This window comes from Staphylococcus sp. GDY8P72P (genome assembly GCF_016890655.1).
Lineage (GTDB): Bacteria > Bacillota > Bacilli > Staphylococcales > Staphylococcaceae > Staphylococcus > Staphylococcus arlettae.
Genome location: NZ_JAFEQJ010000019.1, coordinates 1 through 50,711 on the forward strand (window position 1 = coordinate 1; position 50,711 = coordinate 50,711).

Here is a 50,711-nt window from a genome sequence, read left to right on the forward strand (position 1 = left end):
TCTATAAGTTTCACCATTTCGATACCATCGCCACCAAGTTTTTACCTGTGTGCTATTTTTGATATTTAATGCTTCCATAATTTCTTTTACAGTATATCAAGCTTCTTTCATTTCAATCGTTTTATATTTTGTTTCTATTGAATAAGACATTATTTTCATAGAAAAAACACCTCCGTATGATTCATTTTAAATGAATTCAACGAAAGTGTTTTTATTTTATTCCCACTAATTGGGGTCAGTTCAATTACTGCAAAGGGGTTGTTTACGTTCTGAAGTTGGGACAGTATGTCCCAGATCTTTTTGTTATATATTAGCACTATTAATAGTGAAGTTATTCAATTGTTTTTTAACTGATACGTGTACGTCTATTTCTAAAGAACAAACTTATGATAACAAGAGCAACAGCACAACTTAATAATATTAAAGCATTATGGATGGCATCTGCTTCTATCAATACGTTACTAGGCTTAACTGTTATATAATATTGGCTCATAGAATTCGCGATACGACTCGCAATATTTTTGATTATAATAGAAAAACCAAATGTAATGACTAACATAATAATCATGATAAATAAATTTATGATTTTTAAGACAGTACGATTAAATATTAGGATGAAAATTGTGAAAATTAAACTTAAAATAATCGCAATAAAAAAAATATAAAAAATGAAAATTAAAGTATCAATAATAGAATGTAGATTCTCTATGTTGTCTATATTAATATTCAAATTTGAAATATTGTTTAAGGTGTCTTGAAAATGAGTAATTTGGCTAAAAGTAATTTGTTCGTCAGCCAACACTAGATTAACAATTGGATCATTATACATACTATAACCTGTAATTGCTAACAGTATTAAAATAATAATATGAATAATTAGGCTAACCCATGATTTTTTCTTTTTTTCTGCATATTGTGCACCTCTTTGCATAGGAGCGGTCGTTAAAGTATGTTCAAAGTTTTTGAAGTGATGTGTGTCTTTGGCCATATGTTTTCCTCCTATTATAACACTGTATTTTCTAACTTTATCATTTTAATGTCAGGTTTGTTATAATATAAAATAACTTAATATAAATTGGTATAAAAATAATTAATATTAAGTACGTGGACAATCGAGTTGTTTAAATATAGTATTAATTATAACTGTTTTGAGCAAATAAGTATAAAATTATTAGTGTCTTATTACAAGTTACTTCTAAAATTACAATAAAAATATTAAAATATAATTATTTATAAACAAAAAAGTAGGATTGATAAATTAATGGAACTTAATTTAATGAATAGTGTCATAAAAAAGTATTTATTGCATAATAGAACGATGAAATTTGATAATGATGAGGCGCTACAACAATTTTTGGAAAAACGAAGAACTAAAAATCAAGAAAAACATAAACAACCAGAAAGTTTAAATGTAAAGTCTAATTTAGAAAAACAAGATTTTCAAGGCATGCAAGTATTTAGATTTAATTTTAGGCATAATAACAAACAAAAATTGCTTTATATTCATGGTGGCTATAATGTTTTACAGCCATCTGTATTTCATTGGCGTTTTATGGATAAATTAGCTTTAAATACATTACATGAAGTAATTATGCCTATATATCCTAAAGCACCTATTGCACATGTTCATACTACTTATCAAGCTATTATGGACTTATATGATTCATTATTAAAAGAAGTAGATAGTAAAGATATTGTAATAATGGGTGATGGGACTGGCGGTAGTTTAGTTTTAAGTTTTGTGCAACAGTTATTAGCGCAAAATAAGCCAACGCCTAATAAAATATATTTGATTTCGCCATTGCTAGATGCTGAATTAAATAATGACGTTATAACAGAAGGTATGGAAAAGCGTGATAAATTAATTAATAAAGAAGGAATTAAACAAGTTTTACAATGCTGGGCCGGTGATTTAACTTTAAATCATCCTTTAATATCACCGATTAATGGTGATTTAACACAATTGCCTCCTGTATATATGTTTGGCAGTACTAAAGAAGTGTATTATCCAGATATGCAAAAACTTGTAGAGTTGTTGGAATTTAATCAGCGTGCAATACATTTTTATCCATATAAAAGAATGGTCCATGATTTCCCGCTATACCCAATTCGACAATCACATAAAGCAGTAAGACAAATTGTAGCTTCGTTACAAGATTAACTTTGATGTTGATTATAGTTAGTTAAGTGTGCGAAAGCTACAAATTAATAAGAAGTGTGTGTTGAACTACAGAGCACTCTCGACAATTGAAAAAGTTTTAGACATGTATACAATCATGGCGTTATTGTTTGATGAAAGCGGTCGAAAAGCAATTGTAAAACAAATTGGTTTTTGGCAGCGTGAATTTAGATTTCGGAAGTAAAATAAATGACTCGATAATTTTTATATAGAGATTATCGAGTCATTTATTTTGTCATTAATTATTATAAAGTCGAAAGGTGATAGATATGATATTAAAAGACTTGAATAATTCTATAGATTATATAGATGAAAATTTAACTAAAAATTTGAGTTTGTCTGATATAGCGCATTTTGTTGGTATACCTGAGCAACACTACAGAAATTTATTTATATTTCTCACTGGTATAGGCTTATCTGAATATATAAAAAAGAGAAAATTATATTTTGCTAATAAAGATTTATTGGATAAGAAATCTGTAACAGATGTAGCTATAAAATATGGATATTCGATTGATGGTTTTACAAAATCCTTTAAAGAATGGAGTGGATATCTACCATCTCAAATATATGAAGACCAAGTTTTAATTTCATATCCAAAACTTTCATTTGCTATTAATGTTAAAGGAGGAATAAATATGAAAACTAGAATTGAAGAATTACCAGAAGTTAATATAGTCGGATTTAAAAAGCGTGTTTCTATGCAATTTGAAGGTGTTAATAATGAAATTGAAGAATTAGCAAATAGCATTACTAGTGATCAAAATAAACAAATGCACTATTTACAAAATATTGGACCTAATGAATTTATAAATGTTTCATATAATGCTGATGAAGATTTTACTAAGGAAGAAGGATTTTTAACTCATATGATTGGTGTTTTGACAACTGAGAATAATATAAGTAATCAGTTTGATGTTATAAATATTGATGAAAGTAAATGGGTAGTCTTTGAAAATGAGGGTGAATTCCCAAAAGTGTTACAAGACACATATGCTAAGATCTTTTCAGAGTGGTTACCAAAAACAGAGTATAATTTAGCTGATATTCCAATGTTTTCTTTTAGTAAATTTAATGATTCTAATAGAGAAACTGCTTACAGTGAAATTTGGATTGCAGTTAATCATTGATTTAGAGATTTTATGATAGCCGAATTTAAGGAAGAACAACAATATAAAATTAAGAAGTCGATTTTTATGAATAAAAAGAGAAAAAATTCATTCAAGTCAAATCATAGAATATGAAAATTCAAATTTTACTAAAATTGGATAGATACTCTAATAGCTGGTTAAGATTCCGATTTGGGAGTTTTCTCAACCAATATTAATTTTTGATACTATCACAATTATAGGGAAGCTTAATAATGCTCAGAGACTATCTGTATATTTTGAAATACTGAACACTAAATCATTTTATTGTAAATAGAAGAAGCTGAAATCACATTGATAGATTTCAGCTTCTTACTTTGTATTAGTGGCTATTAATAGTTAATTTTCACGTATTAGCGCATTAATATTGTCGATAATAAACTTTTGTCCTTTTAATTGATAAAAAGTAGCTAATTGTGTGTCAAATTCGTCAGGTATATCTAATAATTTGCTGAATTGTTCTAACGCTCTGCTATAAGATTCATCAGTTTCGATAGCATAATCAGTGAAAATTTGTATGAATTTTTCATCTGTTGAATAAGTTTGAAGCAAAGTATTAATAGCATCTATTGCCTTTTTTTGACCTTGGTAGTAACTTATATCAAATCCGCGCTTTAATAATTTCTCAGTAGGGCCATTTATTACTAAAGCTTTAGATTGATTAAGTTCACTTAAAGCTACTTTAACATTATCAAAATAGTCATATAACTGTAGGTTTACTTGTTCAGTTATTGGATGTTCCATTGTATCACCTCATTTATTTTGGTATGCCAATTTGATGACCGAGCTGTTTCGGCCAATCAATAGTAGCTTGTTGTTGCTTATAAAGTGTTAATTGATTGTAATATGAATCTGGAAAAGGACTGACCTTTTTGGTAGCGCGATCTATGCCTAGCATCATAGCTTCGTTAGTTGCAGCTACAGACCCGTCATCCTTAATAAGCATTGCGAAAAAGTGTACACGTTTAGCATCAAAATCATACAAATACAAGTGAATAGTAAAAGTATCGCGTAATTTAAGTTCTGACAAATAGGAAGTTTGTTCTTCGGCAGTAAAGATAGTGAAATTTAATGTTTCACGTTCAGCCAATGAAAGACCATGTGTATAATTGAATTGATTAATTGCGGTACTAAAGACACTATTGTAATTAGCGTCATGCATATGTTGATTGTGATCAATCATGTCGTCACTAACTGTATAAGTGACCGTAAAAGCGCCTGTCATATTTCTGTCAACTCCTATAAAGTTTAAAATGAATTGTTAACTATATTTTACTAAAAATAGTTTAAACATACATCTAATGTGTTTCATGATAAAATAGAGAAAAGTCTTTTCGGGAGGTAATCATGACACTTACTATTCGTTTTCAGACTATTGATAACAAAATAGCAACAGCGCATCATATTGTACAAATTCCAGCAGATGCTCGATTTGTTTGGTATGATTTTAATCAACCTTCCGAAGATGAAAATAAGTTATTAGCAACACATTTTAAGTTTAATCAATTGGAAATTGATGATACAGTTAATGAAACACCTAGAGCAAAATACAAAACATATCAAACATATCAATATCTAGTCATGCATGGCATTCGTAGTGCTGATCTAGGACCTAAAGCATTGAATATATTTATTCAACATAACGTCTTAGTCACTTATCACCATGAAACACATCAAGTATTAGAAAGCGTTGTTGATTATATGCAAGCGAATAGAAATGAACAGCTGATAAGCGCACATATGGTGTTGAAAATACTAGATAGTTTGATTGATGATTACTTTGATTATACGTATAATATAGAAGATAAAGTTTATGAATTTGAAGACACTCAAGTTAATGATGTTTCAAATCAACAAATCATGGATGATGTGTTTAAATTACGATCTGACGTTATTAAACTAAAGCGTTTAGTATATCCAATGCAAACACTCATTATAGATTTGAAAGAAGATCAAGTATTATTTACTGATCATCAAAGCGAATTATATATACAACATGTTGAAGATCATATCATCAAACAAGAGAATATTTTAAAAGTATCGCAAGAGATGACTAATGAAATAAGAGAAAATTATGTGTCTTACACATCATATAAAATGAACAAAATAATGGAAGTGTTAACTTTAGTTTCTATGGTATTTTTACCTTTAACACTCATAGCAGGCATATATGGTATGAATTTTCGCTATATGCCAGAATTAAATTGGCATTATGGTTATTTTATAGTATTGTCAATAATGTTAATCATAACTATTGTATGTATTTGGTATTTTAAAAAAAAGAGATGGTTTTAAGTTAGTTTGAGTTATTTGCAATATGAACCATCAAGATGAAAGTGGGGACGAAAGTGAGCGACTTTAAACGAGAACAAAGAAAGAATGATCATGTAGAAATTGCTATGGCGCAAACTGATGCTAAATTATCTGATTTTGATGAAATGAGATTTGTACATCACTCCATACCCGATATCGATGTTAAAGATGTCGAACTGACAAGTGAATTAAGTGATTTCACTTTAGACATTCCAATCTATATCAATGCTATGACAGGTGGTAGTGATTGGACAAAGCAGATTAATGAAAAATTAGCTGTTATTGCACGTGAAGCGGGTCTAGCAATGGCTGTAGGTTCTACACATGCAGCGTTACGTAATAGTAAAATGGCTTCATCATTTAGTGTAGTAAGAGAGACTAATCCAGAAGGAATTATCTTTAGTAATGTGGGCGCTGATGTCCCTGTAGACAAAGCTATAGAGGCCGTTGACTTACTCAATGCTCAAGCGTTACAAGTCCACGTGAATTCACCACAAGAGTTAGTTATGCCAGAGGGCAATCGTACTTTTTCAACATGGATGGATAATTTAGCTCGTATTGTTTCACGTGTTGATGTACCTGTTATAGTCAAAGAAGTTGGTTTTGGTATGAGTAAAGAAACAATACGTCAGCTTCAAAAAATAGGAGTGCGCTATGTTGATGTTAGTGGTAGAGGTGGCACCAATTTCGTAGATATTGAAAATGAAAGACGTTCACTTAAAGATATGAATTATTTATCAAATTGGGGTCAAACAACGGTAGAATCATTACTAGAAAGCACATCTTTCCAGAAAGATATGAATATTCTAGCTAGTGGTGGGGTACGTACGCCATTAGATGCAGTGAAATGTCTAGCGTTAGGTGCAAATGCAGTTGGAATGTCACGTCCGTTCTTAAATCAAATTGAAAATCATGGTATTACCGAAACATTAGAATATGTCGACCAATTTGTAGCACAAATTAAAACGATAATGACGATGCTTAATGCAAGAACAATAGAAGATTTAAAACAATCTCAACTCGTTTTTAGTCCAAAGTTAGAATCTTGGATTAACCAAAGACAGTTGGAGTTATAATGAAATAAATTAATAATAGAGCTTGGAACATAATCAATGTTCCAAGCTCTATTTAATGTCATTAAAAAGCAATTATCTCCAAGTATCTTGAGGGGGTAACATATCAGATTTTCTCATATGTGAAACATACGGGTTTCCTCGTACGGTATAACGCAATGGTTTATAGGTCCAATCGCCTTTATTTGGAATGCCAATGCGACGGCTTGAAATTATTGCTTGAGGATATTTGCGATTTTTGGTATCGATTTCTAATCTACCTTCATTCAGTTTAGAACCATCTAAATATCGAGGTATATTGAAGGCTTTAGTCCATTTACCCGGACCATTTGTTAAATCTATACCACTTTTACCTCGATTTGCTGTCATAGCTTCTACACCTTCTTCAGGTTCAACTGCACGAATAAGTACGCCTTCTGGAATATTTTCCAGTTGTGTTACAAAATTGATAAGCAAATGTGTATGCATAACGTGAGCATAGATTGTACCACCTTCTTTATAAAGTGATTCTACTTTAGGAGTACGTTTGCTATTAAAACCATGAGCTGCTTGATCAACTACACCTAAATATGCCTCTGTTTCGACTATATAGCCACTATAGGTTTGCTGTTTGTCATGGTATAGTACACGAACACCTAATAAATCTTTTGCAATCGTTATTGTATCTCGCTGTATAAAGTCCAAATGTTAGCCTCCTTGTTAATCATTATAATTAATGCAAAAATATTTGTAAGTTAAATGTTTTCGATAAATATATATAGATATAAAAATGTTTGGTATACTATCTAAAATAAACAATTTAAGATATCAAGATAATCAAATTATTGTACTTTAACATAATATATTAAATTGTAGCTGCAAGCAAAGAAGTTAAGCAGCTATATAACGTGCTTAATTTACTTATTTAGGAGTGGAATGATGACACAAAAAATCAGTTTTGGCAGGGCATTTAAATTGTTTTGGCGTAATTATGTTAATTTTACAGGACGATCGAGACGAAGCGAATATTGGTATATGATTATTTGGCACTTAATTTTCATGGTTCCAGCTATTGTAATTGGTGTAATTAGTATACTTTTAATAATTATGGGAATAGTAACAGAGGCCGAAGCCATGACAGCTGTAGGCATAGTATTATTACTATTAATGATAGGTTATGGCTTACTATACGGCATTGCAACATTTATACCTAATTTAGCACTACAAGTAAGACGTTTTCATGACACGGATAGAACGATGTTCATACCTATTTTAGCGTCAGCACTAGGAATAACATTTTATATATTTGTTAATACTATCAATTTAATGGATCCAAATTTTGAAAACGTATCAAGTTGGGTTCTATTAAGTTTCATGTACATAACGATCCAGATACTAGCTATTTATCAAATAGTAATATGTTGTTTCGATAGCGTTTCGAAAAATAACAAATACGGCGTGTATCCGAAAGATATGATTAAACATGAGGCTAGTGTTTATCATAAGGATGACTACTAACTGGATTAGACAAAAGCATTTATCAACAAAGAATTCACTGTGATAAATGCTTTTTATTGTAAAAGTATAAAAATCAATAAGCTTAACATAGATAATAAAAAATAGAAGGAGTAGTTGCGTAATGACATTGCAAATCAATGGTGTCACAAAAAAATATAAATCGGTCACGGCAGTTAATGATATATCTTTAAAGTTAGAAAAAGGGAAGATGTTAGGATTTTTAGGTAGAAATGGGGCAGGTAAAACTACGACTTTTAGGATGATCTTAGGTTTGACCCCCATTACTGAAGGTTCCATCACTTACAATAATCAAATTATAGATAAAAAATTGTACGATAAAATTGGCTACCTACCTGAAGAACGTGGATTACATCCTAAAATGAAGGTATATGATGAATTGTTTTATCTTGCTACGTTAAAAGGTATGAAATCTCAAAAAATCAAACAAGCTATTGATTATTGGTTAACACGTTTTGATATTGTCCAAAATAAAGATAAGAAGATTGAAGCTTTATCAAAAGGTAATCAACAAAAAATACAATTATTGGCGAGTATGATTCATGAACCTGATTTATTAATATTAGACGAACCTTTTAGTGGGTTAGACCCAGTCAATGTTGAATTATTGAAATCAGCAGTACAAGATATGAACGACAGCGGCACTACTATCATTTATAGTTCACATAGGATGGAGCACGTAGAAGAATTATGTGATGATGTATGCATTATGAACCAAGGTCAATTAGTAGTTGCAGGACCGATTGATGAAGTGAAAAAAAATCATGGCAATAAGCGTGTAATAATAGAAACGGACGCTGAAATGTCTGAGATAGATAGTATTCCAGGTGTTAAAGAAGTTACGAGAACAAAACGAGATATCAAAGTTGAAATTGACAATGAAGCAGTGGCAACAGAAATTTTTGATATTGTAACTTCTTATGGCTTTGTGAAACGGTTTGAAGTGGTGGAACCATCATTAAATGAAATTTTCATTGAAAAAGTAGGTGATTATAATGGATAGATTTTTAGCTACTTTCAAGTTGACTTATATAAATAAAGTTAAAACTAAGTCATTTTTAATTTTTACTGGATTAGTAGTATTGCTTATTTTAGTAGCTGCTAACGCAAATAAAATTATAGATTTTTTCGATGATGGACCAGATGAAATTGGTGTTGCTACAACGAACAGTGACATATATAAAGTAATAAAAGAGCAAGGAGACCATATAAATAATGATGCCAAATTTACTCGAGTCTCTTCAGCAGATTTAAAAAAACAAATCAGGTCAGAAAAACTTAATATGGGTTATGTCATTACCGAAGAGAATAATAAATTGACCGCTAAAATTTTAAGTAAAGATTCTGTAGACCAAGAAGATAAACAAAACTTAGAGACAGTATTGACGACAATCCAAACTCAAATGACTGCGGCCCAACTTAATTTATCACAAGCTGAGTTAAAGGAACTACAAAGTAAAAGTAAAGTTGAATCAGAAATGGTGTCAACAAATAAAGATGATACAAAATTAAGTGAAGCACAAAAATCATTTAATATTATTGTAGTTTATGCTGGGCTTATGCTTATGTTCTTTATTATTATTAATTATGCTAGTCAAATTGCCATGGAGATTGCTACAGAGAAAACATCGCGTGTAATAGAAATGATTATCACTAGTGTTTCGCCCATCACACACATTTTAGCTAAAATTACAGGTGTCATTGCGGTAGCGTTAACTCAAATTGCGATATTTGTCTTAGTAGGTATTCTAGCCTTTTTCGCTTTTGATATGAGTGAGATGTTACAAGGTTTTGAAGTTAAACCTAATGAGTTAACACTTCAAATAGTTATTGTAGGAATTATTAATTTGATTATTGGTATACTATCATATGTCATCTTGGCCGCTATACTAGGCTCTATCACATCTCGTATTGAAGACATTAATCAAGCGTTAATGCCTATGACCTTAATAAGTATGATAGCGTTCTACGTTTCCTTATATAGTGTAATGAACAATGATACGCTATTAACGAAAATAACAAGCTTTATTCCGTTATTTTCACCATTTGTAATGTTTGTGCGTGCTGCTTCACCAGAAGTACAACTTTGGGAAATCGTTGTTAGTATTGTGCTCGCAATTATAGTAACTATTATTTTATTATGGATTGCTATTAAAAGCTATAAGGATTCTGTCCTTAGCTTTGACAAAAGTGCTGCTACGGCAATGAAAAAAGTGTTTGGTAAACGATAATTCAATTTATTAATTTGTAAAAATTTACAAATAGTATAGATTTATTTTGAAATTAATTGTTACAATGTATTTAACTAACAGTAAAGGAATATGAAGCAAAAATTAAGCTTTTACTTAGCATCTCGGTTTAAAGTCATCATTGTGAAATCGTTCAATACAGACGACATGTTTTAGGAAAGGGCATGTAAGTGTGTGTTAAGCTTGCTATAATAAGTATCATGATTTTATTGTTAAACAATTTCTATCTAATTATCGACGTCAACAAGTTGTCTTTAGGCATTGATGTAGGTGTTAGTCTGAAAGGGAGTAATTGAAGATGTTTGCTACAGTTGAAAAACAAAGAAATGGGATAGTACTAATTAATATTGATAATGAAGAAACCAAGATAGTCTTTACTAATTACGGTGCTCGTATAGTATCTTGGAAGTATGACGATAACAGCATTGTGTTAGGAAATATTGTGGAAGCGGATGAATTCTACGAACCTAATCCATTTTTCTTTGGGGCTACAGTGGGACGATACGGTGGCCGCATTGCTAACGCTACATTTGAGTTAGATGGTAAAACATATCATTTAGAGCACAATGATGGTGCTCACAATATTCATGGGGGTACTAACGGTTTAGATTCACGCTTTTTTGATTATCAAATTGAAGAACAAGTTGGTCAGATTAAAATCATTTTTACAACCCAAATTAAAAGTACAGATGATTATTTCCCAGGTGATATTGAATTAAAAGTTATTCATACTTATGATATGGATCATAAATGGACGATAGAATACGAAGCAACAACTACCGAAAAAACACTATTCAATCCTATGAATCATGTGTATTTTAATTTAAATAGAGACAATAATATGATTGATAATCATTATATAAGTAGTAATAAATTAGCAATGTACCCATTAGGTGAAGACAATATAGTTAACAGTACCGATACTATAGATTTGTCTACTATATTTAATAGTAATAAGATTCAATTTAAAGAGCTTTTTACAAGTGAAAATCCTAAAATCAAACAACAAATGGACATGTTTAATGGTGTTGATCATCCTTTTGAAGTTGAAAATGGTGAAATGGCAGTAGAAAATAAACGTTTTGTATTACAAGTAAAGACAGATATGCCGAATATTGTTATTTTTACTTTTAATGATACTAGTAGTTGGGATAGTGACTTCAATATTTATAAAGCACATTCTGGTTTTACATTGGAAACACAATGTATCCCTAATGATATAAATCTTTATGGTGACAAAGCACCGTCTATTATTACACCAGATCAACCATATTACTCTAAGACGTCATATAAAATATTTGAAAAAGCAGACATTTAATAAGTAAATGAGTATTATAAGACACGATTAAAATAAAACACTTTAAAAGAAGCTTGAGCAAAATGTCGCTCGAGCCTCTTTTTTTTATGCAATAAATGATATGTACTTTACATCAGCTTTCATTTAGATAAGTTAGCAGAACGGTAGCATTAATTAATAGTAACAATCGCGCAGTAATTTTATAGTTGTTGAGCTTTGGTTAATAATCGTTGTAATTTGTCGATACGTGCGGTTGTTAAATAAGGGTTTTGAAGTGCATAAGTTAATTTAGAAATATTATTGCGATCATTATACATAAGGTGATTGAGCTCAAAAACAGAAAGCAACGTATCATCAGGAGCTTGCTGAATTAAATGTAAGTTATCATCTGGAGCGACATAGCCCTCTTTTAACACTCTAAAATAAAATCCAGTTCTTCCTGAACTAGACATACGTTTTACTAAATCTGGAATTTGATATTTCGTTTGAATTTTCCAACAAGGTTCTCTTATTTCAGAAACTTCAATGATTGCAGAACCGAGTTGGTATTGATTACCAAAGTAAGTTGTCTTTTCATCCATATGTTTAGCAGTTAAATTTTCTCCAAACATCGCGTAATCTGGTAATTCTGTGATATCATCTTGCCACATTTGATAATTTGATTTACTGAATAAGCATAATGCTTTGTCTGGACCACCATGTCCTTTATAAGCTTGTTCATCGTCGCAAAAACCAGTTGTCGTAAGCCAGCATGTATCTGTGAATACTGTTTTGTTTAAAGCAGATTGCATTTGCTTTTTACCGTATGTGAGGGTTTCGATTTTACCAGTTGAAATGGCATTTAATTCATAAATCATAGTGTAACCTCCTTGTATCGTTACGCTTTATTGTATAGGAAGAAACGGTAAAATCATAGATGAAAAAAATAAACGCTTAAATTGAGTGAGCATCTACTGGAAGTTTTCAGTTGGCTGTTTTTAGTTTATATCTATATCTTTTAAAAATTCTAATGTACAATGATATTAAAAGAATGGTTATAAAGGGGCAACAATATGAATAAAAAACAGTTGAAGATAAGTACATTTAGTGATGCTTTAAGCCAAATTACAGATGGTATGATATTGGGTATTGGTTCTGGTTCAACGATTGAACTCCTTGTACCTAAAATTGCTGAAAAAATTGAGCATGAACAACTGTCAATTACTGGCGTATGTACTTCTAACAAAACTGCATATATTGCAAAAAATTTAGGTATGCATATTATAGATGTAAATGATGTTGACTATATTGATCTCGCTATTGATGGTGCAGATGAAGTGGATCCACAGCTTAATTTGATTAAAGGTGGCGGTGGAGCACTATTTAGGGAAAAAGTAATAGATGCTATGGCAGAGCGATTTATTGTTTTAGCAGATGATTCTAAGTTAGTGGATTATCTTGGTGAAACATTCAAATTACCCGTAGAAGTTGATAAATTTAATTGGTTATTAGTGGCTAAGAAAATAGAGGCTTATGGCCAATTACAAGTGGAAAGACGACTGGCTAATGACATTCCATTTGTTACGGATAATGGTAATTATATATTAGATATAACGCTAAATCATACAATCGATCCATATGAGATGCATGAGTTTTTAATTCACTTAGTAGGTGTATTAGAGACTGGATATTTCTTAGATGTCACAGACCAAGTAATTATTGGCACACAAAATGGTGTAAATATTATTAATAAATAAAGAAAGCATGTGTTTTGAATAGTTGTATCAATAACTATTTCAAAACACATGCTTTTTGTATTGTAACTATGAAATTATCTTCGATTACGTCGTTTACTTTTCAAAAAGAATGATGAACGTTGATTTTGAGTTTCTGTGTTGTCGTTTGTAGGTTCATCATCTGTTGATGTTTGACTTTCATCTTCGTTAAGCGAAGGTTCTATTTCTTCTGATTGATGCAGTTGATGAGATGTTGTTTCAGTATCATTAGCGACATTTTTCGCAATGTTGTTATCTTGGCTAGCAGTAGCTACTGTTGATGAAGTATCGTCATTTTCTTGATGAGTAGAATTCATTTCATCTTGCTCATCATGAACGGTAGACGATGTATCGGCAGAAGCTGGTTCATAGTCATTTGTTGCTTGTTCAGTTTCTGCTGGCGTGTCATTCACATCTAAATGTGACTCGTCATCTAGGTGATCCATATAGTTATTTTCTTCAATTTCATCTAAGTTTCTTTTCGTGAAGAAGTATAATATAACTCGTATAATCATAGTAATTAGTAAGTATACAACACCAACTGCTACAGTTGATAAGGCAATCACTTTCATAGCAAAGACATTGCCTAGCTCTTCATTAAATAAAAATACTAAGCCAAATGACATAACAAAGTGGAACAGTGTAGCAATATAAATTGTTCTACCTTTCGTACCTCTAATTAATTCGCCAATAATCATTGAAAAAGCGAATGTATATAAGAAGTTATATGCAGCGAATGTCATACCGAAACTAAGGTTTAAGTTCCAGATTGAATATAGAATCCCTACAAGAATTGATGCGAAAAAAGTATAAATACGATTTTCTACAATGTTTTGTAAGTAAGAACGGAAGCCAAATTCAATTAACATTGCTGTGATTAATTGTCCGATAATTACAGTAGTTAGAGAAACGGAAAAGTCTTCTGCTTGTAATAAAATAAAACTATCAGCAAGAATATTAAAACTAACCATTGCAACTGCTAAAATAGTTAACGGTAAAATTAATGCTAAAAGGATACGTTCTATTGTTTTTAAACCAATGGTAAATTTTAAACCGCCTAATTGAAGACGTTTATGTTTGAAAATTAATAAACAGAATAGAGCACCGATAAATGGAGCAATAGCTGTTATGTCAAATACGAAAGATTTATAAGGTAAACTACCTTGGAAATCTTTGAGTATAATAGGTAGTACGTATGCAATGATAAAGAACAGGAATACAATCATTGCCCACTGAAAACCTGGTATACGTTTATTATTCATTTATGTAACCTCCATAATAGGTATGAAAAAAATCATTTAATGGTAATTATACAGATTTAGCTGTTAGAAATAAATCATTAATCAAAAATATCATTGAAATGTAATAGTTCTGATGATTTATTCATATAAGTGAAACAATTTGTATTGTAATCAATGCATTAAACGCACATTGTAACGGGTAAAAGAAATTTAGGAATTGAATTCAAAAAAATGTAAGCGTATACTTTAATTGTTCATTTAGTTTTTAAAGGGGGAGAACTATGTATAAGTTACCTGATACTGAGCTTTGGACTGGCAGAACAGATAGTGCAACAAATCAAGAACACTTTAGGCATTTCCAAACAATAAAGTTTGGTGATTTAACACAACAATTAAATATTAATGAAAAACAAGGTGTTGGATTATTAGGTTACGCTGTTGATAAAGGTGTAGAGCTTAACAAAGGTAGAATGGGTGCTAAAGAAGGACCAGATGCTATAAGGAAAGCTTTTGCCAATTTACCTGATCTTAGTCAATGTTCCATTTGTGATTACGGTAATGTTGAGCATCATGAGAGTCAACTAATAAAAACACAACAAGAGTATGGCCATTTAGTTGCAGAATCTAATAGTCGCCATAAGCAAACGTTTCTCTTAGGTGGCGGTCATGATATAGCATATGCGCAATATTTAGGCGTGAGAGAAGCGTATCCAGATGCTTCAATCGGTGTTATTAACATTGATGCGCATTTTGATACAAGGGAAGAGCAGAGTTCTACTTCGGGTACAAGTTTTCGACAAATATTAGAAGAAGATGATAATACTGCATATTTGGTACTTGGTATTCAACAAGGGGGCAATACAGCAGCACTATTTAATTATGCGGATGCTAAAGGTATACAATATGTATATGCCGACGAGTTATTACACCAATTATCACCACCAATTAAAGATAAAATAGAACGTTTTATACATCATCATGATGTCATTATGTTCACAATATGTATGGACGTCATTGATAGTGCCTTTGCACCAGGAGTCAGTGCTACAGCAGTGCTAGGACTTTATCCGAACCTAGTATTAGAAATGGCCAAAAGAATTATACCTAGCGAAAAGGTTTCAACGATTAGTATCGCCGAAACCAATCCTCAATATGATGTTGATAATAGGACAGCAAAATTAACAGCTAACTTTTTCCATCACTTTATTTTATGACGTTCCAATAATCTTTACAGTGATCTACCAACGAAAGCACACGTTCAGAGTGCTTTCGTTTTTTGTAATAATTAATAAAAATTGTGCGCCCAAGTTTTGGTTTAATCTCAATTGCATCTAAATTGTTAGCATTGAATGACTGATAATAAAATCTTGGAATAACAGCGTAACCTAAACCACGATGTACAAAATTTGTAGCAGCTTCAAAACGGTCAGCCTCAATAACGATGTTAGGATGAATATTCATACGCATGAAATAATCATCTAAATGTTTGCGTACTTGTAAACCTTTAGAAGGTAATATTAGTGGTAATGATTTGATAATAATTGTACGTTGTTGTTTAAAAGCATTTTGTGGTGTAAGTAAGACATACGATTCTTCATATAATGGAATAGACTGTATGTCTTCATGAGTGATTTGTTCATTGGTTAAAGCTAAATGTGTTTCAAAATTTAACAAGTGCTCTAATATAATCGCTTGATCATGTACTTCCGAGATTTGATAAGTTTGGTTTGGAAAAGTTGAACGGTGTGTCGTTATGATTTGAGATACCCATTGATTTGTAGATTCCAGAATGGAAAATTTAATTTTAGGGACTTCACTAATATTTAAATCATGCATTTTCTCCATTGTTTGATGGTAGTTTTGTACTAGGTCAACAGCATAGTTATAAAATTGGATACCTTTTTCTGTAATTTTGATATCTTTTGTCGTACGCGTAAATAAATCGTAGCCTAAATCTGCTTCCATTTTTTTGATCGTAGCTGTTAAAGAAGGCTGGCTTATATGTAAAAATTGAGCAGCTTGTGTAAAGTTATTGTATTTTACTATAGCTAGAAAATACTCTAGTTGAATTATTTTCATATACATAACACTCCTAACGTTTATTTATAGTTTTAAGTTATGAATCATTAGTTTATTAATATTGGTTATCTATAAATAATCATAATATACTTAAGTCATAAGGTACATAAATTTTATCTGTTGTAAACACAAAGCATATTAATAAGGGGTTTGCTTTCTGTAGTCGCTGGACATGACTATACATGACAACTGTAATTAAACAGAGGAATGGAGTGGAATAAATATGAGAAAAATCCAAGCTAAAAAAGGGTTAGATATTGAATGTAAAGGTTGGGAACAAGAAGCGGTATTGCGTATGCTGTATAACAATTTAGACCCAGAAGTAGCAGAGCGACCTGAAGATTTAGTTGTCTATGGCGGTATTGGCAAAGCAGCTAGAAATTGGGAAGCATTTGAAGCAATTGAAGAAACATTACGTAATTTAGAAGCGGATGAAACTATGTTAGTCCAATCTGGTAAACCTGTTGCTGTATTCAAGACACATGAAGAAGCACCAAGAGTATTACTGTCAAATTCAGTATTAGTTCCTGAATGGGCGAACTGGGAGCATTTTAATGAATTGGATAAAAAAGGATTAATGATGTATGGACAAATGACAGCTGGTAGTTGGATATATATTGGCTCTCAAGGAATTGTACAAGGAACTTATGAAACGTTTGGTGAGTTAGCGAACCAACATTACAATGGTAAATTAAATGGAACGGTAACACTCACTGCAGGACTAGGTGGCATGGGTGGTGCTCAACCATTAGCAGTAACTATGAATGGTGGTGTCGTAATCGGTGTCGATGTCGATGAATCTAGAATCGATAAGCGAATTGAAACGAAATATTGTGATGTTAAAACGGACAGTTTAGACGAAGCGCTAAAATTAGCTGATGAAGCAAGAACGGCTGGCCAACCATTATCTATTGGTTTAATAGGCAATGCTGTTGATGTTCATAAAGCAATTTTAGATAAAGGTTTTAAAATTGATATTATCACGGACCAAACAAGTGCGCATGACCCATTAAATGGTTATATACCACAAGGGTATTCAATAGAAGAGGCAAAAGCACTTAGACAGAAAGATCCTAAAGAATATGTTAAAAAATCTGAACAATCTATGGCACAGCATGTAGAGTTAATGCTAGCATTTCAACAAAATGGTGCTATTGCATTTGATTATGGTAATAATATAAGACAAGTTGCATTTAATAATGGTGTAAGTAATGCATTTGATTTCCCAGGATTTGTTCCTGCTTATATAAGACCGTTATTTTGTGAAGGTAAAGGGCCATTTAGATTTGCAGCATTAAGTGGAGATCCAAAAGATATTGAACGTGCAGATGAGGAAATGAGAAAATTATTCCCAGATAACGAAAAATTAAATCGTTGGCTAGACTTAGCAACGGAAAAAATTGCGTTCCAAGGGTTACCATCTCGAATTGCATGGTTAGGTTATGGTGAACGTGCAAAAATGGGAGTTGCATTAAATAAATTAGTACGTGATGGCGAGATTTCGGCACCTGTTGTCATTGGTCGTGATCATTTAGACTCTGGTTCAGTAGCTAGTCCTAACAGAGAAACTGAAGGTATGCAAGATGGATCAGATGCAGTTGGTGATTGGGCTATTTTAAATGCACTTGTGAATACTGCTGCAGGCGGTTCTTGGATTTCATTCCACCATGGTGGTGGCGTAGGAATGGGCTATTCTCTACATGCTGGTATGGTCGTAGTCGCAGATGGTTCAGAACGTGCAGAAAAACGTTTAGAACGTGTATTAACAACTGATCCAGGCATGGGTGTTGTGAGACATGCAGATGCTGGATACGACAAGTCTGTAGAAGTGGCAAAAGAGAAAGGTATTCATATTCCAATGATTACAAAAGAGGTGACACATAATGAATGATTTAGTTATTCAAAATATTAAACAGTTAATTTTACCAAAAAAAACAGACAAACCATTAAAAGGGCAAGAGTTAAATGACTTAGAACTCATTGAAAATGGGACAGTTGTAGTTAATGATGGCAAAATTGTTTATTCTGGTCCTTATACTACTGAATATGAAGCGACAGAGACAATTGATGCTAGTGATAAAGTGGTATCACCTGCGCTTGTTGAAGCACATACGCATTTAGTACATGGAGGTTCTCGTGAGCATGAGATGTCTTTAAAAAGACAAGGTGTATCTTACTTAGAAATTTTAGAACAGGGTGGCGGTATTTTAAATACAGTAGATGCCACTAGACAAGCGAGTGAAGCGGAATTATTCTCTAAAGCTGAAAAAAACTTATTAACTATGGTTCAACATGGTGTGCTTACAATTGAAAGTAAAAGTGGATATGGCTTAGATAAAGAAAATGAATTAAAACAATTAAAAGTATCCAATCAATTAGCTGAGAAATATAATTTAACTATGAGACATACATTTTTAGGGCCACATGCAGTGCCTAAAGACGCAACGTCTAATCAAGCATTTTTACAAGAAATGATTGACTTATTACCAGAAGTTAAACCATATGCTGACTTTGCCGATATATTTTGTGAGACAGGCGTCTTTACTATTGATGAGTCTAAAGCATATATGGAAGCAGCTAAGCAACAAGGTTTTAAAGTGAAAATTCATGCAGATGAAATTGATCCATTAGGTGGTTTGGAATTAGCTATTGATGAACAAGCGATTTCTGCAGATCATCTTGTAGCATCTAGCGAAGAAGGCAAAGCAAAATTACGTGATAGTGATACTGTAGCTGTGCTATTACCTGGAACAACGTTTTATTTAGGTAAGGAACAATATGCAGATGCACGTGGCATGATTGACAATAATGGTGCTATTGCTATTGCTACTGATTTTAACCCAGGAAGTTGTGTTACTAACAATTTACAACTTGTCATGGCTATTGCTTCCTTAAAATTAAAGCTTTCTGCAAATGAAATATGGAATGCAGTAACTGTAAATGCGGCTAAAGCCATTGACGTTGATGCCGGAACTATTGATAAAGGTGACAAAGCGAATATTGTCATTTGGGACGCACCTAATCATGAATATGTTCTTTACCATTATGGTATTAATCATGCTTCTAAAGTTATAAAAGACGGCAAAGTTATTGTAGATAATCAATATCAGTTACAAAATTAATATAAAGAGCTATGGGACAAGCATAATCATAGCATGTTATTGAAGCAACGATAAACATGTAAATGATTTATGCCTGTCCTATTTTTAATGTTAAATTTTAAATTCCGCTAACTATGATAATATAAAGAACATAAATTAATTTACATAGTCTCTGTTTAAAACTACGAATGGGAGTAATTTAACGTTTTAACATGTGCTTGTTGGAAAAAATAGCTTAGCTTTTTAACGAGCAAGTTTAAACTATTCGTTATTACTTCTTGCTATAATAGGCTATAGTAAATAAAAGCGATTGATTTAGTCGGTTATTTAATAAAAGTAGTTATGTGTATAAATGGAAAGCTGTTTTAAGGCAGAATAAGAACTATATGTTTCTATAAAATATACACATCGACAATATCAAAGGAGTGAGAAGGGATGACAAGTTTTGATGATTATGTAAAATGGAGACGTCTTTTTCATCAATATCCTGAAGTATCAGATTATGAATATGAAACAACTAAAAAAATTAGAACTATTTTGGAATCATATGATATTAAAATATTAGATTTGCCGTTGGATACAGGTTTAGTTGCTGAAGTCGGACAAGGTGAGCAGTTTATAGCGGTACGTACTGATATAGATGCTTTACCTATAATTGAACAAGTTGAACATGATTTTAAATCGACTGCAGAAGGCGTAATGCATGCTTGTGGTCATGATATTCATATGGCAAGTATTTTAGCCGTAGCAATAAAACTTAAAGCTATGGAAACGCAATTAAATGGTCGTGTACGCATTATTTTTCAACCTGCAGAAGAAATAGCACATGGCGCATATAGTATTACTAATACTGGAGCATTGGAAGGTGTGAAAGCAGTATTAGGTTATCACAATTATCCTTCATTAGCTGTCGGTGAATTTGCTATCAAACAAGGAACGGTGACCTCAGCAGTAGACCGTTTTGAAATAACAATCCATGGTAAAGGTGCACATGCTGCTAAACCTGAACAAGGTAATGATCCAACAATCGTCTTAGGCCAACTCATTACTAGTATTCAATCAATAGTAAGTCGGAATTTATCTGCCTTTGATCAAGGTGTCGTGACTATCGGTGAAGTGTCTTCAGGTAATACATGGAATGTAATTGCTGACAATGCTTATGTACAAGGTACAGTACGTACGTTTGACGCGGAAGTACAACATTTAATAGAACAACGTTTACAACAAATATGTGATGGCCTTGCGCAAACTTTTGATGTGGAAATTGAGCTAACTTATCATAAACTACCGGGAGCAGTGGTAAATGATGAACAACTAACACAGGATGCTATCGATGTGGCTCGTAACGTTGGTTATAACGTCACAATAATGGATAAACCGTTAACTATAGGAGAAGATTTTTCAGGTTTTTCAAACCAGTACCCAAGTGTATTTGCATTTATTGGGTCAGATAGTATGTATGATTTACATCACCCAAAATATGATCCGAACGAAGAAATATTACGATTAGTACCTGATTATTTTGTAGCATTTGTCCAAAAATTATTAAACGAATGAATGGTATAATATGTAATTGCTACCAGCGTTTTGGGGTAAACAAAAGTATAAAAATTTAATAGGCGAGTGTGTTTATGTCTAATATAAATCTAAGAATTAAATTTTCTAATGCTGATTTACTACAACAAGAATAATTAGTACGGGAATACCCCTTGATTTATGGCGGTAAAATGTCTTATCAAGGTTATGAAATTCTATTGGTATACAAATAGATTAAACATAAGAGTAACTTGTATTAGCATTGAATTTTGTTAGTATTTGGAATCGCTTATTATTGAATTAGGAGTATGAACAAATGAAAAGAATTGACCCACAAGGATTAACTAAAAAACAGAATTATAAATTATTAAGTGGTAGTGTCATTCCGAGACCCATTGCTTTTGTCACGACTCAAAGCGAAACCGGCGTAATGAATGCAGCACCATTTAGTTTTTTTAACGTGGTGAATAGTGCGCCCCCAATGATAATGATTTCAACAACGCGAGCAAATGGGAAAAGAAAAGATACCTCAGTAAATATAGAGCAAACCGGACAATTTGTTGTTCATATTACAGATAATAATATTGTAGAAGAAGTAAATAAGACGGCAGCTCCTATTGCTATAGAATTAAATGAATTAGAAAGAACATCATTAAATCTTGTGGATTCTGAAGCAGTAGATGTACCAGGGATTGCACAAGCTAAAGTACGTATGGAGTGTAAGCTGGATAGAATCATCCCACTAGGTGATAAGCTTGAAGGTTCTGATCTTATTATTGGTGAAGTAGTCATGTTTCATATAGCTGATGATGTATATTTTGAAGACAGTAAAATAAACCCTGACACTTTACAAGCTGTTAGTAGATTAGCTGGTAATGATTATGCTCACATAGGTGAAACATTTACGATAATTAGACCAAACAATTAATTTTATAGTTACTCAGTTAATAGTTTAGCTACAAACTGTTGACGTACTATCTAAAATGTTGTAACGTAATAACGAATTTAAATAGCTTATCAAGAGAAGTGGAGGGACTGGCCCTAGGAAGCTTCGGCAACATGGTAATGCGTGTGCCAATTCCAGTAGCAGCAAACATACTGCTAGAAGATAAGATGACAAGGTCTAATGCCGCTCTTTTCTTCAATAAGGAAAGAGCTTTTTTAATATGAAGAAAGTAGGTTAGTTATGAGTAAATTACAACAAGGTAGTTTTTGGGCACTATCGCCATTAATAGTATTTGTACTATTATTTTTAGGCGTTGGTATTATTACAGGTGATTTTACTACGATGCCATTAAATGTAGCAATTGTCATTGCTTCAATTTTTGGTTTGGTACAAAATAGGAAAAAGCCATTTGGTGAAAAAATAGATATTTTTACAAAAGGTGCAGGTCATCCTAATATTATTTTAATGGTGTTGATCTTTATTTTAGCGGGTGCCTTTTCACAAACAACGGAAGATATGGGAGGCGTACAATCTACTGTTAATCTCGGATTAACATTGATACCTGAGAATTTATTAATTGTAGGGTTGTTTGTAATTTCGATGTTTGTATCGATTTCAATGGGGACATCAGTTGGTACTGTTGCAGCCATTGCCCCAGTAGGTTTTGGACTTAGTCAAGCGACAGACATATCTTCAGCAATTACTATGGCTACAGTAGTAGGCGGTGCCATGTTTGGTGATAATTTATCTATGATTTCAGATACTACTATTGCAGCAGTACGTACTCAAAAAACAAAAATGAGCGACAAATTTAAAGTCAATTTTAAAATTGTTCTGCCGGGTGCACTCTTAACTATTATCGCGCTATGGTTTTTGACACAAGGTACACAAGTTGCTGACACAAAAAATTATGATTTTAACTTTATTAAAGTATTGCCTTATCTTATGGTCTTAATTTTAGCGATAGTAGGGGTTAATGTTGTAATTGTGTTAATAGGTGGTACGTTATTATCAGCAATTATAGGTCTGATTGATGGTTCATTTAAGTGGACGAGTTTATTACAATCTATTTCTAAAGGTATTATAGGTATGGAAGATATTGCCATCATTGCATTAATGATTGGTGGACTTGTAGCACTTATCCAACATAATGGCGGCATTGCATGGTTATTGAATTTTGTTCGGAATAGAGTGAAATCAAAGCGTGGGGCAGAGTTAGGTATAGCTGGTTTAGTAAGTACAGCTGATATTTCTACAGCTAATAATACAATTTCAATATTGATGGCAGGCCCATTAGCAAAAGATATTGCTGACGAGTATGATGTGGATCCAAGAAAATCCGCAAGTATTTTAGATATTTTCGCTAGTTGTTTCCAAGGAATCCTACCATATAGTCCACAACTTATTGCTGCTGCAGGTGTAGCAAAAGTATCTCCATTAGAATTGGTGCCATATAGCTTTTATCCAATGCTATTAGGTCTTTGTGGCTTAGTTGCTATTTTCTTAAAACTACCAAAATTAAAACCAAAAACACAAAAGTAGCGATTACTTTGACGTTCTAGTGTTTTGACGATAAAATATATTAGTTAATAACTATAACTACTAATTTTATTTGAAACGTTACAGTTTTGAATTGATGAGTATTACGGTAAGATAAAGGTAAGATTAAAGGTAGGTGACTATTTTGGCCAAGTACAACATTGAGAATGATAATGTGCAAGTACAATTGGAACGATTGTTTAAAGTTGAACCAGAATTGGTATATCAAGCTTGGACTGAGCAACAATTTTTGAAACGTTGGTTTATGACTTCTGAACGGACGAATCAAAGTATAACAATTGATGCGCGTGAAGAAGGTAAATATGAAATTGTTGATGTACGCAAAGGGAAAGCAAATAGAGTCCAAGGGACATTCGTTACCCTTGAACCGCATGACTATATTGAAATGACAATCGGCATGCCAGAACTGAGTGATGGTGAAGATACTATTCAAGTTGAAATATTTGAGCGTGAAGCTGGTATTACACAAATGCTATTTACGTATAGTGCGATAGTTCCTAAAGAGCGACGATTGACGCAATTAGAATATAAGCAAAAGAAAAAAGAATATCATGATTCAACAGCTCATGGTTTCGAAATGTTATTCGATAGGCTACAGGAAACAATTGAAGACTATCGTGAAAATTATAAAAATATTTAAAGAATAAATTAAAATTATAGTGCGCGGAATATAAATACAACAATTTAGTATATATAAATAGGTGACTATATGCTGAACACATTTATATACTAAGTATTAGCAATCTAGTCACCTTGATAATAGACGAAGCAATATGGCAGACAGTAATGTTTGATATCGCTTCGTCTTTTTTATGTGAAATTTTGTTGCACCATACGTTCGTGGTATTTGCGTAGTACAGTTTCAAAAAATATATGATAGCTAATAAAGCTTGAATAATCGGTACCATCTGTTAAATAGAAAGTATTACTAGAAACATAAATATTATAATTGGCTTTTTGTGCTAAATTGTTATCTTTTAACGTTGTGATAGAAAAGAAATATTTTTGTCTCACTTGCAAATAATTGGTGATCTCGGTTAATTGCTGTGATTCACCTGATAAAGAAATAATGAAGAAAATATCTTTATTTGTCGATTTATTTAATATCATTTTAAATTCATGAATATCATGTAAGACTATTACATTTTTATGGATAGTTAATAGTATACGTCGAGCTTCCTGTGCTACGTTCATTTGAGCTAAACCTGTACCATATAAATAAATCGTGTCTGCGTGGTAGATTTTATCTGTAATTAAGTGATAATCCACACGTTCCAAGTATGAGAATGTATTGGATATTTCTTGTTTGAATTGGTCTATGGAATCGGATGGTAACTGTGAGGGATGTTCTGTTTCAAACTTTAAGTATGACTTGAAATCACTATAACCATCGAATCCTAATTTTTTAGTAAACCGGTGTATTGAAGCATTGGAAGCATGCGTACGTGCAGCAAGCTCTTGGATTTTCATAGTTTTACATTCTCGTATATGTGTATTTACATAATGTGCAATTTGTATATCGTTATCGTTTAACTTTTCGAAATTGTTATTTAAGCGTTCGTCTAGTAACAACGCATTCACCTCTTCATAATTGAAAATATTTCCTTCATTTGAAAATATAATCTGATTATACAAAAGATTTCAATTTTAAGTCAAACCCTTGTTTATATGTAAGCGTTTACCTTAAGATGTTGTTAAGACATACAACTTGTATACGGTCAAAGTTGTAAATAACAGTATTTGATTAATGAGATTTAATTTTATGAATTGGGGTGGCAGTAATGAATGCTATAAAACGTTTTGGTAGTGCCATGATTGTACCGGTACTTATGTTTGCTTTCTTTGGTATTGTACTAGGATTTGCTACATTATTTAAAAATCCAGCAATTATGGGAAGTATAGCAGAGGATGGAACAACTTGGTTTAAAATATGGTCAGTGATTGAATCGGGTGGCTGGACAATTTTCAATCATATGGAAATTGTGTTTGTAGTAGGTTTACCTATTTCACTAGCTAAGCGAGCACCGGGACATGCTGCGTTAGCTGCATTAATGGGATATTTAATGTTTAATACTTTTATTAATGCGATTTTAACGCAATGGCCACATACATTTGGTGCCAATTTAGAAAAAGGCGTAGAAAACGTTACAGGATTAAAAGCTATTGCCGGTATTGAAACATTAGATACAAATATTTTAGGTGGTATTATTATTTCCAGTATAGTGACTTGGATACATAATAGATACTACAATAAAAAATTACCTGAAATGCTAGGTGTCTTCCAAGGATTAACGTTTGTAGTAAGTATTTCATTTTTTGTTATGCTTCCTATGGCGTTGCTTACTTGTATTGTATGGCCTACGATTCAAGCTGGTATAACATCATTACAAGGATTTATTGTAGGCTCTGGTTTTATTGGCGTCTGGTTATTCCATTTCCTAGAACGGGTGTTGATTCCAACAGGACTACATCATTTTATTTACGCTCCAATAGAAGTAGGACCAGTAGTAGTAAATCATGGTTTAAAAGCAGAATGGTTTAAACACGTTAATGAATTTGCCAATAGTACTAAACCATTAAAAGAACAGTTTCCATACGGCTTTATGTTACAAGGTAACGGTAAAGTATTCGGATCAATTGGTATAGCGTTGGCAATGTATTCAACTACACCTGCTGAAAACAAGAAGAAAATTGCAGCTTTACTTCTTCCAGCAACATTAACAGCTGTGGTAGTAGGTATTACTGAGCCATTAGAATTCACATTCTTATTTATTGCTCCATATTTATTTGTATTACATGCAATCCTATCAGCATCAATGGATACAATTATGTATGGCTTTGGTTTAGTAGGAAACTTTGGTGGCGGACTTATTGATTTCTTTGCTACAAATTGGATTCCACTAGCACAAAACCATTGGTTAACTTATGTTATCCAAATAATTATTGGTTTAATCTTTACAGGTATATATTTTGTAGTATTTAGATTTTTAATATTGAAATTTAATATACCATTACCAGGTCGTGATAAAGAGAAATCAGAAGTGAAGTTATATAGTAAGCAAGATTACAAAGAAAAACAAGGTGCTAATGATTCTGTTTATGCAGCTACAGGCGATGAATATACTGATAAAGCGAATTACTATTTACAAGGATTGGGTGGCGCAGAGAACATTAAAGATGTCACAAATTGTGCGACGAGATTACGCTTAACAGTGAAAGACCAAGAAAAAGTAGAAGATAATGATTACTTTATTCATAATCAGATGGCACATGGATTAGTAAAAAGTGGTAAAAACGTTCAAGTTATTGTTGGAATGTCAGTACCACAAGTAAGAGAAGCATTTGAAAATATGGTATTTACTGAAGATGAAGCATAATAAAAGTAGAGTGAGACAGAGATCTAATGGTAATAAAAAGTTTTCGTGGTCTCCTCTCCGTCTATAATGACTAAAGTAAAAAGATTAAGTTAAGCATATTTTCAGTTCGGTCATCTATGGGCATTATGAAAAGAGACTGGGACGAATTAATTTCGTCCCAGTCTCTTTTTGTACTTAGTTTTTAGCACGGTTACGTTAAAGTTCAAGTAATTAATGTAACTTTAAATTGATGTTATACAATAAACGTAAATTATTACGATATATGTGATTTCATTTTGTGTGCAACGCGTGGAAAATAAATTGCTTTAAGTATATCAATATTACGGATAGCAATGTGATAAATAATTTTTGAAAATGTATCAGCAGAACAGTGTAAGTTAATGCGATTTTTTGTGAATGTATAGGATAGAGCTTCTGTATTGTCTAACACGTTAATAATATCTATAACTTTATCTTTGATGAATGCATCATTTAAACCATCAATTTGTAATTCAAAGCGCTTTGAAGATAATGGCAATTGAGTTGAATCGAATAATGTATCGAGTTCTGATGAAGTTAAAATTTGAAAGATTGTGTAGTTGTGCAGACTGAGATAAGTGATAACATATGGTAACTGTTGCTTCGGTAAAATAATTTCTACTGTGTAAATTGAGTTATTCTTTTTTATTGAGTGTTGTATGGACTTACAAAAAGTAATCTGGCGCAATAATTTTAATAACTTATTACGTTGTTTGCGCTTTGTTAATTCCCCAATATTTAAGATATAAGTCTCAGTTTTATCTATAAACATCAAAACCCTCCGAACTGAAAAATAATATATGAAGTGTAATTAGCATAATATTTTAATGGAGTTTTATTTTTTACCCATTTCTAATTCTATTAAATTGTACCACTCTTTTTTCTTTCTGACACTAGGTCTTTGGAATGAACAATATAAATCTAAATCTTTGCAATTTTCTGAAAACGTATTGTGCTAAATTCTAAAATGTGATACATTTTTCTTTATTACTATTAAAAGGGAAGTGTTGAATGATGTTAACAAAGGTAAGTAGATTCGCAACCAACACATTCTTGTTCTGGATGTTACTCGCTGCCATTATAGGTTTTGTCTTTCCAGCGCAATTAGCGACAGTGAGTCAATTTGTACCTTATTTATTAGGGATTGTTATGTTGGGGATGGGGTTAACTATTGACCCTAAAGATTTTAAAATTATTTTTCAAGCACCGCGTGCTGTTATTATAGGCGTCATACTGCAGTATACAATTATGCCCATAACTGCATTTGCCATTGCTAAAATATTTAATTTACCACCTGAGATAGCTATCGGCGTCATTTTAGTAGGATGTTGTCCGGGGGGGACTTCGAGTAATGTTATGAGTTATTTAGCGAATGCCAATGTAGCATTATCAGTAGCGATAACAAGTGTCTCTACATTATTAGCACCCATTATCACACCAGCTTTAATCTTTCTATTTGCTAATCAATGGTTAGAGGTTTCATTTGGAAGTATGTTGTGGTCAGTGGTACAAGTAGTATTAATACCTATTATTATTGGTTTTGTTTTACAGAAACTATTTAAGAATCTTGCTACAACTACTGCTACTGCATTACCCATTGTCTCTGTGGTAGCCATTTCGCTTATTTTGGCCTCTGTTGTCGGTGGCAGTAAATCACAAATATTACAAACTGGCTTACTGATTTTTGGAGTAGTTATACTGCATAATATTATTGGCTATGCTTTAGGTTATACATTTGCTAAACTATTTAAATTAGATAGAGCTGATAAAAAGGCAGTATCGATTGAAGTAGGTATGCAAAATTCTGGATTAGCTGTATCTCTGGCAACAGTCCATTTTAATCCGTTAGCAGCAGTACCTGGAGCGGTATTTAGTTTGATACATAATATATCGGGTCCTATTTTAGCTAGATATTGGTCTAAAAAATAACTAAGTGACTTTATACTAAAATAATGTATGTTTGTGAGACGCTTTTTACTTAATGGGGAGAGAGCGTCTTTCGTTTTGCTAGAGTGTTACAAAATAAAATATGATAGACTAAATTAAGAAACATATCATTAAGGAGGTATGACCATGTATAAAGCTGTAGTATTTGATTTTGATGGCACAATTATAGATACTGAGAAACATTTATTTACAATTATTAATAAACACTTATTAGCACATGAATGTACACCTTTATCACTTGATTACTATAGGTCTTCTATAGGCGGTGCAGCTACTGAATTACATGACTACTTAGAGAAGGAATTAGGTAAAGAGGCTAAAGAGGCAATCTACACAGACCACAATCGTACGAGTGTCGATCTACCTATCGATGACGAGATTGAACAACTAATGATCTTTTTAAAACAACATCATATTCCAATGGCAATTGCTACAAGTAGTTATCGCGCGGATATTCAACCAACATTCGATAAGCTAGGTTTAGAGCAGTATATAGATGTGATAGTAGGGCGAGAAGACGTTGCAGAAGTTAAGCCTAATCCTGAATTATATTTAACTGCAGTACAACGTTTAAATTATAACCCTGTGAACTGTTTAGCAATAGAGGATTCCGTTAATGGTGCAACTGCAGCAGTTACAGCTGGATTAGATGTCGTTGTAAATACGAATGATATGACAGTAGCACAAGATTTTAGTTCGGTCCCATTCATCGGTAAAAATGTAACCGCACGTGAAATTATTGCTGATTATTTTACTAAATAAGAAGGTACGTCATTATGAATTTATATATTTTACTTTTGTTTTTAGGAGGTCCATTAATACTTGCTATCGGTAATTTAGTGTTGGGCCCAATTTTTAACAAAACAATACCATTTCATATTCAAGTGAGATCATTTTTTATAGGTTCAGTTGTATATCTATTAGGTGCAACTGCATTGTATTATTTGATATTGCAATATCAGTTTTAATCATAAGCGACCATTGTTAACGAGACAACTAGTATTCAATCGTTGATACAACAGTGACACATAAATAAAAGCAACCCAATTGCTAAATAATTTAGAAATTCGGTCGCTTAATAGACATGTATATTTTTAGTTACTTAAAAAATTGAAAAGCTAACGTTACAATTACTAGGACCAGTAAAATTGCATCTATGCCAATCATAATTGCAAATCTAGGATTTTTTTCACCAGTTTGCTTACTGTTTTTAACTGCTTTGAGGTTAGGAATGAGACTCACAATTAATAAAATGATAATAACGATACCTAAAAAGATACTCACTTCGAATCACCTCCGTTACGCTTTGATTCGATAAAGACCCAAATATAACCAGCAATTACGCCTATAAGCAAGCCTGCTATGATACCAATTTTGATAGCTCCAAACAGACTACTTATTAAAATACTAAGCAACATTGCAATGGGTATGGTTGTACCAAATTTGAACTTTAATTCAGGTGTATGCATCATAGAAAATAATGTGAAGTATAAAATTGCTAGCACACATGTTGCTAATATTGATTTACCTATAAGTGGCGCTACATTGACATTTTGAGAGCCAAAGTAATTCAAAAAGAAAAATAGTAAACCAAAAACGATTGATGTATATATTGTACGGCGTAGTAATTGTTTATTCATAAGGGACTCCTTTAAGTTAAAGCTAAATTGAATTATAACATATCATATTTAAGTGCAAGTGTATTGTGTAATGCGACTGTGCGTTGATTATTACATTTTGTAAGAATCCAATAATTAAAAAAATACATTTTGCAATTATTGTAAAAATATTATAGAATAAATAGCGGGAAATGAAAACGCTTTCATATACAAAAAATATTGTTTAAATTTTTAGAATTTATAGTATAATAGCGACATGCATAGGTGTTGTTTCTCACTTATATTTGAAAGAGATGGGGTTTAAATAAAATGAATGAAGAACATGAATTACATAGGGGGCTAAGTGCGCGTCAAATTAGAATGATTGCACTTGGTGGAACTATAGGTGTTGGACTATTTATGGGGGCTACAAGTACAATTAAATGGACGGGACCTTCAGTAATATTTGCATATTTAATTGCAGGTATCTTTTTATTTTTAGTAATGAGAGCTATGGGTGAGATGGTTTATCTATATCCAACTACAGGTTCCTTTGCAAACTTTGCGAGTGATTACATACATCCGGTCGCAGGTTATTTGACTGCTTGGAGTAACATTTTCCAATGGGTAGTCGTCGGGATGAGTGAAGTTATAGCTGTAGGACAATATATGAATTATTGGTTCCCGGATTTACCACAGTGGATTCCTGGAGTCATTGTCGTTGCATTGTTATTATGCGCAAATTTAGTTTCGGTTAAAGCTTTTGGTGAATTTGAGTTTTGGTTTGCAATGATTAAGGTAGTAACAATAATTCTTATGATTATTGCAGGTTTCGGCATTATCTTCTTTGGTTTAGGTAATGGTGGCGAAGCGATTGGCTTATCTAATTTATGGGCTAATGGTGGGTTCTTCCCAAATGGATGGCTTGGATTCTTCTTTGCATTATCTATCGTTATCGGTTCATACCAAGGTGTAGAATTAATTGGTATTACTGCTGGTGAAACAAAAGATCCACAAAAAAATATTAAAAGCGCTGTAAACGGTGTAATTTGGCGTATACTTATTTTCTATGTTGGTGCTATCTTTGTTATTGTAACTGTTTATCCTTGGGATGAACTTGGTAATCTAGGAAGTCCTTTCGTAGCAACATTCGCTAAAGTAGGTATTACTATTGCAGCTGGTTTAATTAACTTTGTTGTATTAACTGCAGCGATGTCAGGTTGTAACTCTGGTATATTCAGTGCTAGTCGTATGGCGTATACATTAGCACAGCGCAGTCAAATGCCTAAGATTTTCTTGAAAGTAATGAAAAATGGTGTGCCTGTTTATACTGTAACAGCAATTGCTATCGGTATTTTAATTGGTGCATTACTTAACGTAATCTTGCCAATGTTTATCGAAGGTGCAGATAGTATTTTTGTTTATGTATATAGTGCATCAATCTTACCAGGTATGGTACCTTGGTTTATGATATTAATCAGCCATTTACGCTTCCGTAAAGGGAACCCTGCTTTATTAGAAGGCCATCCTTTCAAAATGCCTGGAGGCGCGTTATCAAATTATATAACAATGGCATTTTTAATTATTGTACTTATCGGTATGTTATTTAATAAAGAAACAGTTGTTTCAGTAGTAATTGGTATTATTTTCTTAGCGTTTATGACAACTTTCTATTTTGTGAAAGGTTATCATAAACAACAAGATTAAATTTAATAATTTTCTCGTTTGTACTTTAAGACTACTTTAAAGGCGAACTATGAAATTAAAAACAAGTGAGTTGATAAATCGAAGTAATGCTTCGATTTATCGCTCACTTGTTTACATTAAACCGTCTTATTTACACAAACTTAATGTTATCTCAATAGTATCTCAAAAAAAGTTTATTAAAATAAACCATAGATTAACAAATACATATCCTAAAGGAGTTTTTTAGCATGAATATGTGGAAGAAAATTGCGACATTATCGTTAGCGACTTCTATAGCTGCTAGTTCTATTGGAACGTCTTCAATCTCTCAAGCGTCAAGTAAAGAATCAGCAAAAAACAAAGACGAAGTATCATACGTTGGGAACACTAAAAATCCTAAAAACGTGATTTTCCTAGTGGGCGATGGCATGGGACCTTCGTATAATGCAGCATATCGTTATTTTGCAGATGACCCAAATACAAAAGAGATGGACAAAACAGCTTTTGATGAACATTTAGTCGGTACACAACGTACAAATCCCAATGATCCAAAAGAAAATGTTACTGACTCCGCAGCAGGTGCTACAGCATTCAGTTCTGGTCATAAAACATTTAATGGTGCTATTGGAGTAGATGCCAATAAGCAAAAAGTTAAAACTGTATTAGAACAGGCTAAAGAAAATGGTAAATCAACTGGATTGGTGTCAACTGCTGAAATTACAGATGCTACACCGGCAGCTTATGCTTCTCACGTAGATGATCGTGATAAAAAAGACGAAATCGCACAACAATTTTATAATGATAAAATAAATGGTGAACATAAAGTAGATGTCTTACTAGGTGGTGGCTCAGAATACTTTGGTAAAGATAACGGTGATTTAACTAAGAAATTTAAAAAAGATGGTTATGATATTGTTAAAAACAAAAATGACTTGAAGAACTCTAAAGGAGATCAAGTATTAGGATTGTTTGCTAAAAATGATATGCCATTAAACATAGATGCACCTAATAAAAATCCAGAACTTGTAGATATGGAAAAAAGTGCATTAGACCGTTTATCTAAAAATGATAAAGGTTTCTTCTTAATGGTTGAAGGTGCTTCAATTGATAAAGCAGGACATCCTAATGATGTTACAGGTGTAATGTCAGAAATGGGCGGATTTGAAAAAGCATTTAAACATGCAACCGAATATGCCAAATCTAACCCTGATACACTTGTCGTAGCTACAGCTGACCACTCTACTGGTGGCATGTCAATCGCTAAGGGCGAAGATTATGAATGGAATCCAGATGCGATTCATAGTATGAAGCATTCTGGTAAATATATGACAGAACAAATTGCAGATGGTAAAAATCCAGAAAAAGTAATTAATGAAGGTTACGGCTTCGATATTTCTAAAGATAACATGTCGGATATTAAAGAAGAAGCTGAAAATATGAAAGGGTTAAAAGAAGACGATTCTGAATACGAAGATCAATTACAAAAATTACAGGACGCGATTCAAAAACCTATCAATGATAAATCTAATACTGGTTGGACAACTTATGGGCATACTGGTGAAGATGTAAATACCTATGCAATGGGTCAAGGTTCAGAAAAATTCAAAGGTAATATTGATAATACAGACAATGCCAAAAATATTTTTGAATTCTTCCAACAATAAACAATGAAGTAATAAAAGCAAAGTGCTAATTACAGCACTTTGCTTTTATTTTGTTGGCAGTTTTTTGTGCACGCTTTCCGCGATCACTGCCTTAGCCTGTAGTCTTCGGCTAGTGCTATTCCCGCAGGAGTCCGCCCAAATCACTGCCAATAATATATAAATTATGCACTCCAACAATAGAAAAAAATCAGTGATGCAAAAAAGCAACAAGGTCGGAAAGGGAAACGATACAGAGGAATTATAAAAGTTTCCATGGATACTACACTAATTTGTGGAATCATGAATCTTAAAAAATGGCAATGTGGTTATTAAAAGGAGTGGTAATGCTCTGAAAGACTACTGGTATTTAATAAAATCATCCAATAGATATAAATAGAGGAACCTTAGTCACGTTCACCTAAAGTTTGTCTACATTTTGAAAGCAAAGTGCTTATTACAGCACTTTGCTTTTTAATGTTTGAATTTAATTTTTGAGATATGTTTATGATAATTATTAAGTGCCATTTTTGACTGTGTTATAGCATCTAAAACTTCATTATAATTCAAAGCGATAAAGCGATAATATAATATATCTACAGTGAATAATTGGGCAAATAATGAAGTAGTAGCAGCCATACGTAATTCATTTTCATCGGTTGTACCATAGATGATTGTAAAATTAGCATGTGAAGCAATGTAATTATTATAAGAGCTTGTTATTGTAATAATATTAATATGATAATCATTGGCGACTTTAATCATTGCTTGTAACTCACTATGATTACCTTGATTGGTAATAAAAATAATACAGTCTTGTTCACCGTGTGTTGCGAGTGTAGTCATAAACAAATGTGTTTCTTTAATTAATCTGACCGGCAATCCAATTCGCGAAAACTTTTGAAACAAATCTTCTGCTGTAATGGAAGAAGCACCATAACCAAACAAAAAGATTGTCTTAGCATGTTTTAATGCATAGCAGACTTGATCAACGATATTGGCGTTAATATGTTGTGCTGCAGCGTGCATTGTACTTGTTGCGCGCGAAATCATTTTATTGGTGAGTGTTTCTACTGATTCTCCAGCTTTCAGTTCGATATGATGATTACTCATATTATCAGTAGGTAAGTATCTAGAAATAGCAATTTTTAAGTCTTGAAACCCCTGAGTAGACATTTTCTTACTAAATCTTACGATGGAAGCGGTGCTTGTATTTACAGTTTCCGCTAAATCTTGTACTGACATGGAAATAATGTGTTGCGGTGATTGTAAAATATAGTCTGCAATTTTCTTCTCGCTTTTGGTTAATTCAAAATATTTGTTATCGATTTGATGGAAAATATTTGTCATAATTAATCACCTAAATGGTCAGATTCTCGCATAGCTTTTGTCGTTCCGAGTAAATAAGTGAAAACAAATCCACCTAAATAAGCAGCGAGTAAACCAGCTATATAGCCTAAATACATGTGATCAGAAATGAGTGGTAATAATGAGATACCACTAGGTCCAATAGCGGTAGAACCAATATGTCCGATGCCACCTATGACAGCACCACCTATACCGCCTCCTATACATGCTGTAAAGAAAGGTCTACCTAGTGGTAATGTAACACCATATATTAAAGGTTCTCCGATACCTAAAAATCCAACTGGTAGTGCACCTTTCAATGTATTGCGTAATGTTTGATTTTTGCGACATCTTACCCATAATGCTAAGGCAGCACCTACTTGACCGGCACCAGCCATTGCTGCTATTGGTAATAAATAAGTTGCGCCAGTTTGGTTAATCATTTCGATATGAATAGGGGTGAAGATATGGTGTAAACCGAGCATCACAAGTGGTAGGAAAAAGGCACCTATGATAAATCCACTGAAAATACCACCTATACCAATAATCCAATTAATAACAAAAACTAAACCAGATGAAATAAAGCCAGCCAGTGGCATTATGATAAAGATTGTTAATAGACCAATAATAAATAATGTAACAGTTGGTGTCACTATAATATCGACTACATTTGGTACGATTTTATGCAATCTTTTTTCTACTATACTGAGTAACCATACAGCGAAGATAACTCCAATAATACCACCTTGTCCTGCTTGTAGTGGCTCTCCGGTAAAAATGTTAGTAATCATATTTTTATCGGTTAGTCCTGTTAGCAATGTAGTACCACCGATTACACCACCAAGACCAGGAGTTGCGCCAAATTCTTTTGCTGCATTAATACCGGTGAATATCGCTAAGTAAGCTAACATACCATCTTTAATGACATTGAAAACTGTCACAAGTTGTGTTATCCAATCACCTGAAATTTGACCAGCTTGCATTAAATTACTTAGAACAGCGGCTATACCACCAATTAAACCTGCCCCAATAAATGCTGGTATTAAAGGTATAAATATATTAGCAATAGTTTTGAGGAGTTTGTTGAATTTACCACGCTTTTGTTTTTGTTGATATGATTCCTTATTGATCTTTGCTTTTGCTTCAGCTGCAGCTTTATAATCGTGCGGTATCGTGTCACCTAATGGCACACCACTCTTAGCTGCCATTTCGTTAGCTACTTTATTTACGGTTCCTGGACCGACAATGACTTGGATGCGGTCATCATGAACAACTCCCATTACACCATCAATTGCTTTTAAATTATCGAATTCTACTTTACTTTCGTCATGAACTTTTATACGTATGCGCGTCATACAATTAATTATGTTGTCTATATTTTCCATACCACCGACGTTATCAATAATTGAATGCGCTAATTTTTTTTCATTTGCCATACTATCACCCGCTTTGTTTAATTTATGATTGTATTGCTTGTTTAATTACACCGTTATGTGCACTTAATTTCGCTTCAGCTGCAGATTTATCTATATTACATAAATGCATTACTACTGCTACTTTTAAATTTTGATTAGCTTTGTCGTATAGTTGCTGTGCTTGTGTTGAATTAATATCACAAATATCTTGAATGATACCGATTGCTCTGTGTACAAGCTTTTCATTTGTTGGTCGAACATCAATCATTAAATTATCATAGACTTTACCACAACGTACCATCGTAATCGTGGAAATCATATTCAATATTAACTTTTGTGCAGTTCCAGATTTTAAGCGTGTAGAACCAGTTAATACCTCGGGACCAACATTAACTTCTAGGGGATAATCAGCGTGTTTACTAATTTCACTTGCTGTATTACAAGAAATTGCTACGGTTTGTGCGCCTATAGATTGTGCATATTGCAAGCCGCCTATAACATACGGTGTTCTACCACTTGCTGCAATACCAATGACGACATCCATTGAAGTTAAAGCTAAATCTTTTAAATCTGTTGCTCCTAATGTCTCGTTATCTTCGGAACCTTCAATTGCAGTTGTCATAGCTTTTTCGCCACCTGCGATAAGTCCGATGATGTCAGTAGGTTCAGTGTTGAAAGTAGGAACGCATTCTGCAGCATCTAATACACCTAATCTGCCACTTGTGCCAGCGCCCATATAAATTAATCTTCCTCCTTTACTAAATTGTGTTGCCGTCAAGTTGATAATGTTACTGAGCGTCGGGATAACTTGTTTGATTGCTTGAGGTACACGTTGATCTTCTTCATTCATAATAGTTAGTGCATCTTCAATGCTCATTTCATCTAAGTGCATCGTAGCTTCATTTCTATTTTCAGTCGTTAAATGTTTCATTGTCTGCAACTCCTTTTTGAAATTCAAATGTATCATTTGGCTTTATCAATGGTATGAGAGGGTGATCTGCTGCAGAGATACGTGCCACGCAATTCACATGTGGATGTTTTGGTAAATCTTCTTTGATAATTTGCAATTCACCTTCATAACGCCCATTTAAATGATTATCTAATGTTATGTCACCGAACACTCTGTTTAAATTATTATTAGGTGCTATTTGCTGAGATTTGTACAATCGAGCTTCTTGCGAGCGTATAGCACTTTCTGGATTATCTGGCCGTGCAGTATGCGATTGAAATAAAATGTCTTCGCTATATGGTTCAATATGGGCAAGCGACAAGATAAAATGACGGTCATGTAACAGTTTTATTAATCTTTCTGCATGATGATTGACTAATGATGTATCTCCAATGATGACACCATCAATACCTGTATCGATTAGGTTTTGTGCACTACATAACGGATGAGTCCATCTCGTTTTTTCAATTGTAGGTAACCCTTTGTGTAAAGGACTACGTTTTTCTGTACCGGCGATAAATCCAAAAATTTCTGCACTTGGATTAAATGTTTTAATAAGTGAATTTTGTGCGGTTACAAACTGTGAACTTAAACCAGTATCTGGACGTGGATAATAATTATGACAATAACTAATTGCTTTGAAGTTAACGACATGGTTGGAAAGGTGAACAAGCAAGGTTGCATCAATTGTGCTGGCATTTAGACAACATTCAAAGTTATGGCGAATGATCTCGTTGACAGTGGTTAATGATGTTTCTGTGTCAATGCGTATTAAAAAACGAGAATTTTGATATTGATGCAATAAGTCATAGAGTTGTTGATTGAGTAACGTAGGTTGTACATCGATAATGTAAGTAATTGAACAATCTTGTAAGTGAGACAATAATTGTTGTAAATATATTAGTTTAGTAGTTTCATCTTCTTCAGGAATTTGAATAGAAGTGAAGATAGTATCATAGCCTAGGCTAATCAAATTATCTATGTAACGTTGATTGATAGGCTGTCCTAAATAAACAGAGAAACCATGCATAGCTATCCCTCCTGATATTTGTAATCGCTTACATTATATTATATTTGAAAATATATTACAATATGAATAATAAACTCATTTCAATATGTAACAATATTTCAGAAATGCGCAAATTGTTCGTAGAGTTTATATACACATATTTGATAATTATCAATATAACTATAAGTATTACCAACAGTCAGTAGGGAAATGGGATTTTGTTGTAAGTCAGTTATCATGTGGAGGTAATTTCGGATGAGTGGGCATTGGTTTGATTGAAAATGAATTGTGGCATAATTATATGCTTGATTAATAAATTGTTGGAGTTCTGTTTGAGTAATTATTATATCTGTATCTTCCATTACTAGTTTATATTTAAAAAGTTCTAATAAAGTGAGTAGGTGCTTGAGTTGATTCTTAATATGACTGTAAACTTGTTTTGACATGAGGCACTCCTTATGAAAATGTAATGAAGTGTTTAAAAGTAAGAAGTATAACTGAAGAAGTGGAAAGGATTGATAATATAAATAAACTAAAGACGCATATTTACATTATCAATCAGATGGATGTTGATTTGGTGTGCAAATATGCGACTTTACTAATAACTAGCGTTTAGCTATATTATGAATTTACATTTCAGCTGGGTTTAAAAACTCTTTATAATTTTTAATTGATATATCATGTGTTTTGATCTTTTTTTCAAAAGAGTATGCGATATCTTGAATAGCAACAATTGGAATTTCATTTGTACGGCCAGATCCTATTTCAAAGACAATCGCTTTCCATAGGCCTTGTTCGCACAGTAATCCAATAAAAATGACATTTTCTGTCTGCGTATGCTCATTAGAATGTGAGTATTCCATTGCCATAACATTACGTTCGGTACAATAAATTAGTAAATCAGAAAATAAGGTTGGTAATATTTCGTGATGTTGGTCATCAAATTTAATGTAACGGTCTAATTTTTTTAAAGTTTTACGCAATTTATTATATGGTAAATTTAAGCATTTTTTTATAATTGCATGAATTTCTTCTTTATATGGAAGAGATGAAATAGATTGGCTTTCATTTAATACTAAAAATAATGCAGAAAGTTGACTTTCTGTAAGTTCAATGGCGTAATTTTGCTGTGCTTCTTGTAACTGGTAACCACCCAATTTACCATGTTTAGCTAATATTTTGACACCTTGGTCTTCTAAATCTTGAATATCTCTTAAGATTGTCCGCTTTGAGACGTCCAAATGTTTAGCTAAATCAGATGCAGAAATTTGTTTATTATGATGAATGGCATTAACAATCTTATTTTGTCGCTCACGCTTATTCATAGAAAGTCACCTCCCATTGATTACATATTACATTTATTATAGCATAAATACGATGGTGACGACATTCTTAGGCATTTTACAAAAAAGTTACAAATAAATTTTTAGAAAACGCTTACATTTTACGAAAGGTTATGTTAATATATAGACAGTAACAAAAGGGGATAGCGATTTAGATTGCAAAGGGGTAGGCTATTACATATAGTTTTTGTTACATATCTAATCGCGCAAGTTACTATTCAAACATCTTCAATATTTATTACTTACTTTCCTTTCTAATGCCGACTAGTATTGCTAGTCGGTTTTTTTGTTTCTACTTTAGCAAACTAAGCTATAAGCATATCAGTCATCTGTGGTAGAATAGAGAAAATTATACATAACTAAAATAGTGAATTACGAGAGGTGTATTTTATGAATAAAGAACAACTAATCGAACTAGATAATGCAATTAGGTCGTGGTTATTAACGTTAGATCAAGTGATACCAAATTTAGTTGGAGAGATGGAAACATCAACAAAACGCAATAGATTTGATTTAGTGACAAATGTTGATAAAACAATTCAACTACAATTCCAACAATTTTTAAATGATAACTATCCTGACCATCAATTATTAGCAGAAGAAAAATCGAATGACGAAGTAACTCCAAAAGAGGGACATGTATGGATTATGGATCCGATTGATGGCACAACAAACTTGGTAAAGCAGCAAGAGGATTATTGTATTATATTAGGTTATTTCGTTGATGGCGTGCCAACATTATCTTACATATATGATTATCCACATCAACAGTTACATAAAGCAGTAAGAGGTTATGGAGCTTATACTAATGGTGAACCTATTACACCACCAGAAACAATGGACTTGGCAGATGCAATTATTTCATTCAATTCACAAGTAATGAATAATGACACGATTAATGATTTATACGATGCTGCTTTTAGTTATCGTTTTATCGGTTCATGTGGGCTTGATTCAGTAAGAGTGATACAAGGACAATTTGGTGCACATATCAATACCAATCCTAAACCATGGGATATAGCTGCACAGTTTTTATTCGCAGAGGAACTTGGTTTGACAATGACAACATTAAGCAATACACATTTAGATTATGCCACAAGTGGCCCATTTATTATTAGTAATCCAGGGTGCCATGAGGAAATATTGCAAATAATAAATAGTGGAAATGGATATGCGAAATATTAAATTTCTGTAAATATAAATAGGTCTTAAGCACTATGTCAAGGGACATGGTTTACTATATAATAATTCATTGAATGAACTTAAACTCATAGAATAGAGAATTGGAGTGATACAATTGAGCCGCTCGGAATATAAAAGAAGTAAAAAAATGGGGTTGCCTACAAAAATACTGTTATGGTTGATCGGTATTTTAGTTATTTTAGCCATAGTAGCAGTTATTTATTTAGCTTTTAAAATCTTTTCGGTAGGAAATTCAATTCATAACCCATTAGATAGAAACAAATCAGAATTAAGAGATAAAAAGGTAAACTTAAATAATGGTGATCCATTTACAATTGCACTATTAGGTGTAGATTCAGATGCTGAAAGAAATGCTAATGGTGGTGGGCAGAGAAGTGATTCTATAATGGTCATTTCTATGAATCCAGATAAAAAAACATCAGAAATAGTAAGTATTCCAAGAGATACGCAAGCTGAAATTGTTGGCCACGGATCCACAGAGAAAATCAACCATGCGCATGCCTATGGCGGACCAGATATGGCTGTGAAATCACTTGAAAAATTATTAGATGTGCCAATTGATCACTATGCCACAATCGATATGGATGGTATGAAAGATATGATTGATACACTTGGCGGTATAGATGTTGTGAGCAATGCAACATTTAGTTATAATGGTGCTTCATTTGTAGAAGGTGAGAAATCTCATATGGATGGTGAGCAAGCAATGGCCTTCATTAGAAGTAGAAAAGAAAGCGGTGCTGGTGGCGATTTCGGCAGACAAGAACGTCAACAGCTAGTCATGCAAGGTATTGCGAATAAATTGACAAGTACTAAATCTATTACACACTTTAACGGTATTATGGACCATATTAAAGATAACGTGACGACTGATTTATCACTAGGCGATTTAACAAAAATTAGAAGTAAGTATAAGGATGCAAATGAAACAGTTAATAGAAATCAATTAGATGGACAAGGTGGTATTCAAGATGATGGATTGTATTATTTTATACCAAGTGAAAGTTCATTAAGCGATATTCAAAATAAAATTAAAGATAATTTAGAAATTTAACACCGAGAGGCTGGGACGTCATTGATTTGTCCCAGTCTCATTTCATATTGTCAGTAATTGAAGGCGCTTCAAATCAATTTTTGTTCAGTTCTAGTTATCCTTGGCGGAGTGTTACGACGAAATCTTTTTAATAAAATTAGATTTCTATCACACTCCGTTTTTTAGTGTTTTGAAATTATAAATTAAGGAATATAATAGAAAGCCTTAACATTTTGAGCAGTAAGATTTACAATTAAAGCAATGCTACTTTTGGAAGCGTGGGGCTTCTAAGACTAGCAAGTGAATCACCATAGATATAAAGAATAATGGGCAATAATAATATTGAAGGGGTGATTTAATGCAGGAGCATTTAATCGTGACGTTAGATGGTAAGGACTATCTTGCTGAACCAGGTACTAATTTACTTGAGTTTATCAAGGGTCAAGAAACATTTGTACCATCGATTTGTTATAACGAATCGTTAGGTCCAATTCAAACTTGTGATACATGTACAGTTGAAATCGACGGTAAAATTGAACGCGCATGTAGTACAGTTATAAATCGACCTATGGTTGTCGATACGCAAAATAATAAAGTTCAAGACAGTCAAAAAGAAGCGTTAGACCGTATATTAGAAAAACACCAATTATATTGTACAGTTTGTGACTACAATAATGGTGATTGTGAAATTCATAATACAATGGATCAATGGGGCTTAGAACATCAAACCTATGAATATAAAGACAAACCATATGAAAAAGATTATGGACCATTTTATCGCTATGACCCAAATCAATGTATATTATGTGGGCGCTGTGTAGAAGTTTGTCAAGACGTGCAAGTCAATGAAACTTTAACAATTGATTGGGAACGTCAAGAACCGCGTGTTATTTGGGATAATGATGTCTCAATTAATGAATCATCATGTGTTGGATGTGGTCAATGTGCCACTGTATGTCCATGTAATGCCATGATGGAAGTGGATATGGAAGGTAATGCTGGCTATATGACTGACTTAGAACCAGGTTCATTAGCAGCAATGATTGACTTGACGAAAAAAGCAGAACCAGGATACGGTCCGCTATTTGCAGTTTCAGATTCTGAAGCGGCAATGCGAGAAGAGCGTATCGAAAAAACTAAAACAGTATGTACATACTGTGGTGTAGGATGTTCGTTCGATGTTTGGACAAAAGATAGAGAAGTTATAAAAGTCCAACCACAACCAGAATCACCTGCTAACAAAATTTCGAGCTGTGTAAAAGGTAAGTTCGGTTGGGATTATATCGATTCAGAAGAACGTTTAACTAAACCATTGCTTCGTAAAGGTGATGCTTTTGAAGAAGTTGAATGGGATGAAGCGTTAAAAGTTGTAGCTGATAACTTTACAAAAGTTAAAGCTGACAAAGGCGCAGATGGACTAGCATTTATATCTTCATCTAAAGCGACTAATGAAGAGTCCTATTTAATGCAAAAATTAGCGAGACAAGTTATTGGAACAAATAATGTCGATAACTGTTCTCGTTATTGTCAAGCACCTGCAACAAAAGGTTTATTTAGAACTGTAGGACACGGAGGAGATTCCGGTTCTATAGAAGATTTAGAGCAAGCGAGTATGGTCGTACTTATCGGAACAAATACAGCCGAAGCACATCCGGTTATTGCTTCCAGAATTAAACGCGGTCATAAGCTTTATAATAATACACTTAACGTATTTGATATTAGAAAGCATGAAATGGCAGAACGTGCTGATAATTTCTACCAACCTAAACCAGGTACAGATTTAGTATGGATATCAGCAGTAACAAAATATATTATTGATCACAATCTACATGACCAAGCATTTATTGATGAATGGGTAGAGCATTTTGAGGAATATTATAACTCACTAGCACTATTTACTATGGAATTTGCTGAAGAAACAACTGGTATTCCGAAAGAAGATTTAATTGATTTTGCGCATCAAATGGCAGCAGCTGAATCTGTGTCTATTTGTTGGGCTATGGGTGTGACACAACAAGACATTGGTAGTGACACATCTACTTCAATTTCCAATCTGTTACTAGCTACTGGGAACTACAGAAGACCTGGTACAGGTGCTTATCCATTACGTGGTCATAACAATGTTCAAGGTTGTAGTGATATGGGAAGTATGCCTGATCAATTCCCAGGTTATCAAAAGGTAGCAGATGATGATATTCGTGCTAAATTTGAACGTGAATATGGCGAAGCTTTACCAGCTGAACCCGGTAAAGACAATCACCAAATGATGGAAGGTATCCATAACGGAGAAATTGATTCACTATATCTTTATGGTGAAGATACAGGTATTGTAGATTCTAATATTAACTTTGTACAAGCGGCATTGGAAAAAGTAGGATTCTTAGTAGTACAAGATGAATTCTTCACTTTCACAGCTTCTTATGCAGACGTGATATTACCTGCAAGTCCTTCATTAGAAAAAACAGGTACGTTTACTAACACTGAACGTCGAATCCAACGTTTATATCAAGCATTAGAACCTAAAGGAGAATCAAAACCAGATTGGCAAATTATCCAAGCTGTAGCTCAAACATTAGGTTATGAGTGGAATTATACACATCCAAGTCAAATTATGGATGAAATCGCTAGATTAACACCATCTTATTCAGGTGTGAATTATGAGCGTTTAGCAGGTTATAATAGCTTGCAATGGCCAGTTGCAGAAGATGGCACTGATGAACCGACATTATATTTAAATGGCTTTAACTTTGACAATAAAAAGGCTAAATTCTTCCCACTGACTTTTGATAACTTCTTTAAACAAAACGATGTTTATGATTTGCATGTGAATAATGGTAGATTGTTAGAACACTTCCATGAAGGCAATATGACATATAAAGTGCCTGGATTAGAATATAAAATGCCAAATGCATTTGTTGAGGTATCACCAGAGCTTGCAGAGGACAGAGGTATACATGAAGGTGCCGAAGTAAAATTAATCTCTGACACTGGAGAGGCGGAATTGGTCGTTCATGTAACAGATCGCGTTAAAGGCAAAGAAATATATATTCCATTAAATAATAATGCGATGAAACACGGTGATCATGGCGCAATTAACTTACTAACTAATAGTGACGTTGATAAAGATACAGATACGCCGTCATACAAACGTACAAGTTGTCGTATGGAAGTGAAAACGAGAAGAGGTAAATCACCTTTAAATCCAACGAATTTCCGTGTCGACAAACATCGTAAGCCACAATATAGTGTCCAAGTAGAAAATAAATGGGCACGTGAAGATTATGTCTTTCCAGGAAATCAGGTGGATAAATAATGGCTGAGAGAATTACTAAAATTAACCGTATTCAAAAAACAGACGAACAAATCAAACAGGAAAGCTTAGATGAAGTGACTACAGCAATTGCAGAAAATAAAGAAAGCATTTTAAAAGCGATTAATATAATTAGCACTTTGGATGATGCCAAGTTACTAGATGCACTATCAGGTGCAGTCAAAGGTCGCGGCGTCATTGCTAATAAATTTGCACTTGAGCTAAATAAAGACCAATATTCTGGCTTAATTTCAAATATGGCATCACTAGTATTTTTATTAGGTGATTTAGACGTTGAAGATTTAAGCACTACACTTAATAAAGTCAATAAAGGTCTGCGTGTAGCTAATCAAGCCAATCCAAATCAAAAAACATCCATTACAGGATTGATGGGTATTTTAAAAGATGATGAAATGAATCGTAGCTTGACGTATATGTTGAACCTCTTAAAAGGTATGTCGAGAGGTTAATATTATTTAGCCATCATACAACTTATAGGAGCCGGGACACTAATTATGTCCCGGTTCTTTTTGTGTTTGCTTAAATTTTAAAAGTGAAATTTAACTGTCTATTAACATAAGTGATTAGTTATTGTTAATGTATGCCAATTATAAAACCTTGGGTATGAACGTTTGTTGTTAAGAATTGTGCTATAGCTTTCAACTGAAAATATGATACAATTTTGAAAGTTAGAAGTATATAGTTAAACTGATTCAGTTGGGAGTGAGTCGCATATTAATGTGAAGATGATAAAAGTAATGGCAATATGTTCTAATATCTTTTTAGTATTAGGGATTATATTCTTAGTTATGATGAATTTTATTATGGCTATCACTATGTTTGCAGTTTCATTAGCGATTAGCTTAGTCATATTTAATTCAATGTTTAGAGATCGTACGGCAATGAAAATAATTATTAATGTATCATTTGCTATTGTGGTCTTAGCAGTGATTCTTGCTTATTATGTATTAACCTAATTAAATGCTACAAGGAGTTTTTAGAGCATGAATGAAAAAGTGAAGCAGCGATTGCCTATGATTTTATTGACTATAATTTTAGTGATATTTGCCATTTTACTTATTATTAATGAAACAGAGTTATTTGAAAATAAACAAAAATATACATTTGATGAAGCTGTTAATCGACAGTTAGCTGAAGGAACATTGAATATGAAAGAAGAGATTCAACAATTCGTTGATGCTTCTAGAGCAGAAGTAGCAGAAGCAATGAAAATTGAAAATAGCAATGATGATTTAAATCATATGGACATTTCAGAACCTGTATACTTATCAGAAAAAGAAGTGAATCAGATATTACGTGATAAGGGTGTTTTTAAAGATAAAGGGAAAGCATTTCTAGAAGCACAGGAAAAACATGATGTAAATGTTATTTATTTAATAAGTCATGCATTAGTAGAAACGGGTAATGGTAAGTCGAACTTAGCGAAGGGCATTAAAGATAATGGTAAACATTACTATAATTTCTTTGGCATTGGTGCATTCGATGAAGCGGCCGTCCAGACAGGTAGTAGTTTTGCCAAACAGCAAAAATGGGACTCGCCTGAAAAAGCAATTGAAGGAGGCGCTAAGTTTGTACGTGGTAATTATTTTGATAAAGACCAAATATCATTGTATCAAATGCGCTGGAATCCCGAAAACCCAGGAAAACATCAATATGCTAGTGATATAGAATGGGATGAAAATATTGCTCGAATTATGAAACGTTACTATGATAAACTAGGTATTAAGAAAGACGATATTAGTAAGCATTATTATAAATAAAATATATAGAATAAGGGATGACGTTGTGCGTATACAGTCGCGTTATTCCCTTTTTCATGTTGATATCAGAGGCTTACAATTTTAGATATGAGGTGCAAATAAAGTGAAAATAGCAGTAGTAGGTGCAGGAATCGGTGGTCTAACCGTGGCTGCATTATTACAAGAACATGGACATGAAGTAAAAGTATTTGAAAAAAATCAGGAACTTAGTGAAGTAGGTGCAGGAATCGGTATCGGCGGTAATGTCATAGATAAATTGCATAACCACGATTTAGCAAAAGGCATTAAAAATGCAGGACAAATTATCGATACACTAGCAATAGCGGATAATTCTGGCACAGCTTTATCAAAAATAAAATTGAAACGAAATACTATAAATTTAACGTTAGAACGTCAAAGTTTATTAAAAACAATTCAATCGTACGTGCAATCGTCTTCTATTTATACAGGATATCAAGTACTTAGCATTGAAAATGAGGCTAATAAAGTAACAGTTCATTTTGAAAAACACGAGGCAGAAACATTTGACCTTTGTATCGGTGCAGATGGGCTTCACTCAAGTGTTAGAGCTAGTGTAGCACCTAATACTAAAGTCAATTACCAAGGTTATACAGTGTTCAGAGGTTTAGTCAATGATGTGCAATTAAAAGATGCTAATACTGCGACAGAATATTGGTCGAAACAAGGTAGAGTTGGCATTGTGCCATTATTGAATAATAAAGTATATTGGTTTATTGCCATTAATGCTAAAATCCACAACACTGAATATCAAACGTATGGTAAACCACATTTACAAGCACGTTTTAATCATTTTCCTAATGAAGTAAGGGAAGTATTAGATAAACAAAGTGAGACAGGAATCTTATTGCATAATATTTATGATTTGAAACCTCTCAAAACCTTTGTGTACAACCGTACAGTATTGTTAGGTGATGCAGCACATGCGACTACGCCAAATTTAGGACAGGGTGCAGGGCAAGCGATGGAAGATGCTATCGTTTTGGCTAACTGTTTAGAAACTTATGATTTTGATCAAGCATTGGAAAGATATGATAAATTACGTGTGAAACATACGAAAAAAATCATTAAAAAGTCACGTAAAATAGGAAAAGTGGCACAATCTACGCAACGTTTATTTATCAAAGTAAGAAATGCTATTGCCAAACGTATACCTAATAGTTTATTAGCAAGACAAACAAAGTTCATTTATAAAACAAAAGATAAATAATATGACATATATAAAGAGACTAGGACGAACCAATTTTGTCCTAGTCTCTTTTCATATTTTATTTATTTACAATATATTGTGGTTGCTCACCTGTTAATTTAAGAATCGTATCATTAGCGACTATTTTCGACATCATATCACGTGATTCAAATGTGGCATTACCGATATGAGGGGTAATTACGACATTGTCTAATGTTTTAAGTTCGTCGTTAATTTTAGGTTCAAATTCAAAGACATCTAGTGCGGCGCCTTCAATGTCTTTAGCTTTCAGTGCATCGACTAATGCTTGCTCATTTACGATAGGGCCACGTGCAGCATTAATTAAATAACTTGTAGATTTCATTTGTTTGAATTGTGGTGTATCTATCATGTGATGTAATTGTGGGCTATACGCAGCATTGATTGTTACAAAATCAGCATTAGCTAACAATGTATCTAAGTCAACATATTTTGCACCGATTTCTTTTTCTTTATCAGGTTTTTGGTTAGGACCAGTATATAGAACATCCATATCGAATGCTTTAGCTCTTCGTGCGACTGCGCTACCAATTTCACCTAAGCCTATAATACCTATAGTCTTGCCTGATACTTCACGCCCTCTAAAGAAGAGTGGTGCCCAACCATCGAAGCCTGTAGTGCGACATAATCTATCACCTTCTGCGATTCTACGTGCTGTTGCTAATACTAAAGCAAAGGTTAATTCCGCAGTTGAATTAGTAGATGCTTTTGGAGTGTTAGTAACATCAATATTCAATTGACGTGCGTAATCAACATCGACATTATTAAAGCCCGCTCCATAATTTGCGATAATTTGTAACTTACTACCAGCATCAATAATACTTTTATCTACATTTGTAGATAATAAACTGATGAGTGCATCAGCATCTTTGACACCTTCTTTTAATGTTTGTTGATCAATAAGGCCTTCACCTTCATACATTTCAACATCAAATTGAGCTTTAAGTAAATTAAGCCCAGCTTCAGGTATTGCTCCTGCGATAAATACTTTTGTCATATGTATCACTTCCTTTAAAATAAGTATATTAAAGAATAGCATAAGTAACAAATGGAAACGCTTAGCTAATCATTTTTAGTCCAATTACGGCAACGATAATCATGCCGATATAGAAAACGCGTTTTTTATTTTTTGACTCATTATAAAACAACATCCCAACTACAGTGCCACCACCTGTACCAATACCACTCCATATAGCATAAGCAGTGCCCATGGGAATGCCATTCATCGCCAGTTTTAAAGTACTAAAACTACAAATAAAAGCTATTGCTAAACACACGACTAACCATTTATTTTTAGTTCTAGTTATTTCATTTAATAAAATAACACCTATTATTTCTAAACAACCAGCTATTAATAAAATTAGCCATGCCATTATGTTTCACCTTCTTCTTCTGTTGAAAGTTTTAACCCAATAATACCTATGATTAAAATAATAATGAACACCATTTTTGTGAAATTAAATGGATTATTAAATAACACCATTTCGACAAGTACAGTACCAACAGTACCTAGGCCAACAAAAATGGCGTATACTGTCCCAACTGGCAAACTTTTGCAAGCTGAGATTACTAAATAAAAGCTTAAGCCAATGAATAATATGACGATAATCCAAGCAAAAGTTGAGTCAGCAATATTAAGTCCTGTTACCCAAATTACTTCTATGATACCTGCTAAGATAACTTTTAACCATTGCATGTTTGCATCTCCCTTTTAGTAATAAACCACTCCATTTTCTCAAATTTTAAATAGAAGTGCAAAGTGCCCATTCAGTTAGTAAATGCATATATTGTAGTAATCAAAGGGAGTGGGACAGAAAT

The 50,711-nt window shown here is 33.0% G+C and carries 49 protein-coding genes, 1 pseudogene and 1 riboswitch; of the genes and pseudogenes, 29 read left to right on the forward strand and 21 right to left on the reverse strand.

Features of this window, described 5'->3' with window-relative positions:
- Together JVU85_RS08265 and JVU85_RS08270 are read right to left on the reverse strand one after the other, a co-directional pair.
- Positions 1-159: pseudogene (locus tag JVU85_RS08265) on the reverse strand (helix-turn-helix domain-containing protein); the annotation flags it as partial.
- 187 nt (positions 160-346) lie between these two features.
- The gene (locus tag JVU85_RS08270; protein WP_002510305.1) at positions 347-988 is read right to left on the reverse strand and encodes a hypothetical protein; all 642 of its coding nucleotides are present in this window, start codon (positions 986-988) and stop codon (positions 347-349) included.
- A gap of 273 nt (positions 989-1,261) precedes the next feature.
- Here JVU85_RS08270 and JVU85_RS08275 point away from each other — a divergent pair, with 273 nt between their 5' ends.
- Both JVU85_RS08275 and JVU85_RS08280 read left to right on the forward strand, forming a co-directional pair.
- On the forward strand, positions 1,262-2,161 hold the full coding sequence (locus tag JVU85_RS08275) for an alpha/beta hydrolase fold domain-containing protein (protein WP_002510304.1): 900 nt from the start codon (positions 1,262-1,264) through the stop codon (positions 2,159-2,161).
- Between the two features lie 287 nt (positions 2,162-2,448).
- On the forward strand, positions 2,449-3,309 hold the full coding sequence (locus JVU85_RS08280) for an AraC family transcriptional regulator (protein ID WP_107376761.1): 861 nt from the start codon (positions 2,449-2,451) through the stop codon (positions 3,307-3,309).
- 357 nt (positions 3,310-3,666) lie between these two features.
- Here JVU85_RS08280 and JVU85_RS08285 read toward each other — a convergent pair whose 3' ends face one another.
- Positions 3,667-4,071, reverse strand: a complete 405-nt coding sequence (locus tag JVU85_RS08285) for a hypothetical protein (RefSeq protein WP_021459714.1) — start codon at positions 4,069-4,071, stop codon at positions 3,667-3,669.
- Between the two features lie 13 nt (positions 4,072-4,084).
- Positions 4,085-4,552 (reverse strand): thioesterase family protein, encoded by a 468-nt coding sequence (locus JVU85_RS08290; protein WP_021459713.1) that lies wholly within the window; start codon positions 4,550-4,552, stop codon positions 4,085-4,087.
- Positions 4,553-4,674: 122 nt separating this feature from the next.
- On the opposite strand from JVU85_RS08290, the gene corA reads away from it, so the two are divergent.
- Positions 4,675-5,622, forward strand: a complete 948-nt coding sequence (gene corA, locus JVU85_RS08295) for a magnesium/cobalt transporter CorA (RefSeq protein WP_021459712.1) — start codon at positions 4,675-4,677, stop codon at positions 5,620-5,622.
- A gap of 53 nt (positions 5,623-5,675) precedes the next feature.
- Positions 5,676-6,716, forward strand: a complete 1,041-nt coding sequence (gene fni / locus JVU85_RS08300) for a type 2 isopentenyl-diphosphate Delta-isomerase (RefSeq protein ID WP_021459711.1) — start codon at positions 5,676-5,678, stop codon at positions 6,714-6,716.
- 72 nt (positions 6,717-6,788) lie between these two features.
- Here the strand turns inward: fni and JVU85_RS08305 are convergent, their stop codons facing one another.
- Positions 6,789-7,397, reverse strand: a complete 609-nt coding sequence (locus JVU85_RS08305) for a DNA-3-methyladenine glycosylase (RefSeq protein WP_002510298.1) — start codon at positions 7,395-7,397, stop codon at positions 6,789-6,791.
- 234 nt (positions 7,398-7,631) lie between these two features.
- Between JVU85_RS08305 and JVU85_RS08310 the strand changes: the two genes are divergently transcribed.
- The 4 genes from JVU85_RS08310 (at position 7,632) to JVU85_RS08325 (ending at position 11,795) form a co-directional block, all read left to right on the forward strand.
- Positions 7,632-8,210, forward strand: coding sequence for a DUF805 domain-containing protein (locus tag JVU85_RS08310; protein ID WP_100218114.1), 579 nt, complete (start codon positions 7,632-7,634; stop codon positions 8,208-8,210).
- A gap of 121 nt (positions 8,211-8,331) precedes the next feature.
- Entirely contained in the window at positions 8,332-9,231 is a 900-nt protein-coding gene (locus JVU85_RS08315) for an ABC transporter ATP-binding protein (protein WP_103388524.1), read from the forward strand.
- Positions 9,224-10,459 (forward strand): ABC transporter permease, encoded by a 1,236-nt coding sequence (locus tag JVU85_RS08320; RefSeq protein ID WP_002510295.1) that lies wholly within the window; start codon positions 9,224-9,226, stop codon positions 10,457-10,459. Before JVU85_RS08315 ends, JVU85_RS08320 begins: the two co-directional genes overlap by 8 nt.
- A gap of 316 nt (positions 10,460-10,775) precedes the next feature.
- Entirely contained in the window at positions 10,776-11,795 is a 1,020-nt protein-coding gene (locus JVU85_RS08325; RefSeq protein ID WP_021459706.1) for an aldose epimerase family protein, read from the forward strand.
- A gap of 179 nt (positions 11,796-11,974) precedes the next feature.
- Here JVU85_RS08325 and JVU85_RS08330 read toward each other — a convergent pair whose 3' ends face one another.
- Positions 11,975-12,628, reverse strand: a complete 654-nt coding sequence (locus tag JVU85_RS08330; protein WP_031266797.1) for an MOSC domain-containing protein — start codon at positions 12,626-12,628, stop codon at positions 11,975-11,977.
- 198 nt (positions 12,629-12,826) lie between these two features.
- Between JVU85_RS08330 and JVU85_RS08335 the strand changes: the two genes are divergently transcribed.
- Positions 12,827-13,510 carry a ribose 5-phosphate isomerase A gene (locus JVU85_RS08335; protein ID WP_002510292.1) on the forward strand — a complete coding sequence of 228 codons (684 nt, stop codon included), beginning with the start codon at positions 12,827-12,829 and terminating at the stop codon, positions 13,508-13,510.
- Between the two features lie 74 nt (positions 13,511-13,584).
- On the opposite strand, the gene sdpC is transcribed toward JVU85_RS08335, so the two are convergent.
- The gene (gene sdpC, locus JVU85_RS08340; RefSeq protein WP_002510291.1) at positions 13,585-14,790 is read right to left on the reverse strand and encodes a peptidoglycan release complex CPBP-like subunit SdpC; all 1,206 of its coding nucleotides are present in this window, start codon (positions 14,788-14,790) and stop codon (positions 13,585-13,587) included.
- 260 nt (positions 14,791-15,050) lie between these two features.
- Between sdpC and hutG the strand changes: the two genes are divergently transcribed.
- A complete protein-coding gene (hutG, locus tag JVU85_RS08345; protein WP_167867844.1) occupies positions 15,051-15,983 on the forward strand; it encodes a formimidoylglutamase in 933 nt (310 codons plus the stop codon).
- Here hutG and JVU85_RS08350 read toward each other — a convergent pair.
- Entirely contained in the window at positions 15,973-16,848 is an 876-nt protein-coding gene (locus JVU85_RS08350) for a LysR family transcriptional regulator (protein ID WP_002510289.1), read from the reverse strand. The two genes, hutG and JVU85_RS08350, sit on opposite strands and share 11 nt — an antisense overlap.
- 223 nt (positions 16,849-17,071) lie before the next feature.
- Between JVU85_RS08350 and hutU the strand changes: the two genes are divergently transcribed.
- The 6 genes from hutU (at position 17,072) to JVU85_RS08380 (ending at position 24,631) form a co-directional block, all read left to right on the forward strand.
- Positions 17,072-18,739, forward strand: coding sequence for a urocanate hydratase (hutU, locus tag JVU85_RS08355; RefSeq protein ID WP_002510288.1), 1,668 nt, complete (start codon positions 17,072-17,074; stop codon positions 18,737-18,739).
- A complete protein-coding gene (hutI, locus tag JVU85_RS08360) occupies positions 18,732-19,970 on the forward strand; it encodes an imidazolonepropionase (RefSeq protein ID WP_002510287.1) in 1,239 nt (412 codons plus the stop codon). The genes hutU and hutI overlap by 8 nt, the downstream gene beginning before the upstream one ends.
- 414 nt (positions 19,971-20,384) lie before the next feature.
- Positions 20,385-21,506, forward strand: a complete 1,122-nt coding sequence (locus tag JVU85_RS08365) for an amidohydrolase (protein ID WP_002510286.1) — start codon at positions 20,385-20,387, stop codon at positions 21,504-21,506.
- 295 nt (positions 21,507-21,801) lie between these two features.
- On the forward strand, positions 21,802-22,413 hold the full coding sequence (locus JVU85_RS08370; protein WP_021459703.1) for a flavin reductase family protein: 612 nt from the start codon (positions 21,802-21,804) through the stop codon (positions 22,411-22,413).
- 83 nt (positions 22,414-22,496) lie between these two features.
- A riboswitch (SAM riboswitch) is annotated at positions 22,497-22,600 on the forward strand.
- 71 nt (positions 22,601-22,671) lie between these two features.
- Complete coding sequence (locus JVU85_RS08375; RefSeq protein ID WP_002510284.1) at positions 22,672-23,973, forward strand: Na+/H+ antiporter NhaC family protein; 1,302 nt, start codon at positions 22,672-22,674, stop codon at positions 23,971-23,973.
- A gap of 142 nt (positions 23,974-24,115) precedes the next feature.
- Positions 24,116-24,631 (forward strand): SRPBCC family protein, encoded by a 516-nt coding sequence (locus JVU85_RS08380; RefSeq protein WP_002510283.1) that lies wholly within the window; start codon positions 24,116-24,118, stop codon positions 24,629-24,631.
- A gap of 170 nt (positions 24,632-24,801) precedes the next feature.
- Here the strand turns inward: JVU85_RS08380 and JVU85_RS08385 are convergent, their stop codons facing one another.
- The gene (locus JVU85_RS08385) at positions 24,802-25,563 is read right to left on the reverse strand and encodes a MurR/RpiR family transcriptional regulator (protein WP_002510282.1); all 762 of its coding nucleotides are present in this window, start codon (positions 25,561-25,563) and stop codon (positions 24,802-24,804) included.
- A gap of 209 nt (positions 25,564-25,772) precedes the next feature.
- Between JVU85_RS08385 and JVU85_RS08390 the strand changes: the two genes are divergently transcribed.
- Positions 25,773-27,368 carry an alpha-glucoside-specific PTS transporter subunit IIBC gene (locus JVU85_RS08390; protein WP_002510281.1) on the forward strand — a complete coding sequence of 532 codons (1,596 nt, stop codon included), beginning with the start codon at positions 25,773-25,775 and terminating at the stop codon, positions 27,366-27,368.
- A 253-nt stretch (positions 27,369-27,621) separates the two neighbouring features.
- On the opposite strand, the gene JVU85_RS08395 is transcribed toward JVU85_RS08390, so the two are convergent.
- A complete protein-coding gene (locus tag JVU85_RS08395) occupies positions 27,622-28,158 on the reverse strand; it encodes a hypothetical protein (protein ID WP_002510103.1) in 537 nt (178 codons plus the stop codon).
- Positions 28,159-28,400: 242 nt separating this feature from the next.
- Between JVU85_RS08395 and JVU85_RS08400 the strand changes: the two genes are divergently transcribed.
- The 3 genes from JVU85_RS08400 to JVU85_RS13950 all read left to right on the forward strand — a co-directional run bounded on the left by JVU85_RS08400 (position 28,401) and on the right by JVU85_RS13950 (position 30,301).
- The gene (locus JVU85_RS08400; RefSeq protein WP_002510102.1) at positions 28,401-29,315 is read left to right on the forward strand and encodes a bile acid:sodium symporter family protein; all 915 of its coding nucleotides are present in this window, start codon (positions 28,401-28,403) and stop codon (positions 29,313-29,315) included.
- Positions 29,316-29,459: 144 nt separating this feature from the next.
- Positions 29,460-30,095: an HAD-IA family hydrolase gene (locus JVU85_RS08405; protein WP_002510101.1), complete on the forward strand. Its 636-nt coding sequence runs from the start codon at positions 29,460-29,462 to the stop codon at positions 30,093-30,095.
- 14 nt (positions 30,096-30,109) lie between these two features.
- A complete protein-coding gene (locus JVU85_RS13950) occupies positions 30,110-30,301 on the forward strand; it encodes a hypothetical protein (RefSeq protein ID WP_002510100.1) in 192 nt (63 codons plus the stop codon).
- A 130-nt stretch (positions 30,302-30,431) separates the two neighbouring features.
- Here JVU85_RS13950 and JVU85_RS08410 read toward each other — a convergent pair whose 3' ends face one another.
- Complete coding sequence (locus JVU85_RS08410) at positions 30,432-30,617, reverse strand: hypothetical protein (protein ID WP_002510099.1); 186 nt, start codon at positions 30,615-30,617, stop codon at positions 30,432-30,434.
- The gene (locus tag JVU85_RS08415; protein WP_002510098.1) at positions 30,614-30,973 is read right to left on the reverse strand and encodes a hypothetical protein; all 360 of its coding nucleotides are present in this window, start codon (positions 30,971-30,973) and stop codon (positions 30,614-30,616) included. Before JVU85_RS08415 ends, JVU85_RS08410 begins: the two co-directional genes overlap by 4 nt.
- Before the next feature lie 288 nt (positions 30,974-31,261).
- Here JVU85_RS08415 and JVU85_RS08420 point away from each other — a divergent pair, with 288 nt between their 5' ends.
- Complete coding sequence (locus JVU85_RS08420) at positions 31,262-32,638, forward strand: amino acid permease (RefSeq protein ID WP_204171894.1); 1,377 nt, start codon at positions 31,262-31,264, stop codon at positions 32,636-32,638.
- Positions 32,639-32,865: 227 nt separating this feature from the next.
- Positions 32,866-34,281, forward strand: a complete 1,416-nt coding sequence (locus JVU85_RS08425) for an alkaline phosphatase (protein ID WP_021459698.1) — start codon at positions 32,866-32,868, stop codon at positions 34,279-34,281.
- A gap of 450 nt (positions 34,282-34,731) precedes the next feature.
- Here the strand turns inward: JVU85_RS08425 and JVU85_RS08430 are convergent, their stop codons facing one another.
- The 6 genes from JVU85_RS08430 to JVU85_RS08455 all read right to left on the reverse strand — a co-directional run bounded on the left by JVU85_RS08430 (position 34,732) and on the right by JVU85_RS08455 (position 40,302).
- On the reverse strand, positions 34,732-35,607 hold the full coding sequence (locus JVU85_RS08430; RefSeq protein WP_002510095.1) for a MurR/RpiR family transcriptional regulator: 876 nt from the start codon (positions 35,605-35,607) through the stop codon (positions 34,732-34,734).
- Between the two features lie 2 nt (positions 35,608-35,609).
- Entirely contained in the window at positions 35,610-37,040 is a 1,431-nt protein-coding gene (locus JVU85_RS08435; protein ID WP_204171893.1) for a PTS transporter subunit EIIC, read from the reverse strand.
- Positions 37,041-37,062: 22 nt separating this feature from the next.
- The gene (murQ, locus tag JVU85_RS08440) at positions 37,063-37,950 is read right to left on the reverse strand and encodes an N-acetylmuramic acid 6-phosphate etherase (protein WP_002510093.1); all 888 of its coding nucleotides are present in this window, start codon (positions 37,948-37,950) and stop codon (positions 37,063-37,065) included.
- Positions 37,931-38,998, reverse strand: a complete 1,068-nt coding sequence (locus JVU85_RS08445) for a MupG family TIM beta-alpha barrel fold protein (protein ID WP_103388521.1) — start codon at positions 38,996-38,998, stop codon at positions 37,931-37,933. The genes murQ and JVU85_RS08445 overlap by 20 nt, the downstream gene beginning before the upstream one ends.
- Positions 38,999-39,096: 98 nt before the next feature.
- A complete protein-coding gene (locus JVU85_RS08450) occupies positions 39,097-39,423 on the reverse strand; it encodes a hypothetical protein (RefSeq protein WP_103388520.1) in 327 nt (108 codons plus the stop codon).
- Positions 39,424-39,606: 183 nt separating this feature from the next.
- Entirely contained in the window at positions 39,607-40,302 is a 696-nt protein-coding gene (locus JVU85_RS08455) for a helix-turn-helix transcriptional regulator (protein ID WP_103388519.1), read from the reverse strand.
- Between the two features lie 408 nt (positions 40,303-40,710).
- Here JVU85_RS08455 and JVU85_RS08460 point away from each other — a divergent pair, with 408 nt between their 5' ends.
- The 7 genes from JVU85_RS08460 (at position 40,711) to JVU85_RS08490 (ending at position 48,875) form a co-directional block, all read left to right on the forward strand.
- Complete coding sequence (locus tag JVU85_RS08460; protein WP_021459693.1) at positions 40,711-41,505, forward strand: inositol monophosphatase family protein; 795 nt, start codon at positions 40,711-40,713, stop codon at positions 41,503-41,505.
- Between the two features lie 145 nt (positions 41,506-41,650).
- On the forward strand, positions 41,651-42,577 hold the full coding sequence (locus JVU85_RS08465; protein WP_002510088.1) for an LCP family glycopolymer transferase: 927 nt from the start codon (positions 41,651-41,653) through the stop codon (positions 42,575-42,577).
- A gap of 337 nt (positions 42,578-42,914) precedes the next feature.
- Positions 42,915-45,869 carry a formate dehydrogenase subunit alpha gene (fdhF, locus tag JVU85_RS08470; protein WP_107389127.1) on the forward strand — a complete coding sequence of 985 codons (2,955 nt, stop codon included), beginning with the start codon at positions 42,915-42,917 and terminating at the stop codon, positions 45,867-45,869.
- Positions 45,869-46,336, forward strand: a complete 468-nt coding sequence (locus JVU85_RS08475; protein ID WP_204171892.1) for a helical membrane plugin domain-containing protein — start codon at positions 45,869-45,871, stop codon at positions 46,334-46,336. The genes fdhF and JVU85_RS08475 overlap by 1 nt, the downstream gene beginning before the upstream one ends.
- 288 nt (positions 46,337-46,624) lie before the next feature.
- Positions 46,625-46,843 (forward strand): hypothetical protein, encoded by a 219-nt coding sequence (locus JVU85_RS08480; RefSeq protein ID WP_021459691.1) that lies wholly within the window; start codon positions 46,625-46,627, stop codon positions 46,841-46,843.
- A gap of 27 nt (positions 46,844-46,870) precedes the next feature.
- Positions 46,871-47,647, forward strand: a complete 777-nt coding sequence (locus JVU85_RS08485; protein WP_204171891.1) for an N-acetylglucosaminidase — start codon at positions 46,871-46,873, stop codon at positions 47,645-47,647.
- A gap of 103 nt (positions 47,648-47,750) precedes the next feature.
- Positions 47,751-48,875, forward strand: coding sequence for an FAD-dependent monooxygenase (locus tag JVU85_RS08490; RefSeq protein WP_204171890.1), 1,125 nt, complete (start codon positions 47,751-47,753; stop codon positions 48,873-48,875).
- A 58-nt stretch (positions 48,876-48,933) separates the two neighbouring features.
- Here the strand turns inward: JVU85_RS08490 and JVU85_RS08495 are convergent, their stop codons facing one another.
- The 3 genes from JVU85_RS08495 to JVU85_RS08505 all read right to left on the reverse strand — a co-directional run bounded on the left by JVU85_RS08495 (position 48,934) and on the right by JVU85_RS08505 (position 50,589).
- Complete coding sequence (locus JVU85_RS08495; RefSeq protein ID WP_112369356.1) at positions 48,934-49,890, reverse strand: 2-hydroxyacid dehydrogenase family protein; 957 nt, start codon at positions 49,888-49,890, stop codon at positions 48,934-48,936.
- A gap of 61 nt (positions 49,891-49,951) precedes the next feature.
- The gene (locus JVU85_RS08500) at positions 49,952-50,266 is read right to left on the reverse strand and encodes a DMT family transporter (RefSeq protein WP_112369355.1); all 315 of its coding nucleotides are present in this window, start codon (positions 50,264-50,266) and stop codon (positions 49,952-49,954) included.
- The gene (locus JVU85_RS08505) at positions 50,266-50,589 is read right to left on the reverse strand and encodes a DMT family transporter (protein ID WP_002510078.1); all 324 of its coding nucleotides are present in this window, start codon (positions 50,587-50,589) and stop codon (positions 50,266-50,268) included. Before JVU85_RS08505 ends, JVU85_RS08500 begins: the two co-directional genes overlap by 1 nt.
- Positions 50,590-50,711 lie beyond the last annotated feature (122 nt).

What these genes read in the sequence shown, in the direction of transcription:
- JVU85_RS08270 (WP_002510305.1), bottom strand. Translation starts at nt 988, where the DNA reads ATGGCCAAAGACACACATCACTTCAAAAACTTTGAACATACTTTAACG.
- JVU85_RS08275 (WP_002510304.1), top strand. Translation starts at nt 1,262, where the DNA reads ATGGAACTTAATTTAATGAATAGTGTCATAAAAAAGTATTTATTGCAT.
- JVU85_RS08280 (WP_107376761.1), top strand. Translation starts at nt 2,449, where the DNA reads ATGATATTAAAAGACTTGAATAATTCTATAGATTATATAGATGAAAAT.
- JVU85_RS08285 (WP_021459714.1), bottom strand. Translation starts at nt 4,071, where the DNA reads ATGGAACATCCAATAACTGAACAAGTAAACCTACAGTTATATGACTAT.
- JVU85_RS08290 (WP_021459713.1), bottom strand. Translation starts at nt 4,552, where the DNA reads ATGACAGGCGCTTTTACGGTCACTTATACAGTTAGTGACGACATGATT.
- corA (WP_021459712.1), top strand. Translation starts at nt 4,675, where the DNA reads ATGACACTTACTATTCGTTTTCAGACTATTGATAACAAAATAGCAACA.
- JVU85_RS08310 (WP_100218114.1), top strand. Translation starts at nt 7,632, where the DNA reads ATGACACAAAAAATCAGTTTTGGCAGGGCATTTAAATTGTTTTGGCGT.
- JVU85_RS08315 (WP_103388524.1), top strand. Translation starts at nt 8,332, where the DNA reads ATGACATTGCAAATCAATGGTGTCACAAAAAAATATAAATCGGTCACG.
- JVU85_RS08320 (WP_002510295.1), top strand. Translation starts at nt 9,224, where the DNA reads ATGGATAGATTTTTAGCTACTTTCAAGTTGACTTATATAAATAAAGTT.
- JVU85_RS08325 (WP_021459706.1), top strand. Translation starts at nt 10,776, where the DNA reads ATGTTTGCTACAGTTGAAAAACAAAGAAATGGGATAGTACTAATTAAT.
- JVU85_RS08335 (WP_002510292.1), top strand. Translation starts at nt 12,827, where the DNA reads ATGAATAAAAAACAGTTGAAGATAAGTACATTTAGTGATGCTTTAAGC.
- sdpC (WP_002510291.1), bottom strand. Translation starts at nt 14,790, where the DNA reads ATGAATAATAAACGTATACCAGGTTTTCAGTGGGCAATGATTGTATTC.
- hutG (WP_167867844.1), top strand. Translation starts at nt 15,051, where the DNA reads ATGTATAAGTTACCTGATACTGAGCTTTGGACTGGCAGAACAGATAGT.
- JVU85_RS08350 (WP_002510289.1), bottom strand. Translation starts at nt 16,848, where the DNA reads ATGAAAATAATTCAACTAGAGTATTTTCTAGCTATAGTAAAATACAAT.
- hutU (WP_002510288.1), top strand. Translation starts at nt 17,072, where the DNA reads ATGAGAAAAATCCAAGCTAAAAAAGGGTTAGATATTGAATGTAAAGGT.
- hutI (WP_002510287.1), top strand. Translation starts at nt 18,732, where the DNA reads ATGAATGATTTAGTTATTCAAAATATTAAACAGTTAATTTTACCAAAA.
- JVU85_RS08365 (WP_002510286.1), top strand. Translation starts at nt 20,385, where the DNA reads ATGACAAGTTTTGATGATTATGTAAAATGGAGACGTCTTTTTCATCAA.
- JVU85_RS08370 (WP_021459703.1), top strand. Translation starts at nt 21,802, where the DNA reads ATGAAAAGAATTGACCCACAAGGATTAACTAAAAAACAGAATTATAAA.
- JVU85_RS08375 (WP_002510284.1), top strand. Translation starts at nt 22,672, where the DNA reads ATGAGTAAATTACAACAAGGTAGTTTTTGGGCACTATCGCCATTAATA.
- JVU85_RS08390 (WP_002510281.1), top strand. Translation starts at nt 25,773, where the DNA reads ATGAATGCTATAAAACGTTTTGGTAGTGCCATGATTGTACCGGTACTT.
- JVU85_RS08395 (WP_002510103.1), bottom strand. Translation starts at nt 28,158, where the DNA reads ATGTTTATAGATAAAACTGAGACTTATATCTTAAATATTGGGGAATTA.
- JVU85_RS08400 (WP_002510102.1), top strand. Translation starts at nt 28,401, where the DNA reads ATGTTAACAAAGGTAAGTAGATTCGCAACCAACACATTCTTGTTCTGG.
- JVU85_RS08405 (WP_002510101.1), top strand. Translation starts at nt 29,460, where the DNA reads ATGTATAAAGCTGTAGTATTTGATTTTGATGGCACAATTATAGATACT.
- JVU85_RS13950 (WP_002510100.1), top strand. Translation starts at nt 30,110, where the DNA reads ATGAATTTATATATTTTACTTTTGTTTTTAGGAGGTCCATTAATACTT.
- JVU85_RS08415 (WP_002510098.1), bottom strand. Translation starts at nt 30,973, where the DNA reads ATGAATAAACAATTACTACGCCGTACAATATATACATCAATCGTTTTT.
- JVU85_RS08420 (WP_204171894.1), top strand. Translation starts at nt 31,262, where the DNA reads ATGAATGAAGAACATGAATTACATAGGGGGCTAAGTGCGCGTCAAATT.
- JVU85_RS08425 (WP_021459698.1), top strand. Translation starts at nt 32,866, where the DNA reads ATGAATATGTGGAAGAAAATTGCGACATTATCGTTAGCGACTTCTATA.
- JVU85_RS08430 (WP_002510095.1), bottom strand. Translation starts at nt 35,607, where the DNA reads ATGACAAATATTTTCCATCAAATCGATAACAAATATTTTGAATTAACC.
- JVU85_RS08435 (WP_204171893.1), bottom strand. Translation starts at nt 37,040, where the DNA reads ATGGCAAATGAAAAAAAATTAGCGCATTCAATTATTGATAACGTCGGT.
- murQ (WP_002510093.1), bottom strand. Translation starts at nt 37,950, where the DNA reads ATGAAACATTTAACGACTGAAAATAGAAATGAAGCTACGATGCACTTA.
- JVU85_RS08445 (WP_103388521.1), bottom strand. Translation starts at nt 38,998, where the DNA reads ATGCATGGTTTCTCTGTTTATTTAGGACAGCCTATCAATCAACGTTAC.
- JVU85_RS08450 (WP_103388520.1), bottom strand. Translation starts at nt 39,423, where the DNA reads ATGTCAAAACAAGTTTACAGTCATATTAAGAATCAACTCAAGCACCTA.
- JVU85_RS08455 (WP_103388519.1), bottom strand. Translation starts at nt 40,302, where the DNA reads ATGAATAAGCGTGAGCGACAAAATAAGATTGTTAATGCCATTCATCAT.
- JVU85_RS08460 (WP_021459693.1), top strand. Translation starts at nt 40,711, where the DNA reads ATGAATAAAGAACAACTAATCGAACTAGATAATGCAATTAGGTCGTGG.
- JVU85_RS08465 (WP_002510088.1), top strand. Translation starts at nt 41,651, where the DNA reads ATGGGGTTGCCTACAAAAATACTGTTATGGTTGATCGGTATTTTAGTT.
- fdhF (WP_107389127.1), top strand. Translation starts at nt 42,915, where the DNA reads ATGCAGGAGCATTTAATCGTGACGTTAGATGGTAAGGACTATCTTGCT.
- JVU85_RS08475 (WP_204171892.1), top strand. Translation starts at nt 45,869, where the DNA reads ATGGCTGAGAGAATTACTAAAATTAACCGTATTCAAAAAACAGACGAA.
- JVU85_RS08480 (WP_021459691.1), top strand. Translation starts at nt 46,625, where the DNA reads ATGGCAATATGTTCTAATATCTTTTTAGTATTAGGGATTATATTCTTA.
- JVU85_RS08485 (WP_204171891.1), top strand. Translation starts at nt 46,871, where the DNA reads ATGAATGAAAAAGTGAAGCAGCGATTGCCTATGATTTTATTGACTATA.
- JVU85_RS08495 (WP_112369356.1), bottom strand. Translation starts at nt 49,890, where the DNA reads ATGACAAAAGTATTTATCGCAGGAGCAATACCTGAAGCTGGGCTTAAT.
- JVU85_RS08500 (WP_112369355.1), bottom strand. Translation starts at nt 50,266, where the DNA reads ATGGCATGGCTAATTTTATTAATAGCTGGTTGTTTAGAAATAATAGGT.
- JVU85_RS08505 (WP_002510078.1), bottom strand. Translation starts at nt 50,589, where the DNA reads ATGCAATGGTTAAAAGTTATCTTAGCAGGTATCATAGAAGTAATTTGG.